Source organism: Psychrobacter aquimaris, from assembly GCF_016107525.1.
In the GTDB taxonomy this organism is placed as follows: domain Bacteria; phylum Pseudomonadota; class Gammaproteobacteria; order Pseudomonadales; family Moraxellaceae; genus Psychrobacter; species Psychrobacter aquimaris.
This window is the reverse complement of the sequence record NZ_JABASR010000004.1, coordinates 1-57,671: the sequence shown is the minus strand read 5'-3', so window position 1 is coordinate 57,671 and position 57,671 is coordinate 1. Positions and strand designations below refer to the sequence as shown.

Below are 57,671 nucleotides of genomic sequence, written 5' to 3'. Positions count from 1 at the left end.
CGCTTTATAAATTAGGGATAAAGTCAATGACGCCCTTGAGCTTCGCTCACATAAGAGAACCTCTATAACAATACGAATATATGGTGGAGACATTCTTACAGGAACGATATTGGCGTGGATATCACTATTTGTTAATCTAGTGGTTTATAATCACTGTAGTAGCATAATAAAACAGGACGGTTTCTTATTAGTCTTTACATCAAGTACTTCAATATCATTAGCCTAGGTTCATCTATGTTACGACGTTCATTATCCCTACAACAACGACTATCGACATCTGGTTTTGCTATATTCCTTTTAGCTAGTACGCTATTTATGGTGCCAAGTGCGCAAGCGGCCAGTTGCAACATTCCAAAAAGTTATTATAAAAACGTGGCTTGTACGGCAAATAGCGGCTATTTTTTGGCGACAAAGGATTTTGGCGCGCCAGTTGCTCTGATTAATAGTAAAGGCAAAAGCGTCGTTGATTTATCACGTTATCAAAAAGTCGATGCCAGTAAGATATCGGCTGGTTTACTTCCTGTACTGCGCAATGGTCATGTCGGTTATCTTAATATGCAGGGTCGTGAAGTGGTGCCTGCGATGTACGATGTACTCAAAGAAGGACAGGGTTGGGCGCGTCCCGTCTCTAACGGGCGTATCGTAGTAAAACAAGATGGTAAATATGGGGTCATTAATACTAGTAATAAAACCATTGTGTCGTTTTCATCCGCGATTAGTGACATTGATGATTACCAGGATGGTGTCGCCCGTGTACGTAAAAACCAAGCGATCAGTTGGATTGATGAAAACGGCAAAACGACCAGTGACCCAAACAGTAGAGACAACGAGCAATCCACGACGCAACGAGCACCTGCTAGCACCAATGGCGACGCATCCTCATTCAACCAAGCACCTCCCAATCGCTTTACGATGCTGCAACCGCGTCAGCAAGATGGCAAATGGGGATTTATCGATGACAATAATGTGACCATGATTACCTATTCTTTTGACGAGGTGCGTCCCTTTGCCGAAGGCTTGGCTGGCGTGCGCATCGATGAAAACTGGGGCTTTGTTAATCTTGGTGGCGAGTTGGTGATTCCTTTTCGCTTTGCCAATAGCGGTGTGTCAGCTGATGATTTTTACCAAGGCAAACCCGCCTTTACCTTTACTGGTGGTAAAGCGTGGATTGGCAATCTAAAAAATGGCAATAAAATGTGTATCGATAAGGAAGGCACAGGGGTGGGTTGTGATTAAGCTGCGTGTTCAAACCTAAAGACCTACATAATCTAAAGACCTACATAATCTAAAGACCTACATAAAATAGCCAGCATAAAAAAGAGCGTAAACCCTATGAATCAATAGTAGGATTTACGCTCTTTTTATTACGGATTTTATTATGAGTAAATAGCTATTTTTCTAATAAATGATTGCTGATTAAATCGACCATATAAGGTTGATAGTACTCAGGAATATCATGCGCCATGCCTTCGATTAAATGAAACTTGGCATTCGGAATGGTCTTGGCAACTACCCGACCTTGTGAGGCGGGGAGTAGTCCATCTGCGCTACCATGCAGTACAATAGTCGGTGCTTTGACTTGCTTGCTAAACCGGCTGATAGAGCCTGACGCCAAGATAGCATTGAGCTGTTGTACCGTCCCGAGCGGATGAAAGTTGCGCTGATAACGCAGTTTGGCAATTTCACGCACCATACGTACGTTGACATGCCCTGGTGTACCGACTGTCTTCATAAACCACACACTATGACGCACGATATCGCGCTCAGAATGACTTTCAGGACGGTTAATCAGGGTATATAGCTGCTTGGGTTTTGGAGGTTTTAAAAATGCACGGTTGGTCGTGGTAAACATCAACGCCATACGCTGCACTAGACTTGGATAACGTGCCGCTACGATTTGTGCAATCATGCCGCCCATAGAAGCCCCAATCAGATGGGTTTTGCCCAACTGCAACGCCTTAATCAAACGAGCGGTATCTTCTGCCATATCTGTTAAATTATAAGCAACTTGCGTACCTTTATTAGACAACCCCGTTTGCAAACGCATCATCATTTTTAACTGGCTAATACGTGGTAGTCCATCAATCTGTACTTTAGAAGACAGACCAATATCACGATTATCAAAACGAATGACAAAAAAACCGGCATCAATAAGGCGCTTGATAAAATTATCTGGCCAAAATATCATCTGTGAGCCAAGCCCCATAATCATGAGCAGTGGTGGATTATTAGGATTACCACCTGCCTCAACACACAGCTCAATGCCATCACCTATATCAATCATCGATTGATACAGATGCTTGCTAAGGTCAGAGTCTCGCCATTGGTGCGCGCCAAACTTTTGCCACTCAGGAGTAGGATAGCCACCTAAGTTTTCTTGTAGGGTTGCCGATGGTTTGATGTCATTCGATGTTGTCATGAAGTGTCCTAATTAGAGGGTCGTCTATTACAGCTCAAGCATCTCAAAATCAAGCTTGCCCACACCGCACTCTGGGCACGTCCAATCATCAGGGATGTCATCCCATTTAGTGCCTGGTGCAATCCCTTCTTCGGGACAGCCGAGCGCTTCATCATATATCCAGCCGCAGACGATACATTCATAACGTTTCATAAATAGTCCTATCGAGCATTATCAGTGTTTATAATCCGTGTTACAGGGTGTTTTTGACGTTCATATTTGCAATCACAGCCGTTAGAGGAGACTGTAAAAGCGCACGTAGTTTAGCATATAACCGTGATTTTCGTCGTTAAGTTTACACTTGTATATTGAGATTGATTGGTTTTTATCAAGGGGTCTATGTCTTCTGTCTTTCACTAAGTAGCTGTACTCTTACGTGCCCAACCGCGACATTCCTATCAATTATGTTATAATAAGCGCCGCTAAATTCACAGTATTAGCCATCATTTATCATTGATATCTTATTATCTAAATTACATCGTTTAAGTCATATACGCTAAGGGTTACCATGAGCATTAGTGCTGCCGCTACATCTGAAAATGCCGAAAATGAGTCGTCTCATAAACTCAATACGGATCATCCTTTTTGGCAAGTGATTCGCACAGTACCAGACTTCCCAAAAGTCGGCATTGATTTTTATGATATTACCCCGTTACTGCGCAGTCATATAAATGAGGTGATTGATGCATTGCTCGCTGCACTGCCCGAAGGCGTGATAGACGAGGTAGATTGCTTGGGCGCAGTCGAGGCGCGCGGTTTTGTCTTTGCAAGTTTACTGGCAGGTCGATTGGGTAAAGGGATGATTTTGCTACGTAAACCCGGTAAATTGCCACCACCAGTTGCCAATAAAGCATATGCTTTAGAGTACGGTAAAGACACGCTTGAGATGCAAAACAATCTGCCACCAGAGCGCGTGCTATTGGTCGATGATATTTTGGCCACTGGTGGCACATTAACCACCGCTTATGAGCTGTGTAAATCGGCAGATCATACCGTGGTGGGGGCGTTAGTCCTACTAGATTTGGTTGATTTGCATGGCGAATTCCCAGTGCCTGTCTATACGGTTTTAAAGGCTTAAAACTGGCAACGCTTAGTGAATAGTGTTAAATGAAGCAATAAAATAAAAAAGCGCGCTGAATGAGTTTAGCGCGCTTTTTTGATTGCATGTATTTTGTACGTTCGCCTTAGTTTATATTACTTGTCTTGCTGGTAACTTTTACATGCCTGTTCTACTAGCATGCGACTAATCGTTTTCGGCTTGGTTACCTTAAAGTCTTTTGTGGTTAATATGGGTTTCTCTGATTGCCAAGATTTTAAGACTTTATTATCAGCACCATAATTAACGTAAGCTCGCCTATAGTAACTGGCGTCTTTACAAGAGATGAGCAGTTGCTGATCGCTATGATGAATCTCGTTTTCTTTGCCTTCCTTATCTGCTTTCGTTTCGTCTTTTTGTGCAGGGTACGTTCTACGAATAGATACGGTGATGTTGTCGACACTTTTTTCGTCTATGATATTGATGTCGGAGCTTTCGATAGAGTCTAAGTCTAAGCTAAAAATTGATCCAGTATGACTCTCTGATATTTTTGACCAGTTCACTGCCTGTGCGCTGACCGCTAGAGCACCGCCCGCTAATAACACTGATAGCCGTTTCATAATCAAGCCTTACTTCTTGTTGTTAAAAGTGAGCCATGATAGCCAACTTACTATTAGCAGGCAAATTTCTTTTATGACCTACTACTGAAGTTTGTAAAGTACCGATCACATTTACCATCATTGATATCGATCGATGCTTATATCAATTACGCATCGCTGCTAACATCTGAGCAAGCTCATCACGAGCACCAATAAAGCCATCGATACCTTTTGGTAATAAGTCTTGTGTAACCGTGTCTTGCTGATAGGCGATACTATATTCCTCTTGCGTTAGACTCACTCGTTTCATATCTGCCACATCTAATGACATGCTAGGTGACAGTTGTCGTGTAACCTCGGTATCCATCGCTGCTAGCGCGTCGATAAGGTCAGGTGCGATGGTCAATAGATCACACCCTGCTAGCGCCAATATCTGTTCAGTCGAGCGGAAACTTGCACCCATCACTTGCGTATCATAGTTATGCTGCTTGTAGTATTGATAAATACGCTTCACAGACTGCACGCCCATATCATCAGAAGCGGGCACATTTTGACGATTTTGTTGGCGTTTTTGCCAGTCTAAAATACGGCCCACGAAAGGTGATATCAATGTCACGCCAGCATCCGCACAGGCAATCGCTTGATGCTGTCCAAATAACAAAGTTAAATTGCAGTGAATATTTTGGGTCTCAAGATAGCGCGCTGCCTCAATACCTTGCCATGTCGCAGCCATTTTAATCAATACCCGCTCTGAGTTAACCCCTGCTTTTTGGTAAGCTTCCATAAATGCTAAGGCTTTATCAATTGTTGCTTGAGTGTCATAAGACAAACGAGCATCCACTTCGGTAGAGACGCGGCCTTGGATAAGCTCTAAAATATCACAGCCAACCTGAATAGTCAGCGCGTCAATCACTGCATCTATATCACCATTATGGCGACTCATGGTTTCTGACAGCATGCCTTGGTTGTCAGGATGGATGAGTGCTTTGGTAATGAGGCTTGGATTGGTGGTCGCATCGATAGGTTTTAGGCGCGCAATGGCGGCAAGGTCGCCAGTATCAGCGACAATGGTGGTCATGGTACGAAGCTGTTGTAATGCGCTCATCAGATATCCCTTTTTATCAAAAATAGGTTGTGTTCAGTTACGTGGTAATTTTATTTTTTATAGTGCTATTTGCTGTCAGTTTTAGACTGTAACATAGTTTTGAGTTGATGTTCCTCCATAGTTTTACCGTACATCGCTGCCATATTGCCTCTCTTTGCTAATATTGACGAATTTACGCATATTTACGCGCATTTACACATGGGCACTGTCGATAGTTTTTGTTATAGTAGAGCGGGTCAGCAGTCTGGCTGCTACATTTGCATGCTGGTGTATGACTAACATGCGACAACAGTAGACGATAGCACTCGCAGTGCAGGGTGTTTTTGATAGACTGTTTGCTATTTAGTGTGATTTCTGTTGAATATCATCGCTAGTATGCTTGATACCCTTGACCTTCATTGAGTGCTGATTCAATAATGAGATGAATGGTTGTCAATAATGAGAAATACTTAAAGCATTCAAAGTTAAAAACAGCAGTATCTAATAGTAACAAAACTCAGTAATAATTTTAGAAAAAGGATGGGCGGTAATGAGTGAGCAGTCATCAGAGCAAAACATGGATAATCTAAATCAAGCCATCGCAGGGGCTAACGATACTGCAACTGAAAAAGCATTTTTGGACGATATTCGCCAAAGTATTGATACAGTAGACTGCGAAATCCAGACACTGATTAATAACCGTGCCAAGTTGGCTCAGCAAGTGGCCGCAGTAAAGAAACAGCATATTGTCAATAACCCGACTGCCGACAATAGCAATCCTATTTTTTATCGTCCTGAGCGTGAAGCGCAAGTACTAAAAGCGGTGATGGAACGTAACACAGGCCCGATCGCTGATGACAAAATGGCGCGATTGTTCCGTGAAATTATGTCGGTCTGCCTCGACTTAGAAGCACCGCAGCGTATTGCTTTCTTGGGTCCAGTAGGCACTTTTACTCATGCTGCTGCGCTCAAGCATTTCGGTAAAGCCGCTGATACCGTGCCAATGACCACCATCACTGATGTATTCCGTGAAGTTGAAGCGGGTACAGCGATGTATGGTGTGGTGCCAGTCGAAAATTCGTCTGAGGGTGTGGTTAACCATACGTTAGATGGCTTTCTGTCTTCTACCTTAAAGATAATCGGAGAAGTTGAACTGCCGATTCATCAGAATTTCTTGGTCGCTGAGCATACCAAACTCGATGGTTTAAGCCGTATTTACTCGCATCAGCAGTCATTGGCGCAGTGTCGTCATTGGCTCGATGTCAATTATCCTAATGTCGAGCGCGTGGCGGTATCGAGCAACGGTGAAGCTGCCCGCCGTTTGAAAAATGAATGGCATTCAGCAGCAATTGCAGGTGATGTGGCTGCTGCAGAATATGGCTTGCATAAGCTATACTCAAATATCGAAGACAACCCGAGCAATACCACGCGATTCCTTATCATCGGTCACGAAGCGATTGCGCCATCAGGTCAGGATAAAACGTCTATCGTCGTATCGGCACATGACAAAGCGGGCGCATTGATCGAAATTTTGAAGCCTTTGTCTTATCATGGCGTGTCAATGACCAGTATCGAAACCCGTCCTGAACGTCCGAATAAGTGGGCTTATGTGTTTTTCATTGACATGAATGGTCATATTGACGAGCCAAACGTCAGCGCTGCTATCGCTGATATCCGTCCGTTGGTAAAAGATGTGCGTGTTCTAGGTTCTTATCCAAAAGCAGTGCTATAGTCCCTCTACTATAAAAGAGTCATGGCGTTCACCTCGCGTGAAGTGTTACGTAACCATCTGAATTGGTCGCCTTGACTCGCTTTGAGATTGAACCAACGATATAACGCCAACTGGGTCAAATTACTTGCCAAAATCATATCTAAGGATAAATCATGCCGTCATCTCATTCGATAGAGTCAAGTTTATTACCGCTTGTACCCGCCTACGATAGTATTTTAGAGCTGGTGCCTTATCAAACGGGCAAGCCGATTGAAGAGTTGACGCGTGAGTATGGCGTCTCAGATGTGGTAAAACTTGCCAGTAATGAAAACCCAAGAGGCTGCTCACCGCATGTCACGCTAGCGATTACTGAGCAATTGGGTCAGTTGGCACGTTATCCTGATGGCAACGGCTACTATCTAAAACAAGCGCTGGCTGACTTTAATGATGTCAATGTCGAACAGATTACTTTGGGTAATGGTTCTGACGATTTGCTTGATATTTTAGCGCGTAGTTTTGCTAGTGCTGACGATGCTATCGTTTACAGTCAGTACGCCTTTATCGTTTATCCGATGCTGGCTAAAATACAAGGGGCGACAGGTATAGAAGTGCCTGCCAATCGCTTTGGTCATGATCTAAAAGCGATGAGTCAAGCGGTTCAAGACAATCCTAATACTAAAATAGTCTTTATCGCCAATCCTAATAATCCAACTGGCACGCAGCTTGAACCTCAAGAGTTACGAGCATTTATGGCTCACATACCAAGCTCGGTATTGGTGGTATTAGATGAAGCGTATATCGAATATAGCCCTGAGAGTAATAATCGGGCGTTGTTAGATGAATTTGATAATGTCGTCATCGTGCGCACTTTTTCCAAAGCTTATGGACTGGCGGGTTTACGTGTCGGTTATGCGCTTAGTTCAGTGGCTGTCGCGGACTTACTGAATCGTATTCGTCAGCCATTTAACGTGAGTAGAGTGGCTTTAGCTGCTGCTGCTGCTGCGCTTAATGATTCAGATTTTATCGAAAAAACTCGTCTGATGAATGATGAGCAAATGCGCTGGTTAGAAAAGCAGTTTGACGCATTAGGCTTGGGGTTTATCAAGTCACATGCCAACTTTATTATGGTAGAAATAGCCGTTGAGATGGAAGACATTACCGCTGCTTCTATTCATCAAGCATTGCTAGAGCAGGGTGTTATCGTCCGTCCATTAGAGGGCTATGGCTTACCTAATTGGCTGCGTATCACAGTAGGGGTAGCAGAAGACAATATGCGCCTGATTGATACGCTGCGCTCAATCTTGACTGATGATTGATAAAAAGTATGTTAGGTCGTTTTAGATAAGTAAATAATTTATTAATCATTTTTATGACACTGGCATCAGCGTGCTTTATTCATTCTGACGCTAGTTTGTTTAACGAGAAAAGCCGTGAGTCGCCAGCAAAACAATATAAGCAATAATATGCAGTCTATCAATAGTCAGCCGCCGTTATTTAAGCAAGTTTGTGTTATCGGTCTAGGGCTGATCGGTGCTAGCCTTGCCCAAGCCATTAAAGACAATGGTTTGAGTGAGCGGTTGGTGGCGGTTGATAGACATACGCCAAGTATCGATGAAGCCATTCAGCACGGCTTATTAGACGCTGGTAGTGCTGTCTTAAGTGAAGTAGTTTTCGGTAGTGATTTGATTGTTATCGCCGTACCAGTACAAGCGGTGCAAGCCGTATTTGTCGATATCAAAGCAGCGATGGATAACGGACAACTTGCCACTGATTGCATCCTGACTGACGTCTGTAGCACCAAGGTCAATATCATTGACGCTGCCAAAGAGGTATTTGGAGCGTTGCCTATAGGACTGGTACCTGCACATCCGATTGCTGGCGCTGAAAATTCGGGGTATCATGCCAGACGCGTGACATTGTTTGTTAATCATAGTGTCATTATCTGCGAGCTACCTACTACAAGTAATGTAGCCATTACAAAGCTGCGACTATTATGGGAAGCGGTGGGCGCAAATGTCATGTCAATGGCTGCTGATCATCACGATCGTATATTGGCGCATACCAGTCATTTGCCACATCTGCTTGCCTTTAATTTGGTTGAGCAGCTTGCAAGCCATGATGACAATTTAGATATGTTTCGTTATGCTGCGGGTGGCTTTCGTGACTTTAGCCGCATCGCTGCCAGCGACCCTAAAATGTGGCATGATATATTTTTTGCCAACCAAAGCGCCATTGTGAGCGCCCTTGATGAGTATGGTGTCTATCTGCAAACCATGCGTCAGCTTATTATTGATAAAGATTCAACCGCCCTGATGGGACTTTTGGGCCGCGCGCAAGCCGCACGGCGACATTTTGGCCATATGTTAGCCAGCACCCCTTATACGGATACTTCTGCCATGTCAGCTTCTTATAATATTACGCCTAGCAATACTGTCTCAGGCACTATTACCATTCCTGGTGACAAGTCTATTTCGCATCGCAGCATTATGCTGGGCAGCCTTGCGACAGGCGTGACCAATGTCACTGGGTTTTTGGAAGGGGAGGATGCGCTTGCGACCTTGCAAGCGTTCCGTGATATGGGCGTCACTATCGAAGGGCCAGACAATGGCAAATTGACCATCCATGGCGTTGGTATGAACGGTCTAAAACCGAGCAAGACACCTTTGTATATGGGTAACTCGGGCACCAGTATGCGTCTGTTGTCAGGTATTTTAGCTGCACAGTCATTTGATAGTGTATTAACTGGTGATACCAGCCTAAATAAACGCCCAATGGAGCGTGTGGCCGCACCTTTACGCGAGATGGGTGCAGTCATTCAAAGTACTGGTCATAGTGGTACTGCGCCACTTAGTATCACTGGTCGAGCGACTGTCGGTAAGCCGCTACAGGGTATCGATTATGAGATGCCTGTGGCTTCTGCGCAGATTAAGTCTTGCTTATTGCTGGCTGGACTTTGGGCAGAAGGCACCACGACCGTTACCCAACCAGAAGTCAGTCGTGACCATACTGAGCGTATGCTCTCAGCTTTTGGTTATCCAGTAACGGTCGATGGCAACCGCATCAGTGTGGAAGGGGGCGGTACGCTCAAAGGCGGTGACATCGCTGTCCCTGCTGATATCTCCTCTGCGGCATTTTTTATGGTGGCAGCGGCCATTAGTCAAGGCAGCGAGTTGACCCTCACACAAGTGGGTATTAATCCGACACGTACTGGCATCATTGATATCTTAAAGCTGATGCAAGTGGATATCAGCTTGACTAATGAGACGCATGTGGGCGGCGAACCAGTCGCAGATATCACTATTCGTAGCTCAAACTTAGTCGGTATTGAAATCCCAGAGCATCTAGTGCCATTAGCGATTGACGAATTTCCAGTATTGTTCATTGCTGCCAGCTGTGCACAAGGTCGCACGGTGTTGACCGGTGCCAAAGAGCTGCGTGTAAAAGAGTCTGATCGTATTGCGGTCATGGCAGAAGGCTTACATACACTTGGCATCGATTGTACTGTCACTGATGATGGTCTGATTATTGAAGGCAAAGGCGCTGCTACTGAGAACGGCGACATAAATAATAGCCAACCTGTCTTTGGTGGCGGTCATATTACCTCGCACCATGATCATCGTATTGCCATGAGTTTTGCAGTTGCCAGCTTACGTGCATCCAAGCAAATTACTATTGAAGGCGTTGAAACCGTCAATACCAGTTTCCCAGGATTTGCTGAGCTTGCCAATCAAATTGGTATGTTAATTCAAGTTGATGATGCCAGCGCTTAATGCTTTATTGTTTCGTTTCTAAATACATGAATCATGAGACTCATATTTAAGGTTAATGTAATTGTTTACTAACCTTTAGATAAATTTATCTCAAAATAGTGGTTATCGTTAGCAATGTGTTGATGTCGATATGGACATTCGCACATTGCTTTTTAACTTGTATCCTATCTGTAGTAACCCTGCGCTTTTGCCATTGAATTGATATAAAAATTAATATGGGCCAAGAGTGCGCTTTGCTCTAAAAAGTTGTACTGTACTATGACCACCCAGAACGTCATCAAAAAACCAGTCACGCCCATTAAAACGACCAGACGAGGCATCATCACCGCACTCATTGCCTTTTTTATCTGGGGTGGGTTTCCGTTATATTTTAAACAATTGGCCGCCTACGATGCGACCGAGATTATCGGTCACCGTATTATCTGGACGTTTGCCTGCTTGCTTATCGTATTGGTAGTCACCAAGCGCTGGCAGTGGATCGATATCTTAAAGAAAAATCCAAGATGGATAGCGTTCTCATTTATATCGGGTTTGATTATTGCCACCAACTGGCTCACTTATGTATGGGCGGTCAATCACGACCGTATCCTTGAAGCCAGTTTGGGGTATTTTATTGGACCATTGGTGGGCGTTGCCCTATCGATGATTTTATTCAAAGAGCGCTTACGTACGCTGCAATGGGTTGCCATCGGTTTTGCCTTATTATCCGTGGTCATTCAAGTAGTCATGATTGGTAGCTTGCCATGGATATCACTGATTTTAGCCTTTAGTTTTAGTACTTATGGCACCATTCAACGGCAGACGCCTTTGACGGCTGTCGATGCCATGTTTGTCGAAACAACGATGTTGGTGCCGATTTGCTTATGGTGGTTCTGGCAAGCGGATGTGGTCAGCAGTCAATTGAGTTTTTGGTTTAGTCCAAACATTTGGCTACTGATGATCGCAGGCCCGATTACCTTGATACCGCTGTTATTGTTTAATAAATCTACTAAGCTCGTTGCTTATAGTATTTTAAGCTTTATGAATTATCTGACGCCGACCTTTATTTTCTTCTTAGCGGTGTTCTATTATAACGAGCCATTTGATTTGCACCGTTTGGCTGTCTTTGGTTTGATTTGGCTTGGTCTGTTATTATTCAGCATTGACTTATGGCGTCATCGCCCTAGTAAAGCGCTAAAAGCGGCGCGTTTGCGTGAAGAGGCGTTGCAGCAAACCAGTTAAAAAACCTGAGTTCAAAACTCTAATTAAAAATTTAGCAAACAAGGATGAGAGCATGTTTCATACCGAATCTGATGTGGTATTTGTAAAAGGCTTAAAAGTAGAAGCAGTCATCGGTGTCTATGAGTGGGAGCGCGCCATTACGCAGCCGCTCCTGATCGATATAGCACTTGAAACAGATATCAGCCGTGCTGCTATCTCAGATGATGTCAATGATGCGCTGAACTATAAAGCAGTTTGCGATGATGTGAGTGAATGGTGCAAAGCCATTAAAGCGCAGTTGCTAGAGCATTTAGCGGGGCAAATCGCTGATAAGTTGCTCGCAAAATATAGCTGTCATAAAGTTACTTTAAGCGTTGCTAAGCCCACTGCTATAAAGCAAGCCGATGCGGTTGGGGTTCAAATCACGCGTTATGCGTCAGCATCAACAGATAAGGAAATTACTAAAGAAGCTGATGATAGCCAAGCCGATGATGCATAAAACGTCAATAGATTTGAATTTAGAAACGCTAAAAAAGTGTATGCCTGAACAGTTGCAAACGCAGTCTGTGACGGCAGCACTATTGGCTTTGGGCAGCAATTACCAAGCTGAGCATTATCTGTCGCGTGTCAGAGAAGATCTAGCGGCGCTAGGGGAAATACAGTTATCTACTGCGTTTGAAAATCCTGACTTTACCTCGACCGAAGCGCAACCAAAGCCCGACTATACTAACCAATGTGTTTATCTTTTACTTACCGTACCCATTAGTTTGCAACAGTTACAGCAGATTTTTAAAGATCTTGAGGGTGAATGCCATCGGCAGCGTCTAACAGAAGCTCAGACGCCAATAAAAAAAGTCACGATGGATATTGATATTCTATTAATCAGAACTGCTCTTAATAAAAATAGCCTAAGCAATAAGATGTCATCTAAACAGATAATTTCTGAATGGCTAATAATGGCGGATCGTTATCCATTTAAGGCGCATGAGGAAGTAGGGGTAGAGGAATTGATTTCAACCAAAATATAATTTTACTATTAACTAGCGCATACTCTTACTCTCTATTATGTTTTTTCACCTGAAACCATCGATATTTATAATTTTCTTCGGTTCAATCTCTCAGTATCCAAAACAAAAATTTAATAAAAACTATGCGATTATATAAACAATTATTAGTATATAGTTTAATCCAAATAAAACCGATGCAATACTTATAACAATCAGATTTAATGAAATAAACAATGACTTATTCAATAGACTATCGCAAACAGGTACTTTCTAGCATCGCTGATGGCATGACCATTCGAGAGGCTTCTTTATTTTATGGACTTAGTGCCAGCATCATTTACAGCTGGCAACAGAGTTTAGTCGCTAAGACAAATAAAGCACCGATTAAAACACCTGATGACGCATTGATTGAAGACGTAAAAAGATATTCTGATGATTATAACTATGGAAGAGCTCGTCGCTTGAACTCCAGTAAAACGGGTATCTTTAAAGCGTCTTGGCATCAGTCAAAAATTTGATAGAAGATAAAGCAGATCAATCTACCATGTATGCAGACATAGCAGACTTTATCTAAACCCGCTTTGACTTTATTGTTTCTTTTTAAAAACTGTCTTAGCTATTTTTCTTATCATCAATCACGTCCATATCAGCACGACCAATCACATCGATATCTTCTAAGCACAGTTTGTCATACTCCTTTTTGCAAAAGTCAGGATCAATCTTGCACATCGCTGTTTGTAGCTGGTCGAGGCGATTCTCTGATTGTTGGATATGCTCTAGCATTTTAGCAAAAGCTTCGGCAACAGGATCTTGCGAGGATGGGTCGATACCATAAGCTTGAAAAGCAGTTTCGCGTGCGGTGGTTGGTTTTTTGGTTTCTGCTTTTTCTTTTGGCTTAGCATCTTGGACTTTGGTGGTAATAGGATTGCCTTTTTCATCGTGATGATCGGAGATCATACGAGCAGCATTGCCGACCATTGTAGCGCCTGCTGGTACGGGTTTTACCACAACGGCATTTGAGCCAATTTTGGCATTTTTACCAACGGTAAATGGTCCCAATACTTTTGCGCCAGCACCAACAGTTACGCCATCTTCTAACGTAGGATGGCGTTTGCCATTATTCCAAGAGACACCGCCAAGCGTCACACCATGATATAGGGTAACATCATTACCAATCTCTGCCGTTTCACCAATAACAATTCCCATGCCATGATCAATAAAAAACCGACGACCGATTTTGGCAGCAGGGTGAATCTCAATGCCTGTGACGATGCGTGAACCATACGAGATAACGCGCGCAGCCAGTTTTTGTTCATGATTCCAAAGGTAGTGGGCACCGCGATGTAAAACAAGCGCATGGATGCCAGGATAAGTCAGGATGACTTCCAGACTATTACGTGCTGCTGGATCACGATTGAATACCGCATCGATATCTTCTTTTAGGTCTTTTTTGATACGTGAAAGTGATTTGAATAAGGCAGTTGGCAATGACATAAATTGTCCTATCGTATTTTTGATTACAATCAATTCAGTTATAGCAGCTTTGTAGCACAAAATATAGCGATGAGCGATAAATAAAACAGACGGCTGATCGATAAAATGCCAGTCATTGGCAATGTATCTACAGGCAATTATTTATGATTTAGCTATCACTGACAATATATTTTAGCAGCTCAACAACTTGCTCTGGCGTTTGCGCCCATGCCATTGCCGCAGCATCGACTTCTTTTAGTGGATGGATAATATCCTCAGCATGCAGGGTGATGTACGGCTTGCCTAATGCAGCGCAGTAGCCGGCATCGAATGCGGCGTTCCACTGCTTATATTTATCACCAAAACGAATGATAGCAATGTCGCATTTTTGAATCATGTTTTTGGTGCGAATCGCATTAACTTTTGATGACTTATGATCGCGCCAGAACCCATTATCCTCTTTACCTAACACATCACCAGCCGCGTCGCTGGCCTCATGTTCAGTCACTGCTGATGTAAAATTAATAGCAAGACCATGTTCTTTTGCGCCTTGCATAATTTTCTGTCGCCAGTCGGTATGTATTTCTCCGGACAAATAAACATTCCAATTCATAGTCAATTCCTTTTCATTATTGAGTCATATCATTTTCAAAATCATAGCATTTGCAAATGCTGCTAATGCAATAGAAACTCAATGCCTGAAACCTTGCATATTAAAAGCTTTAGTCTTTTGCAAGTTTGGCAATCAAAGCACTTAGTAGTTGATATTCTTTTTGATCAAGCTGTAGGCGTGAGCCCAGTCGTGACAGCCGCGATGGTAATGACTTCAAGTTTTCGCTATCGGCTAAACCACGTTGAACCATCAGCTCAGTCGTGCGATGCGTCAGCTGTTGCAATTGCTGTTGGGTAATGGCGGGTTCATCCCATTGCTGACGTAAATATACATCGAGCGTTGGCTGAACAGTAGTGCTCAAAGCAGTATCTAAACTATCCGCTGTCTGAGTATGCGTTTGGGCGTAAGCAAAGATAAAGCTGGCGATTACTTGCACGGCTGAAGCGACATTTAATACAGGATAAGCAGGGTTGGCATCAATTTGGATATGATAATCTGCATAAGCCAATTCCTCATTGGTCAATCCGCGATCTTCACGTCCAAACAAGATAGCGATATTTGGTTTACTAAAAGTAGCCGCCGATCGGGTATCAGCGTTGCTATCGTCTGTGCTCAATGCCGACTGTTTATCGATAAAATCAAACATAATCTGGGCAGCTTGCGTAGGTGTCACGACAGGGCGGGGCAAATGACGACTGCGACTGCTGGCAGCAAATACCAACTGGCAGTCCGCAATGGCAGATTCTAAGGTAGGTGCAATCAAGGCTGACGATAGCAGCTCACTGCCACCTGCTGCATGAGATACACTGGTTTCATCAATTGGTAGCTTAGGATCAACAACCGTCAAACGAGACAAACCCATGGTATGCATCGCACGTGCTGCTGAGCCAATATTGGCAGGCAACGTGGTGTTAACCATGACAATTTGCACACAAGATAAATAGTCGCTCACCGTATTATTGACAGTGGACGCTGCTAATATAGGGGCAGAATCGTTACTCATTACAACCCCAATCTTAGATTGATTTCTTGTTCAGCGCGTTGCAATGCGACGGCGATATCTTCAATCAGTGCCGCTTGCTCACTGATAAGACGCTCGCGGCAGCGCTCTTGTAACTGGCTGCTCAGGCCCATCAATTGGGTCGTGCCTAAGTTGGCGCTGGCACCTTTTAGCGCATGAGCAAGCTCAAAACCATTGGTGTTGTCGTCTTCTTGCTGAGCGACTCGCAGCGCACTCACTCGCTGCTGACTGTCAGTGATATACACTCGTATTAAATCAGCAAAGTCTTCTTCTAACAAATCACGCATGTCTTCAAATTGCTCATGATTAATGATTTCTTCAGCTTGGTGAGCCATATTTTTATTTGGGGTTTCATCCATGGTTTTATGTCCAATTTTAAAAGTTAAAACAGTAAAGGGTTTGTAATAAATACTTCAATATTCATTCAAGTACTAGGGCGTGTCCTCAATTCAATCGATTACTTTCTAAATGGGCTAAAAATGGCTAAATTTTGCCAAACATCGTCAAATAGCTTATTAATATCTCGATATTATTTGCGCTACTTTCCTTGTTTGACGGCAATTTATCTCATTTTTATCACCATTTTTAAAATGAGGACATGCCCTAGCTATAATGGAAATGCAAATTGTCTTCACTAACCATATTTTTTAATTGCTGTAAGTTGTCATCGTTAGGGTAGATGCGCCAATGCTCAGATAGCCCTACGTTAGCGATGCCAAATTCCTCATAAATGCTCAGTCCTAGTGGCAGGCAATTATCATTGATAGAAGCATCGGTATTGCTTAGAGCATTGTTAGCATAGCTTTGACTAGCACTATTTTGCTGAAAGGCATCTTGATTCATGTCATTTTCTAGCGCCAATAAATCATTGCCATTTTCATCATACAGACTTCCGCCCAGCGCAGCATCGTAGCCATTATTGCCATTAAAGTTGCCACTTTGCTCGTCTTGCTCGTTGTCATACGACAGTTTTGGTGCTGGAATAATACTGGCTTGTGCAGACTTGAGTAAAGGTTGCATACGCGTCAGCAGATTGATATCGCTGCCATGAATTTTGATACTGATTTTTTTCATCCATCTTAGGCGCGCATCAATCATGCTCATGGCACTATCGAGACGGGCAAATAAACGCCCATCACGCTCACGGATGCTGCCTTTGATGATGACGACTTCATCAATTTTCAACTGTTCTTTGACACGATTGAAACGCTCAGCATAGCAACTGACTTCTAGTCTTGATGTACCATCATCTAAGATAATGACATTGCGATTACCAAAGTTGGCAATATCAATAATCAATCCGGCAAAATAACAGCTACCATTATAGCCAGTATCGGCTAGCTTGTTGAGACGTGAACCAGAGGTGTAGCGTTTTAACTCATCCAAGTATTCATTGATTGGATGACCCGTCAAGTACAATCCCAACGTGTTCTTTTCCGCTTTCAGGCGGTGTTTGTCGCCCCAAATCAACTCTGGCGTCATGACCAATGGCGGCGCGGCGACGACACCATCCATTTCACCAAACAAGTCCATCATACCGATTTCACGGTTTTGGCGGTCTTGTTCAGCGGCTTGTACGGCGCTTGGTAATTGACTCATGAGTGCACCGCGAATCTCGTACGCGGTGTCCGCTGGCAAGTCAGGTCGCAAAGTAGCAGCAAAATCGTCGAAACATCCAGCGTTTATCAGTCCTTCAAGCGTGCGCTTATTAACCTTTTTAATATCTACACGGCGACAAAAGTCGTATAAATCTTTAAACGGGCCTTCACGGCGGCGCGCATCAACGATAGATTCAACCGCCCCTTCGCCAACCCCTTTAATCGCACCCAAGCCATAAATGATGTTGGTCGGCGTATCAGCGACAAAATGCCACTCACTGCGGTTCACGGATGGATTGACCACAGTTAACTCAAAATTTTCACGGCAATCATTGATAAAGAACACCACGTTATCAGTGTTGTTCATATCAGACGTCAATACCGCTGCCATAAATTCAGCAGGGTAGTACTGTTTGAGATAAGCGGTCTGATAAGCGAGCACGCCATATGCTGCAGAATGCGAGCGGTTAAAACCGTAACCCGCGAATTTTTCCATCAAGTCAAACACGCCGCCTGACGTCGCTTCATCAATACCTTGTGCAGTAGCACCTGTGACGAAAATATCGCGCTGCTTAGCCATCTCTTCAGGCTTCTTTTTACCCATGGCTCGGCGTAGCATATCTGCACCGCCCAAGCTATAGCCTGCCATCACCTGCGAGATTTGCATGACCTGTTCTTGATAGACAATAACGCCATTGGTATTTTCTAAAATCGGCTCAAGGTTAGGATGATCATAAATGACTTCCTCACGACCATGCTTACGGTCGATATACATCTCTACCATGCCAGCGTCCAGTGGGCCTGGGCGATAAAGCGCACACATGGCGATCACATCTTCGATGTTGGTCGGTTGTAGTTTTGCTAGATATTTTTTCATACCCATACTTTCTAGCTGAAAGACGGCAGTGGTCTTGGCATCTTGCAAGAGCTTGTAGGCTTTTTTATCATCTAACGGTAGGTCTTCTAACACCAACGCATCTTTGCCTTCTTTGGCACGGCGCAGGTTGATGTTTTCAACCGCAGCATTGATGACCGTTAAGTTACGTAGACCCAAAAAGTCAAACTTCACCAGACCAACTGCTTCGACATCATCTTTATCAAACTGGCTGACACGGTGACCTTCGTCATCACAATAGATGGCACTAAAATCGGTGATTTTATGCGGGGCAATTAATACACCACCCGCATGTTTACCGACGTTACGGCAGACACCTTCAAGCTTAATCGCCATTTCCCAAATTTCAATGGCATCTTCATAATCCATGTTATCGGGATTGGATATTAAATCCTTAAGCTGCGGCTCTTGCTCGAGTGCTTGACTGAGCGTAATACCAGGGGTTTTTGGAATCAATTTAGACAATTTGCTGGCAAGAAAGTAAGATTTACTCTGTACGCGCGCCACATCTCGTACCACCGCTTTTGCCGCCATAGTACCAAAGGTAATAATTTGCGAGACCGCTTCACGCCCATAAGTTTGCGCGACATAATCAATGACGCGGTCACGACCTTCAATACAAAAGTCAATATCGAAATCGGGCATGGATACCCGCTCTGGGTTTAAGAAGCGCTCAAATAATAGATCGTAATGAATAGGATCAAGGTCGGTAATATTGAGCGCATAGGCGACTAAGGATCCTGCACCAGAACCACGACCCGGTCCGACGGGTACGCCATTGGCTTTTGCCCAGCGGATAAAGTCCATTACGATTAAGAAGTAACCGGGGAAGCCCATGGATAAAATAACTTCCAGCTCGTATTCTAAGCGCTCATCATATTTTTGGCGAAAGTCGCTCCAGTTATCGCTGCGTTCCTCAACCGGAAATAGTTTGTCTAATCGATTGTTAAGACCTCGTATTGACTCTGCGCGGAAAAACGATTCAATCGTCTCACCTTCAGGCACAGGAAAGTCAGGCAATACATTGATACCAAGCGTCAAGGTCACATTACAGCGTGTTGCTAAGCGTAAAGTATTGTCAATCACCTGCGGAATATCAGCAAATAATTGCACCATTTGCGCTTGGGTTTTTAGATATTGCTCATCTGAATAGGTCTGCGGACGATTTGGATCGGCAAGTACATACGAGCCTGCGATACAAACGCGGGCTTCATGAGCATCAAAATCATCCTGCTCTAAGAAGCGCACGTCATTATGCGCAATGATAGGAATATTATGTTTGGCACCTGAGTGAATCGCAGCTTTAATAAAGGCGTCTTCACCTGAGCGATTGGTACGCTTGATAGCAAAATATAAGCGATCATCAAATTGCGCTTGCCATTCTGTCAGCAGCTCATCGGCTTTTTCTGGCATGGAGCCGACCAGTGCCTGACCAACATCTGACTTTTCAGTAAACAAGACAATCACGCCAGCCGCATGCGCTAAAATATGACTACGCTTGACGACCGGTACGCCATGATTGGCATCGTCGGCGCGCCCTTCGGTAAACCCGAGCGATACGATACGAGTAATGTTTTGATAGCCCTCGTTGTTCATCGCAAGTAGGGTGAGCCGTGTGTCTTCATTTTCCATGATGACTTCGCTGCCGATAATGGGCTTGATACCAGCACCTAGGCAGGCACGATAGAACTTCACCGTGGCATACAAGTTGGACAAATCGGTCAATGCCAGCGCGCGCTGCTGATCAGCCGACGCGGCTTTCACTAGCGGCTTGATACGCACGATAGAATCAGTGATTGAATATTCGCTGTGGATACCAAGGTGTACAAATGCCATAGAAGACTCTTACTAGTACGATCAAAAGTAACAAGCTATCGATAAAATAAAGGATGTTTATCAGTCATTTACATTGATATTCAGAGGTAAATAAGACCTCGATAGCTATGTTGATACGTTTTAAATGGGGTCGTCAATAATAGCATTATTTGCCGCAGACAGCCACTGATTCAAAGGCTTTAATCTTAGTGAGAGGATTTTTTTCTTATTCATAAAGGTGAAATTTTGCTGTGTTTTATCTCAATAGTTGGTAGCATAAACTTTTGTCCTTAAATTATTGCGAAACAAAGCCTATTTGACGCCTTCTTTTACGCAATAATGTTCATGTAATCAAACAAAGACGATAATATTATGAGTAACATTACGAAGCTGCCTGCATTTGGCGACATGTTAAATGCGGGTATACAAACCATAAAAAACTTAAGTACGCGTAATACCGTTGGTCGCACGGTATTTTATAGAGAGTTTGAAAAGTTAGCACAAATTGTCAATGATCATAAAGAAATCAATTACATGAGTAATTATGATATACGCCATGAGTGTCATAATGGCTCACCTTGCTATGATGACATCGTCGATTTAATTTTATTGTGCTTATCCGCGATGGGGCTGGTCAAGGAAGACAAGTTCAGCTTAGTACCCAATTTAAATCAGAATTTTGCTAACTTTATTACTTTTGATGAAAAAGTAACACCCAAAAATATCATACGTTTAGACCCGTTTGGCAAAGTCTATTTTTGGTTAGCAGGAAACAATTTTACTCAATATATTAACGATGGCATTCCAAATAGTGATTATATTGCTAATTTGACCCGTTTTGATAATAAAGCATTTGCTGATCTACAAAAAGTCAATCTTGCGGCTTATGGTAAAAATGGTGATGCACTTATTAATCATTTGATAGAGGAAACTCAGCGTCGAACCTCTATATTTATGAATAATTATGCAGATGCTACTGTTGGTAATGATTTTGTCAAAGTAACGCCTGATATGATTATGGCACAGCTTGAAAGCTTGTCACCTTTACAGTTTGAATGGTTTTGTCTAAAACTGATTGAACGCTCTTTAGAGATTGAAAGTCCTGAAAGTAATTTAACCTCGCGTCATACTGGACGCTCGAATGACAATGGCATTGATGGGCTGATTATTCAGGATTTCCCCGATGGCGAGGTGCATAACTATTATATTCAAGCCAAATTATATAGTACTGGTAATAATATATCTAATGGCGACTTGAGAAACTTTATCGGTGCTTATCCACCACAAAAAACCAATCACCATGGCTTGTTTATTACCACGACGAGCTTTACCAAGCCTGCGCAAGAATATGCCAATGCAACGGATTCGCACAGTCTGATACTCATTGATCAAATGAATCTCATAGAGCTTATGATGCAACATAAGGTGGGTCTAAAAGAGGTCAATGCCAGACCAAAATTATTACTAGACAATGACTTCTTTGATAAGATCAAGTTGTATTGATTGGGTGAAATGGTTTTTATTATAAGGATGATATAACAAGCATTCTCTATATCATTATGATGTAGAGAATGCTTGTTATAGTGATTTAGCAAAAATACTCGTCACTCAATACCCAACCACCGCCGCATCAACGATACGCGGATCAGACGAGCCGTAAACGCCATTTGGTGTCAGCATAATTGATTGTGTAGAGCCCATCGCTGATTTTGGACTGACTGTATGACCCATTGACTCAAGCTTTTTAACCGTATCAATATTCAGTGCTTTCTCAACTCGAATCTCATCAGGTAGCCATTGATCGTGAATACGCGGAGCATGTGTTGCCTCAGCGATATTCATATCATGATCGATGACGTTCGAGATGATTTGGGTGACGGTAGTGATGATACGGCTACCACCGGGACTGCCAGTAACGATATAAGGTTTGCTGTCTTTAAAGACCAGCGTCGGACTCATAGAGGATAGCGGGCGTTTATTGGCTTCAACGGCATTTGCTTCACCGCCTAATAATCCGTAACCGTTAGGCACACCAGGCTTAGCAGAAAAATCATCCATTTCGTTATTTAACAAGATCCCTGTGCCGTCAGCCACGAGACCAGTGCCATAAGAGAAGTTCAACGTATAGGTGTTGGCTATGGCATTGCCGTCTTTATCAATGATAGAGAAATGCGTGGTTTGGTCGCTTTCATAAGGGAGCGGGTTGTTGGCTTTGATAGTAGCTGCTGGCGTGGCCTTATTCGGATCAATTAACGTGCGCAGTTTATCTGCATAAGCTTGTGACGTTAAGCCGCTGGCAGGTACGTCAATAAAATCCGAATCACCTAGGTACTCAGCTCGATCTGCATAAGCCAGTTGCATCGCTTCTGCCATTAAATGAATGGTTTGTGCGCTGTTTTGACCGTAGTCTTTGAGTGGATAACCTTCTAAAATATTCAAAATCTGGACGATATGAATACCACCAGAAGACGGCGGCGGCATAGAGACAATCTCATAGCCACGGTAGTCGCCTTTGACTGGCTCGCGCGCGATGGCTTCATAATTGGCTAAATCCTGTAAGCTCATGCTACCGCCCGCTTCATTGACAGCCTTGACCAACTTACTAGCGGTTACCCCTTTATAAAAGCCATCGGTGCCTTGCGCGGCGATTAGTTTGAGCGAGCGCGCAAGCTCTGGTTGTTTTAAACGCTCACCGGGTTGATAGGCGCTGCCGTCAGGTTTGAAGAATATCTTTTTGGTACTTGGCCATTTTTGTAAACGATCGCTTAACGCTTCTAGTGACTCAGACAGACCTGCAGTCACTTCTATACCGTTCTCAGCCAGTGCAATCGCAGGTGCCATCACTTGTCCGCGACTCATGGTCCCATGATCTTCTAATGCTTTAAGTAATCCTGCGACTGTTCCTGGTACGCCGACTGCTAAACCATGATAACGAGACAAGTCGCTGACCGCATTGCCATTCTCATCGAGATACATATCACGCGAGGCGCTACTCGGCGCTTTTTCACGATAATCGAGGGCCACTGTTTTGCCTTGCTTGGCATCATAAATCATCATAAAACCACCACCACCAATATTCCCAGCACGCGGTAAGGTCACTGCTAAGGCAAAACCAACAGCGACGCCAGCATCAACTGCATTACCACCGTCTTTTAAAATCTTGAGCCCAATATCAGAGGCGAGGGCCTCTTGGGTGGCGACCATGCCGTTCTTTGCCCAAACCGGATGATGAATCGCATCTTCAGAGTAGATGGCTTGATCACTATTGGCAGTGGTTGGTGTGGTTTTGAGGGTATTGGTTTTGGCTCGTGTAATGCGTTTGGTTTCAGACAACACAGTAGGATTATCAGCCATAATTGCGAGATTGATGGCGCTGGTGTTAATTGACGTTTGGTTGATGGTAGGTGATTTATCGATTGTCGGTTCAACAGCATGAGCAGATATAGACAGCAGTAATGTGCTGCTAATCATTAGCATGGTTGATTTTAGCGTTGTTGTTAAGATGGTTTTATCATGAGGCCGATGATAATGAGCGATGTCGTTATGCAATTGGGAAGCGGGTTTTAGCATCGTAAAGTCCTTTTTACATGAGTGGAAAGGGTAAATTTATAAGCATTGGAGTTTATAAGCATTGTAAAGTGATAAATACTCCCGAATAGTAACGAAAATAACCAGTGGTAGAAAGTTGTTTATTCCCTTTTATGATATGAGGTTTGATACAGCCTAGCAGTCTCGTTGATGCCTTTATACAGATATTTACCTATAGCAGAGTTGCTACTGCAAACAAGTCTTTATTTATCAGTGAAGATTTCCTTCAAAAAAACATGCGCTAACATTACTAAATTGTAACGTCTTGTGATATAAATAACGCTACTAATGTACACTAATTATAGACTGGCTATTTATACAAAGAGATTACTATGTCATCAAACCATACTAATAACCATCATCGACAGCGCTATTCTGAAATGACGAGTCATAATTCGTCTATCAATAATAACGATCATGTATATCAGACAGGTAAATTGACTGCTATCATCTTGTTGGCTAGTAGTACGTCTCTGGCGCTTTTGGGCTGTCAATCAAGCCCCGCTGTATCATCGCCCGCTGTATCAAAAAGCATGATGGATTTTAGTACCGCCGATAGTGTACAAAGCCAAGCCCAAGGTCGTGCATTTAATGCCAGCCTCACTGCCAAATCTGAACGTTATCAGCAATTATTTGACCAAGAAAAATATCCTAATACGGGCAATCAAGCCAAATCACATTTACTGGCGGCTATTCGTCAGCACCTTGCGACAGAGCATGTGGCGGTCGCACAAGCTAATTATCAAACCGTACCTTTTATTGATCCAGATAGCATCGATGCAGGCTCTAGTAGCTTACTTAGAACGATTATAGAAGCTTATGCTTATGAGCCTGAAGATTTAGACAGCGACTATTCAGATAGTGATTATTTAGATAGTGCTTACAGCGAAAGCGGATCGAATGCTAATGACGACAGTGATGACGATTCCGAGCTAGCTGAAGCTGGTGATGCGATAGCTGTAGACGAGGCGGTTATTGTTGAAGACAGTGCATATGGCTCTGCGGCTGAGAGTGATTATGAACAAGAGGGCTATACTGCTGATAATTACGATGAATATGGTTATGACACAGAGAATTATGATGATAGCAATTACAACGATAGGAATGGCGGCATTCTCTCAGGGGTCTCCAACCTAAAGCCCAAAACTCTGTTAAAAAACTATGAAGCCATGCAAATGGCCAAACCACAATCAGAGGCTGTAGCACAAGAAAGCCAACCAGCATCATCTACGGGCGTCATTGGTCAAATGCTGAGTATGCTGCATCGCACGCCTGAACAGATAGCGGCGTCAAATGCTTATCAATATCAAAATTTAACGTTTAATAGTGTCAGTCAGTACAAACCCAAACAACGACAACTACAGAGCGTCTACAGCTATGATTATGTGACGCCGACGATTAGCTCATCCGTACAGATACCGTTAGCGTTTGATTTTAATAACAGCAGCATCACGGTAGACCCATCGGCAATCATGCCTATCGTGGCGCTTATTAATCCTGAAAACACCCCTTTACCTAACCAAATGACCTCACATACCGTCAGTTTTGGGTTGCCAGAGAGTATTGCCGTGCAGCTACCGCCAGCAGTGCTTTATGATGCCGCTATTTCTGCCATACAGAGCAGCATGGCAGAGCTTGCGCCTGAGCACTTTAGCGCGGTAGATATTCGTCATGATGCCTTTGCCAAAGAAGTCGGGGCGAGTCGTGCGGTAAAAGTATATTTTGGCAGCCAGCAAAGCGGTGAGATGATCGGTAAAACCCTAAAATACATGACAAAGTCGCTACAGGATTATGTCGATGCCAATCCACAGAAATATCCTGATGGCGCGATGCTAAAAACCGCGCTTGCGAAAGTGCAGCTATACAACAAAGGCTACCAAAGTGCAGATGTGGGCGCGCTATTGCAGCTTATCGAGGCCATCGGTCCGATCTCTTTCAATCAGATAAATTACTATTATTTAGACAGCTCAGATCGCCTGCTTGCCAAGCAGCAGCGGGTAAATATTGGCGGCGACTTGATGGGCTCTACCACGACTATGCTAAATCAAGTACGTTATGATAAAAGCAGCTTTAATAACCATGCGCTAACGCCTTTATTGACCGAGTCTTTTGGTACAAATGCTAAAGCTGCTATCGATGGTAACGCGTGGATGGCAGAGCAACGCCAACAAAAAGACAGACTGCAAGCGGCACGTTATGCGCGTTACGACTATCAGGATGGCAGTTTAGAGAATGATTACAGCAGTGACGAATATGAGAGTAGTCATAGCAAAGACGCTGTTGATGAGAGCCGTTTTGGCGATGCTAATGCTAATGATAATGAAAAATAGAGACTAAATAGCATTATCTTGTCCCATTTCAGCTCACATCTATTAAGGATAAAAAATGAAAAAAGTACATAAAATCATTGCAAGTCGTCTTTCGTCAGCGAGCCTTGCGTCAGTTCTTAATGGCAATCGCCTATTTACTGGTGCATTAGTCACAGGGGCACTATTGTTAACGGGTTGCCAATCTACCAGTCTTGACCAATCTAACGCGATGACTGCCAAGCAAACGCCAGCGGCAGCAAAGGCAGCATTGGTGACGGCGTTACAAAAGCAGCGCCGCCAGTCTTTTAGTTACCATAGCAATCTTGAGATTAGTAACGAGCAGAAATTTAGCAATATAAATACTAAAATAGGTGCCAAAGCGCCAGTCGCCTCAGGCTATATCGATGAATACTGCGAAGACACACATGATCAAGCATATGCTGCCTTAATTGCCCAAGCAGAAGCGCAAAGTAAAGACATTTTGGCGATAGATTATGATGCTCAGCGAACAGCGCTGAAAGACCGCTACCTTGAGTGTACAGATGCGTATGAGGCGTGGGTAGAGAGCAACTATGATAGTGATATCATCGTACCAGCGTCTTACCAACAGTTATTTGACAATTACGATGACCGAGCGACAGTGCAAGATGTCAAAAAAGCACAGCTGTTAGATGCTTATATGCTAAAGCCGTTGTCTATCAATGCACAAGGCATTTATCAGCCAATGGCTGGCAAGGCGACCATGCTAGCGAGCGCGCAGTATCAAGCGCGTAATCATCAAAGCAGTATCAATCAGCCTATTTATCTGGATTTTAAAAACGGTAATATTTATCTGTGGGCAGATAATTTTGCGATGTTTAATTCAGAGCTATTAGACGATAAGCTCGGCACAAAGTGGCGCAACAAGTGGTTAAAGTTAGCCATTGATGATGGCACCTTACCCAAAGGCTTTGGTAGTGAATTGATAAAAAGCCACTTTGCGGCACTAGATGCCACATTTGATGCCGCACCTATTAGCCAGTTTGATTATGTCGCCCCTAATGCGCTAGCCTCGCTCTCTCCCAAGTTACCCGCGCATCAGCTACCAGCAATGCTAGCAAGTAACCAAGTCATTCGCCGTGTACAAAGTGCTGAGAGTTATGAGCAGTTTTATCAAGATTATATGCGCATCGTTTACGAGCGGATTAGTCAGAGATATCCAGAACTGGTCAAAGAAAGCGAGCCTTACGAGGTAGGCAACACAAATGCTGATAAATTTACCAGTAAAGCGTTAGTACAGCAAATGTTGGTAATGATAAAGAGTGACATGAATGGTGGCAGTGAGACAACAGAGGAAACGATAGCAGAGATAAAAGAAGATGCAATGCTAGCGAATGCAGAGACGCAAGAGTTATATGGATTTGATAAGCGTGGTCAGCTCAAATGGCAGCATCTGCGTAGTGAGATTCCGAGCAAAACCGCCTCTAATAAGAACATGGTCATAGATGTTCTGCAGCAGTATTCCGCTATAAGCGCTAAAGACATGGCATTTCCTAATTTACCAAGTGATGTGCAAGTGCCTAATGCCAGTAATAGTATTGATATGCGAGAGTATGGTAGCGAGTTGATGCAGTATTATCGCGATGGCAATGGTACGGCGATGGGCAAAATGATGTTTAGTGTCATACCAATGACTAAAGAGAAGTTTGGGGTGATTGAATAAAGGCTGACTTAAGGCTGATTAATCGTAGGTAAGTTTAGTTAGTCTTTATTGAAATTGAAAACTAAAAAGCGCACCGTTTATACGATGCGCTTTTTTATATTGTCATATTAACTCTTATAAGACATTAAATATTAATACAAGTCTCTGTATTGATAAAAGCTTATATGCTTTAACTTACTACATGCCTTGGCGTTGTTTGCCATGCATTTTACCGTGCTCTGAGCCTTTATGACCTTTCGCCATTTTTTCGGCTTGTAATTTGGCAAGTTTTGCACGTTGCTCAGCGGTCAATACTTGAGAAATAGCGTGTTGAGTTTGTACGCGCTCCACGAAGCGCTGCTTGGTTTTAGCTGCTTGCTGATCAGCTAAGCGATTGACTGCAGCTGTGTTTAGAGTACTGGCATTGGTCAATGCTTGCATTTGTTGATGCATTTGCGCCCGTTCTGCTTTGTTTTTTGTACGGTCAGCTTTACGGTCACCGTGTTGTGCTTGCATGATGGCCTTGATTTGCGCTTGTTGCGTCGCCGTTAGATCTAGCTGTGACATTGGACCTCTCATGCCGCCTTTTTTCATGCCATCTTTATGCTGCATTTTGCTGGTCGTTGGTGTGGTATCAGTGGTCGCATTAACACTGGTACAAGCCGTTACGGTGAAAATGCTAGACATTGCTAATACTGAGCCCATTAATAATTTTTTCATCATCATTACCTTAATTTATAGTGCATACGCTATTGGTTGCGAAAAAGTCAGTTTTTATCTGATCAGCCTATGAATGGTGAGTGTCCCGGATAGCCACTATCCATCATTGCTTATCATCAGTATTTGTCGCTGATAGACGCTATATTACGACAGTTAAAGGTTACGAACATTTATGAAGTATTAAGAAAGGTAACGTTTATAGCGAATCGATAAGCAATTGACTGATAATATGGCTAATAAAGCGATCTAACGCTCAAGGAGAAAATATGCCACACATATTACTAGGCGATGATGACGAAGAATTGACCCAGTTGTTACAAGAATATTTGCATAATCATGGCGTGACATGCGACTGCGTTCACGATGGTGAAGCTGTCATACAGAAACTAAAAACCGCAAGTAATAATATGCTTAATGGTGCTTCTGCTTCTGCTTATGATTTGCTGGTGTTAGATATTATGATGCCAAAAACAGATGGATTGAGTGTCTTGCGTCAATTGCCCAATATCAGTGATATCCCTGTCATCATGCTGACGGCAAAAGGGGAGGAGATTGACCGTATCATTGGGCTGGAGCTGGGTGCTGATGATTATATTACCAAACCTTGCAATCCTCGAGAGCTGCTGGCACGTATCAATGCAGTCATCAAGCGTACCAATGCGGCGGCATCAGAGCATACGCCGCTACCAGACAGTCGTTTGCATCTGGATCAAAACCAACGGCTTTGTCAGATAGATGGCATAGAGCTACAAGTCACTGGCACAGAATTTGATTTATTGGTTGCGCTATTAAAACAAAAAGGTGAGGTGGTGAGCAAAGCATGGCTGTCAGAGCATGTATTGCAGCGTGAATTACAGCCGTTCGATCGTAGCCTTGATGTGCATGTCTCACGATTGCGCAAAAAACTCCAACCTTTCCACGATGAGCCTATCAAGGCGGTTCGTGGTAAAGGCTATCAGCTGGTGTTGTAATGACGGACTCATCGATGAATACTGCTAAAAAAGCCCCTAAGAGAGAACCTAATAAAGCGCTTGAGCAAGCACCTAAATTTAAAGTGCGAATCACGATATTTTGGCGGTTGTTTCTAAGTCTATTATTAACGATCCTCATCACCTCTATCTTATCTATCATGGTGGAGCGCTGGCTGGTCGAAAAAGCACTAACCGCTCGTATGGATGTGCAAATTGATAGTTTGTTGGTTAAGCGCCAAGAGATGATTGAGGCGCTACAAGTGGGTGATTTAACCACTGTCAGGGAGATGTATCGTCAAGATCGGCGGCTTATGAGTCAGATCAGAGTCTATGATGAGCAAGGTGCGATTATATTTCCGCGTTATCGTGATAGAGATGAGCGTAGGCAAGACCCTATAGAGGGCGATCGACAGGTAATGGGGCATTTACCAATGCCACCAATGCAGTCAATGCCTAATCCTAATAATGAAAAGCCTGATAATCAAATGTCTGGTAGTCATGAGGATAGAATATCGGATAATGAGCCGTCGCTTTTAAATTATATCCTGTCACCGATGACCCCGAATCGCGGGCAGGTAGCTGATCCTGATAGTCGTCCTGAACTGGCGGACATGACGGTCGTCTTACCAGATGAGCAGGCTGTGATCATACAGTTGCGTCCGCATCTACGGTTTTCAGACGTCGTGGCGCTGCAACGTGGCAATTTTCCCATACGTTTACTGTTGATTATTATTTTTAGCGTCTTGGTTTGTATTTGGCTGAGTCGCACATTGACCCAGCGTATTCGCCGTGTGCAAAACACCGTACATCGTATGATTGGTGGCGATTATCAAGCCCATCCAAATTTATCAAACATGGGAGATGATGAATTGGGTTTGCTTGCTAAAGATGTGGCCAAACTCTCAACACGTCTGGCTGAGAGTGAGCTGGCACGTAAACAGATGTTAAGTGATATCTCGCACGAGCTACGATCACCATTGGCGCGTCTTGATGTTGCGACTGAGCTGACTCGAGACTTTGCGCCGAATGCCAGTCGTTATCTTGACCGTATCGATAAAGAGTCGGCGCGGATGAATGAGTTGATTGAGCAAATAATCCATATTCAATCTCTACAAATGCAGCAATATACGATCGATAATATAGAAAACGAAACAGTTGATATCTCTGACATTATCAGTGAAATTGGACAAGACGTTTGCTTTGAGTTTCAACATAAAAACGTGCGCTGGCAATGGCAACCGAGTCATACACTCGTGACAGATCCTGCCTCAACCACTCCTTGGACTGTACTAGGTAATCAAGAGCAGTTGCATAGTGCGCTTGAAAATGTCATTCGCAATGCCTTTATGCATACTGCCTCTGATTCAACAGTGATTGCTGAGATTAAAGAAGTGGAGATGGAGGATAAGAAAACCGCAATTCAAATCAGCATAATGGATGAGGGCGGCGGCGTCGCAGATAAAGATGTAGAGCGTATTTTTCAGCCCTTTGTACGACTTGATTCAGCCCGCCATCGCGAAACGGGTGGATATGGCTTGGGTTTGGCCATCGTCCATGCGGTGGTAATGGCGCACAAGGGTCAGATCCATGTCTACAATCGCCAAGATGGTATTCAAGGGTTGGTTGTGCAAATCACTTTGCCCATTGGATCTAAGCGCTGATAAGAGATGGCCTAGACAGTGAACATACGCTTAAAATATCTCTAAAATGTATATATAAGCGTATGTTTTATTAATTTTCATAACAGATAATTTAAAAAAAGTAAGGATATTTAATACAAACAAGTAGCGAATGCTGACAATATATTCATTTTTTGTTATATAATTGTATGAGCGGTATTGAATGTCAGATGAACGGCATTGTCTCTCTCTATATATTCGGTAATACTAATATATAGAGAGAGCGATTAAGGCTTTTCAAGATAAAAAATGTTATTTCTTGGTTAACAAGATGAACGATATATAAAAGAACATTTGATTATTGTGAGCCTATAACGAGTTTTATTTTGTGATATCAACTCTCTGCAAGATGGATATTATCTCTGATTTTTAAATCTGACCAGTCTGTAAGGGAGTACACATTATGAATCGCATCTATAAAGTAATATGGAATGAAGCCCTGAATTGTTTTACCGCAGTTGGCGAGTATGCAAAGGGGCGCGGCAAATCTTCCAAATCTAGCGTGAGCGCAAACGCGACCATCAATACTACTCCTAACCTTTCTTCTACCCAATTTTTCCGCTTATCCACGATAGCAATAGGGCTGCTGGCTGCTGGTTTCGGCATACAGGCGAATGCTATAGGCACAGAGAATCACCATGATGGTGACTATAGTCACAACCACGGTAGTCAAGGGGTTCATACCCATACTTCGGGTAACAATAGTCACAACAATAATTCTGATCACGATAATCCTGAAGGTTCAATAACACTCAACTTCGAAGGTGATAATGCGACAACTATCACACGCAGTAATGGCGAGACACTTAATATTTTAGGGGGTGCAACTGGACCGCTAACGACTGGTAATATCGGGGTATTCGGTATAGGTGATACTTTAACCGTCCAATTAGCTGAAAGCATCGATCTTGGTGCTAATGGCAGCCTTAAAACGGGTGATACTTTGATCGATAACTCTGGGGTTAAGATCGTGGCGATCAATGCAGCCAATAACATTACACTTAGTAGTAACGGTCTTAATAATGGTAATAATAAAATAATCAATGTAGATAACGGCGATGTAACGGCAATGAGTAAAGATGCGGTGAATGGTTCGCAGTTATATAGATTGGCAAATGTAGTCAAGGACAATAAAACCAAGTATTACAGCGTGGACTCAACCGCTATCGGTAATGCTAATAACGACGGGGCGACAGGTTATAACGCCATGGCGATGGGCGGAAATGCAAAAGCAACGGGCAGCCAAACCATTGCGATTGGTAGCTCAGAATTTGGGCAACAGACGATGGCAAGTGGTGAGCAATCTATTGCTATCGGCGCTAATGTAGTGTCTAGAGGGGCATCCTCTATCGCAATAGGCGGTGATGACCTAAATTTTGCATCGAAAACTAATATCGATGGTAGTCCGCTGTCGCCATTAAATGGAGGCACAGTTAACGAGGCATTCAAATCCTATGTAGGTAAAGATCTGGTAGAAACCAATCAATATGATGTCAATACCGAAGCTGGAGGTGCTGCCTCGATAGCCATTGGGGCAAAGTCGTTGTCTAAGGGGGATCTATCTACAGCCGTTGGTATTCATTCCAACACATCGGGAACTGCTTCGTCAGCGTTTGGTGTTGGCGCATCAGCGAGTAAAGATGGTTCAGTCTCTCTCGGTGCAGGCTCAACAACAGCAACAAATGCTAGCTCAGAAAAGACGATGACCGTTGGTGGCGTGGTATATGATATCGCCGGTAATGTCATCGATGATAAGGGTATGCTACGAGAGGGTGCGCAAGTATCCGTGGGCGTAGTAGGATCTGAGCGCCAGATCAAAAATGTCGCTGGTGGAGCTGTCACTGCGGCCAGTACAGACGCGGTGAATGGTAGTCAGTTGTACGCGACCAATGAAGCGGTAGGAAGTAATACCACTACCATTAACAAAGGGTTTGGGTTAAAAGCCGCTGATGGTAATACGGTACAAAAACCATTGGGACAAGCCGTTGAGGTAGTTGGCTCCAACAGCAACATCGATACCCGAGTAAATAATGGCAAAATCGAAGTTGAGCTCAATGACAATTTAAACCTAGGTACAACAGGCAGCGTTAGCACCGGTAACTTGCTAAATGGCACGACGGTCAATGGTCTAGGCGTTGTCACTGGCGGAGTGCTTACTGGCGTAACTACGGTTAGTGGTACAGGTGTCACGGTAACGGGTGGAAGCATACTTAATCCTACCAATGCCACGCTAACCAGTAATGGTCTGACCATTTTAAATGGTCCAAGCATCACGAAGAGCGGAGTCAATGCAGGTAATAAGAAGGTTATTAATGTGGATGATGGTGCAGTCAGCCTAAATAGTAAAGACGCTATCAATGGCGGTCAGTTGTTCCAGACCAATCAACAAGTAACCAGCAATACTAGCAATATTTCAACCAATACGACCAATATTGGTACCAACGCTGATAATATCGCTAAAGGCATCAATTTTAATGTAAACGACGCAAGCAGCGGCGGTACCCTCAAAAAAACCTTCGCCTTGGGTGAAGAAATTAAGTTTGATACGGATAGTAATTTAACCACCACAGCGCTTAGTAGTGCTGATGGCATTGCCCTCGGTCTGTCTCCAACTTTAACTGGCCTCACTAGTGCAGATTTTGGTGGTGTTAGTATCTCTACTACTGGTATCAATGCCAACGACACCCAGATCATGGGAGTAAAAAGCGGTGGTAATACAGTAACCAATGCAGCAAACATCGGTGATGTACGGATGGCAGCTGCAGGAGCGAGAACCAAAGTGCTCAAAGGTACAAATGTTACCAGTGTTGATTTTTCAACTGATAGCGATACTGGACAGGATGTCTATACTATCAATGCTAATGGTTCAACTGCTTCGGCAGGGTCGAGCGCTGTCACGGTCAAAGCGGGTGATAAAAACATTGATACCAATATCACCGACTATCAAGTTGATCTAAGCGAAGGTAGCAAGGCAAGCTTGGTCAAAGCAGATAGTGCGATGCAAACGGTAGTGACACAAATCAATGGTGCAGAAGTCAAAACTCTGGATAAAGACAATAATACAGCCAACTTTATTAACGGAGATAATATTGTCTTAACCGCTGACAGTGGCAGTATTAAAGTTGCTACTGCTGCCGACTTAGTCTCAACCAGCTTGACCACAGGAACTACAGTCGTCAACAATGATGGTGTCACATTCACGGGTGGTGCCAATCAAACGGTCAGACTCAGTAATGGTGGCTTGGATAATGGTGGCAATCAAATTACCAATGTCGCTGATGGGTCACTAGACAATGATGCAGTAAACTTTGGTCAACTAAGAGCCACAACCACGACGATAGATAAAGGTCTCGACTTCAATGGTGACATGGGTACTACCGTCAATCGTAAGCTTGGTGATAAGCTAACGGTCAAAGGTGGTGCGACAGTGGTAGGCGACTTGTCAAATGGGAACAACGTTGGCGTCGTTGCTGACGGTACCAGCACATTGACCGTGAAACTTGCGAAAGATTTAACTGGTCTTAACAGTGCAAATTTTGGTAGCGGTGTCAGCATCTCAGCCAATGGTCTAAACAACGGCGGTAATAAAATTACTAACGTTGCAGAAGCTACCACTGGTAAGGATGCAGTAAACTTCGATCAATTGTCAGCAACCAATAGTATAGTGGCCAAAGGCATCAAAATCGGTGATGGCAATAGTGTCAACGACCAGCAGTTTGCCTTAGGTGATACCATCAACGTTACTGGTGATAGCAATATTACGACGATGGCCTCGGCAACAGGTGTTCAGGTGAAACTGAATAACCAGTTGAACTTAGGCAATGAGGGTAGCATGCAGATTGGTAATAGCATTATGAATAGTAATGGCTTTACTTTTATGGACAGTGGTTCTGGTAGAACAGTCATACTTAGCAACCGTGGTCTCAATAATGGTGGTAACGTTATCTCTAATGTTGGCGCAGGTATACTGGATACTGATGCAGTAAACTTAGGGCAATTAACAGCAGCGACTTCTGGTTCGAATGAAGGTTGGGGAATAACAGCTCAAGGTGACACGGCTACTTTAGTGAATCCAGGAAGTGCCGTTGATTTTAACAGCAGCGATGGCAATATTAGAGTGTCTAGATCAGCAGACAATAATGTTAGCCCTGGGCTACGTGCTGCTGCGCCATCAGCCGGTGCTCATGACATTAGCTTTGACTTAAACCCAGATCTGAATGTGGACAGCATAACAGCGGGTGACACCATTATTAATAGTAATGGTCTGACTATTGCAGGCGGACCTAGTGTCACCAAAGCGGGTATCAATGCTGCTGACACTAAGATTACAAACGTTGCGAATGGCGCTGTCTCTGTAGGTAGCAAAGATGCCATCAACGGTGGTCAGCTCTATGCACAAGGCAGTGGCATCAGTAGTATCATTGGCGGTGAGACAGTCTACAATCCTGTAGATGGCACCTTTACCAATAGTAATATTGGTGGTACCGGTCAAAATAGTATCGATGGTGCGATTGCTTCTATTAAGCAAGGAGAAATCGTTATCAATGAAAACATCCAAACCAACACCACCAATATTCAAACCAATACCACAAACATTGCCACGAATAAGACAAACATCGACACCAACACCACCAATATCAAAGTGAACAAGGATAAAATAGATGCAGGTCTCAATTTTGGTGCTGATAGCGGTGCTACCATCAATAAACCAGTAGGCGATGGCAGTGTCCTTAACTTCACAGGTGGCAATAACATCACCACCACAGCAGCAGGCAGTAGTATTAAGTTTGATCTAAACGGTAACATTAGTATAGATAGCGTCAAGACTGGCAATACGACAGTCAATAATAATGGCGTTAGCATCGTCGGTGGTCCTAGTATGACTGCAAGCGGTATCAACGCCGCTGGCAACAAGATCACTGATGTGGCTGACGGTATGGCACCCAGAGATGCTGTCAATTTCGGTCAATTAAGTGCACTTGATAAAAGACTGGATGACAATATGAACCAATTGGGTTATAAAATTGGTGAAGTCGAAGACGATGCAAATGCTGGTATCTCAGCCGCCATGGCAATGTCTTCATTACCGCAAGCTTATATCGCCGGTAAATCCTTAATCGGTGGCGGTATAGGAACGTACAATGGGGAAAGTGCGGTCGCTATTGGCTTCTCGAAGTTATCTAATGATGGTCGTTGGGTCATTAAGGTAAATGGCACCGCTGATACCCAAGGTAATGCAGGTGGCTCGATTGGTGCAGGCTTCCATTTTGACTAAAAAAACCAAGTCTAATATCAAGTAAAGTGATTCGTTAATTACAAAGTTAGTCATAAAAAAGCAAGGCATTAGATGTCTTGCTTTTTTATGACTTGAAAATGAAGACATTTTCAGCGTGATGATTTGGTGGTCACTATATGATTTTTGACAATGATTTTTTTCTCTAGCTCAATAGCCAAGCGATAAAAAGCCCTCATTCTATGAGAGCTTATTTATTATCATAAAAGCAGTTTTATACTCTGAACATGGCTGCATTTGGGGTCAATCCGACATAAGTCATACCGGCTTGCTCCATCCAATGTGGCTGCACGATGCCATGTTGTAAAATAGCATGAATGTCTCGATGCGCTCTTTCTATTCTATGTTTTTTATATAGCGAGACCGTACCAGCGACAGCATAAATCTCCGATACCATGGCTCTGGCTTCTCTCGCTGCCTCACAGGCTGCTGCCCACACATCAGCCAGCTGTATATCCGTGAAGGTGTTCTGTTGCTGGGCTTCGTTCCATAATACCTCGACACTATTATGTAATTGCGAGCGCCTAGACGCTAATAGTGTTTTGCTCTTAGCGATAGTCGCCTGTACCGCTGCACGATCACGCAAATCTGGGCTTTTACTTGGCGTGACTTTCTCAAGGCAAATTTGGATTAACTCATCTGTCGCTGCTTTTAAGACACCCAGTGCCATCGCTGCACAGCCAGCTGCGTTAATACAACCAATTGGTAGGCGACTATACGCATTATCGATGGCAACAGGGCTATAAAAGTCGACCGCATAACGCTCCTGCACAAAAGCGTCTTTAATAACGATGTCGTGACTGCCTGTACCATTTAGTCCACCAACATGCCAAGTATCAATCACTTCCACATCTTCTTTTGGAATAAAAAACAGCTTTAAATTTGCACCTGGCCCAAGGGTGGTGGGTGAGCCTTCTGATATTACTAAGCAACGTAGCACAAACCAGTCTGCCAATTCGCAACCTGATACTAATGTCCATTGACCTGAGACCATATATCCTTCTGCTGTTTGCTCAGCCACCCCTTCAGGGCGTGCTGAGTTGGCATAGACATGAGAGGGGTCACTGTATATCTCTTTCATACCAGGCTCGTCTAAAAATCGTCCAAATGTGCAGGCCAAATGGTTGTTCCAAACGATCCAAGCAACTGAGGCTTCAGCACTGGCTAGCGTCTCATAAACTTTTAATGTTTCCACAGGATTGCCTTGCCATCCTCCCAACGATTTTGGTAATCCCATCCTAAATAGCGACAACTCTGACAGTTTTTTAACCACTGTCGGTGCAATTTTTCTAGAGGTTTCGGTTTCTTCTCTAGCCGATAGGGCTAAATCATAAATATCTTCAGCTGTATCGGATGGTAGAGCGTCTTTGTTATTTGATAAAGGTGTATAACTCATAATTTCCAACCTTATTTTAATGGATAAAACAGTATGTTTATCTAAAATCAATTCTAAATTTGAGATATAACAACGCCTATACCAAGAATAGCCAACAGTTGACTGCTATACAACCAATAATTTGAATATATAAAATATTATATTGAGATGAAAACTAGAGGTGATGATGTAATGAAATATTGAATACTATATTTGGTTTAAGAGTATCAATACTTTGCATATTTTCAGGCAGTCATTAGCTTTGACTGCTCTGTCTGAGCCCAGAAATTATAAGGGCATTTTGTTATTTAATTTGCTAATCATTTAATTTTCTAGTCATTTAATAGCAAAACACCCTTACTGAAAGAACCCTGTTTGATTATTTGTTGAGGCTTGGGCGCATCGGGCTGCATGCTAGGATCAGCGTTGGCAAAGGCCTTGAGCATACGGCAATGCGTGTCAATTTCGACGATATTGGGATAAGCACTTAAATCTACTTTAAACCGTCGCGCCGAAGAAACCTGAGGAATCAGATAGCAATCTGCAAAAGTAGGGCTATCACCGTAGCAAAATTTTCCACGGGTTTTGTCTTTTGCTAGTATTTTCTCTAACGCCGTAAATCCCTCACTCATCCAACGGTTGCACCACGTCATGACTTTTGCTTCGTCTACTGACAGCTCATTGCGTAGATATTGTAAGATACGGCGATTATTAATCGGATGAATATCACAACCAATCATAGCGCTAATGGCACGTACTTGCATGCGCCCAGCCGCGTCTTTGGGCAATAATGCATTCTCAGGATAGACTTCTTCTAACCATTCTAGGATGGCGGGGCTTTGATATAGTAATAAATCATCTGCCTGTAAGACAGGCACCAACCCTTGAGGATTGAGTGATTTAAACGCATCTGCTAATTGCTCATCTTGTGCTAAATTGACCGAAATATAGTCATAGTCTAAGCCTTTTAGATTCATCGCGATACGAGTACGATAAGAAGTGCTGCTGCGAAAGTAGCCATAAAGTGTCATCATTGTTAATTCCTTTTATTATGGTAGGTTGTGAGTGAGATAAGGAGTTATAATTAGGGCGTGTCCTCATTTTAAAAATGGTGATAAAAATGTATAAATTGCCGTCAAACAAGGAAAGTAGCGCAAATAATATCGAGATATTGATAAGCTATATGACGATGTTTGGCAAAACTTAACCATTTTTAGCCCATTTAGAGGATAATCGATTGAATTGAGGACACGCCCTAGTAAGACGAAATGTATCTTATATAATTAACAAACTCTTATGACGTTAAATCTTCATTTCAGTTTTTCATTAATATGTTTAGATTAACATGCCAAGTAAATTATTCATTGAGCAAAACATGCCAGTAGCTGAAAACCCTTTAGACAATACGGCGACAACCAATAAAAGCCAGAATGGCGTACAGTCACTGGAGATTGGATTGTCGGTATTAGACGTTCTTATCGATCATAACGAGCCAATGATGTTAAAAGACATTGCGCAAGTGATGCAAATGCATCCAGCAAAGTGTCACCGCTATTTGGTCAGCCTCATTCGTAAAAACTATGCGCGTAAGCTTGATGATGGTCGCTACGGGCTGGGCGATAGGGTTAACACATTGGCAGCATTTGGGCATTCTGGATTTAGTCAAAACAATATTTTAGAGCGGCTGACGCACATCGCTAATGAAATTAAGGATACCTTGAATTGCGGTGTGCAGATTGCCAAATGGTTTAGCGAAGGCCCTATTATTATTCAGTCAGTTGAACCAGACAGCCCGATTAGTATTATCACTCGCATCGGTTCACGCATGCCTTTGACGACATCAGCTACAGGGCAATTATTTGCCAGCTATCAATCTGATGAGGTCATTCAGCCATTGGTCACAGCTGAATGGCAGAATGACAATGAAGCAATAATTACAGAAAAATGGCAGAATTTCAGTCACTTGCAAGCCAAGATTCGTACCCAAGGCTATGCGACGGTCACTGGTGATATGCTGATGGGGATTAATGCCATCACAATTCCTGTCATATTACCGCAGCTTGCTATTAGTGACAAAACTGCTGGCAAAGGTCTACCACTAGAATACGCCATCACTATCATTGGAACGACAGAGCAATTGCCGATGAGTGAGCAACACAACGTGGTTGAGCAAATACTAGCAATCGCGCAGCGCTATCAAATAGCATAGTCAGTATTTTTACCATATAAGTTTTGATCATATAAACTGACTGTTTTTAATGTAGAGAACCACTACGTAATTATTTTAGGTATTTAAACCATACAGGCGCTACTGGCTACTTTTGCTTTTTCGTATACATTATTAGCATCTAGACCAGTGGCATTGACTTCATCTAGATAGTGCTGCGAGCCCTCCATTAATGGACCTTTCCAGTCTGGGTCATTGAGTGGGTCAGGAATATCGATCATGATATCGCCTTTTTCTTTAGCGGCAGCCATGGCTTTGGCATTACTGATATCAAATACTTTGGAGACACGTGCTGCCATCTCCGCCCCTGAATTATCATCAATTACTTTTTTGAGATCATCGGGCAAATTGTCGTATTTATCTTTGTTCATACTGATGACAAAGGTAGAGTTATAAAAAGGTATGTTGGTATGTGTATTGATGAGCTCATCAAGACGAAAGGCTTGAATGGGTTGCCAAGTAAAGCTCAGCCCATCAATGACACCGCGCTGAAGCGAGGTATAGGTATCACTGGCAGGCATGCCAACGGGTGCGGCACCAGTCGCCTCGATAATGTGGCTAGCAACCGCAGAAGGTTGGCGAATACGTAAGCCTTTCATATCGGCTGGCGTGCGAATAGGCTTATCAACAGTATGAAGGGCGCCTTGTCCTGTTCCGATGAGCGCGAGCAGGTGAGTATCTTCGTACTCATTTTTAATGACACCCTCGTCATAGAGCTTATGAAGTATACAGCTCTGCTGCTGTGCGGTATTGGTAATACCTGGCAGCTCTACAATCTGCGTTAAAGGAAACCGTCCTGCTGTATATCCTTGTGCTTGCATACCGATATCAACGATGCCTTTCGCGGTAGCGTCATAGGTAGCGCCCGGTTTGCTGAGAGTAGCAGACGGGTAGATTTCAATCTTTAAGCGGCCCTTTGAGTCTTCTTCAATTTTTTTTGCCCATGGCTGCAATGCCTCGGTGTTTATGTTGTCATTGGCCGTCATAAAGTGTGAAAATCTCAGAGTCGTCACGTCGCCTGTATTGACATCGGCGCTTGCTGCTTGTTCGTTATTAGAGCAGCCAGTCATCGCAATCGAGGTTGCTAAGAGTATTCCTATAGGGGTTTTTATTTTCATCATTGAATCCTTTCATGATGGTTGGATATTGTTCGCTACCTAGGGCGTGTCATCAATTAGTATATTGATACATTTAGTGGTCTTAAAATGATGGCACGGCCTAATTAATCATGTAAAAAGAGGTAGCAAACAAAATAACAGGGCAATTACTCACCGACAGGTGCGACTTCTCGTGCTTCAGCCAACTCTTCGGCGTGTAAAAACTGAGTATGCGCAGGCGCGCGTTTGGTACGAGACCATTCATCAAGCATGTCTTGCTTAATGACTTCGGTAATCATAGAAACCTTGTCTTCTGAGGTCGGGTCGTCGTATGTCAGCTCTAGACGATGGCCGTTGGGATCAAAGAAGTAAATAGAGTGAAAGATACCGTGATTCGTGACGCCAATGACATCAATGCCGCCTTGTTCCAAATGCTCTTTAGCAAGGATTAGCTCATCACGATCTTTTACTTTCAAAGCTAAGTGTTGCACCCAGTTTGGGGTATTCGGATCAAAACCCATTTCAGGCTGATTGGGTACTTCAAAAAACGCCAATACGTTGCCGTTACCTGCGTCTAAAAAAACATGCATATAAGGGTCAAAGGCTTTGGTCGAAGGCACGTGGTCTTCAGCGAATGCAAGGATGAAATCCATGTTTAGGTGTTTTTGATACCATTCAACAGTTTCTTTGGCGTCTTTGCAGCGATAGGCCACATGATGAATCTTTTCAATTTTAAAGTTCATATCAAACTCCTTTTGATAGGGAATGCAGTGAGTAGATAGGCTGCCAGTACCGATTGACTATAGGTCGATGGTTGCTTGGCAGCTCAAAACAACTGTGCTCACATTTTTTCTAGACTATTTATCGAAATCAAAGTTAAGCGCGGGCAGTACTTTGCCGCGCACTTCACCAAAACCAACACGCACGCCGTCTTTTTCGCTATAGCCTTTCATGATCACTGTATCGCCATCTTCGATAAAGCTGCGTGTTGCGCCGCCCTCAAGCGTTAATGGTTTGGTAGCATTCCAAGCAATCTCTAACATCGAGCCATAAGAGTCAGGCGTTGGCCCTGAAATCGTACCTGAGCCCATCATATCGCCAACTTCTACTTTACAGCCAGTGATGGTGTGGTGCGTGAGTTGCTGCGCCATAGACCAGTACATGTACTTAAAATTGGTCTCGCAAATGACCGTAGCTGTTTCTGCATTTTCAGGCAATAACTCAACTGACAGAGTGATGTCATAGCTATTATTGCTGTCTTTTTCATTTAGATATGCCAATGGTTTTGGCTCTTGAATCGGGCATGCCGTTTTAAAAGGTGCCAATGCATCCATGGTGACGATCCAAGGTGATACTTCAGAAGCGAAGGTCTTGGCATTGAATGGACCTAAAGGCACATATTCCCATTTTTGAATGTCACGGGCTGACCAGTCGTTGAGCAAGACCATGCCAAAAATATGCTCAAAGGCATTGTCTACTGCAATCGGTTGACCAATGCTATTGCCTTTACCAACCACAAAAGCAGTCTCAAGTTCAAAATCTAAACGCTTACAGGCTGAGAAAATAGGGCGGGCGTCAGCATTTGGCTTTAATTGACCAGAGGGGCGTATCACATCAGTGCCACTGACGATGACGGTGCTGGCGCGTCCGTTATAGCCGACTGGCATTTCAGTCCAGTTAGGTAGTAGGGCGTTGTTTGGATCACGGAACATGGTGCCGACGTTGGTCGCATGTTCTTTAGACGAATAGAAGTCGGTAAAACCTGGTACGTGAACAGGCAGATGCATGGTGACGTCTGATTGACTAAATAGCGCTTTTTTCTGCAAATCTTGATTGTCGCGCAAGGTATCGCTGGCATTAGATAGTAGGGTTTGGATGGTTGTGCGTGCTTGAGTCCAATTGTCTCGACCAGAGTCAATAAAGGCGTTTAGCGTTGGTTGATCAAAATATTGACCGCCCTCTAAGCTCAGTAAACCTTCTGCTTCGAGCACAGCCAAATCCAACACGTACTCACCGATAGCCACACCAGCACGTCGTTTGCCATCTTTGGTATCACTAAAAATACCATAAGGCAGGTTATGAATAGAAAAGTCAGAATCAGCGGCGATATTGATAAAGGATGTGAGGGTATTGTCAATCGTTGACATAGGTTGCTCCTTGCTAAAGCATATAATGAATTACGTTATAATTAACTACTTACGCATAATGTAATTTATCAAAGTGGAGATTGCAAGGGTTTTTGTGCAGTGTTTTCTTAAAAGAGATGTGATACTAAGGCAGTTGATATTCTTTATTAAAGTAAATATGAAAAACGCATGACATAAAAAAGGCTGAGCACTCGCTCAACCTTTTTGTGAATCTCTATTACGTACTACCGCATCGTTTTAATGCGTGCTCACTCAGTCTTTTAAGACGTCTGCCATGGCATTGGCAACATAGTCGATGTTACTGGTGTTCAGTCCAGCCACACACATACGTGAGTTGGAAACCATGTAAATGCCAAAATCGCTTTGTAAGCGTTCGACTTGCTCAGGCGTCAGACCAGTAAAGCTAAACATGCCATTTTGACGGGTAATATAGTCAAAGTTGCGGTTCGGGATTTTGGCTTCTAATACTGACTTAAGCTTTAAGCGCATGGCTTTGATACGGTCGCGCATCGCATAAACTTCGCCAACCCATTGATCATGCAGCGCTTCGTCATTCATGACGATATCGACCACACGGCCACCATGTGATGGCGGGCTTGAGTAGATACGGCGTACGGTAGCATTCAGCTGACCGAAGACACGCTCTGTCTCATCAACCGTTGGGCAGACAACCGATAGACCGCCGACACGCTCACCATATAGCGATAAGTTTTTAGAAAATGAATTGCTGACAAACAATGGCAAGCCCATATCGACAGCTTTACGAATCGCATAAGCATCGCTGTCCATATCTTCGCCAAAGCCTTGGTAGGCAATATCCATGAATGGAATCAGTTCGCGTGCTTGAATGACGTTCAGCACAGTATCCCATTGCTCACGGGTCAAATCTAACCCCGTTGGATTGTGGCAACAAGGATGGAGCAAGATCACATCATTTTTGTTCAATGTCTCAAAAAACGCAATCATTTCATCGAACTTGATGCTGCTGTTGGCTTTGTCGTAGTACGGGTATTTACCCACTTCGATATCAGAGCCTTCAAAAATGGCAATGTGGTTGCCCCATGTTGGATCACTCACATAGCATTTAGATTGTGGGAACCATTCATGGATGAATTCAGCGCCGACTTTTAACGCACCAGAACCGCCAATCGTAGCAATAGTAGCGACTAGGCCATCTTTTAAAATCTGTGCATCTTTACCAAATAGTAATTCTTGACAGCCTTTACGGTGTCCTGGCAAGCCTGCCATTGGCAGATATGGACGCGGAGCAATAGGATCGGCAATACGTTCTTCGGCTGTTTTTACGCAGTCAAGTACGGGCAATACACCATTTTCATCATAATAAATACCAATGCCTAAATTGACCTTTTTAGGATTATTATCTGCTGTATATTTTTCCATCAGCCCTAAAATTGGATCACCCGCGTAGTAGTCGATACGTTCAAACATGTTGTTTCCTTATGAAATATAAATCAAGCCGCCAAAAATCATAGAGCAAATTGACGGTTAACTCAATATGAGATTCAATTATCTTGCATAATTAATAAAATAGTGGCTTGAAACCATTATGTTTCAAGGCTTTTTAAGCGCTGATGCTATCTGTGAAAGTAATATTTAAGTACGCTGTAAGTCATTAAAATGACTGGAAAAATAGCTCTGCAAGAAGCCTTTGAAGGCAATAGTAGCAGGTGATAATGCACGCGAAGAACGCTGGTAGATAAAAAACTGCCGCATTTTAACCGGTTGTGCCAGCGGCCTCATTTGTAAGCCATTGGCGCTAACCCAATCGATGACTTCGGGCATATAGGGCAAACATAAGGTAATGCCGAATCCTTGACGGGTCATCTCAAGCGCGGTGGACATAAAATTGACTTTGTAACGTGCCTGTTGGATATGGCTGGCGATCTGGTCGTCCAACTCGGCTGTCACTTGTTCAATGAAAGGGCCTTGCAGCGTGATGAGCGGAATGTCTAATAAATCCTGCCACGTTATTTCATGTTTTTGTGCCAGCGCATGGTTATCGGGCATCACCACACAAAATGGCAGCTGATATAACAGGTCGGCATTGATGTCGTCCTCAGTCTCCATAAAGCCAAGCTCGGTGCCGACACCCAAATCTACTTCAATGTCCTGAATATGTCTGAGTAAGTTTTCTGCCGAACAATCCAATAACGACACGCCAATCTCGGGGTGTTGTTTGGCAAACTGGGCGATGACCGCTGGCATAGAGGAGGCTGCAAACTGCGAAACGGCGAGCCGTACTTGACCTTGTGCCAAGCTTGTTAAGCTGCTCGCCTCATTTTCAAAGAGCTGCATCTCATTCAAGATGCGCCGTGCTTGCGGCAATAAATGCCGTCCTACTGCTGACAAAGACAGCTGGCGGGTAGTACGGTCGAACAGCACAATACCGAGGCTGGACTCTAGTTCTTTAATCAAGCCGCTAACGGCAGATTGGGTCAAATGCATCTGATCGCTGGCACGGGTAAAACTGCCATTATCAGCGACTTGGATGAAAGCGGTTAATTGGCGAATGCTGATATTCATAAGTAAACCTGATAAATAAATCATAAAAAACAATTAGTCTTATAAATAAACCTAATCTAATATAAATACATCGTCAATAAGAATTATTGATGGAAGACATTTTTTATCGCATTTTTACCACCAATTGAAATTAAGGATGATTACAATGGCAGATTTATTTGACAACCCAATGAGACTGAATGGGTTTGATTTTGTTGAATTCGCCTCACCTCAACCGGATGCGGTCGACGCATTGTTCAAACAGCTTGGCTTTGCCCATGTGGCTAACCATCGCTCAAAAGATGTTGCGCTGTACCGTCAAGGTGACATCAATCTTATTCTAAGTCGTGAACCAAAAAGCGAAGCCAGCTATTTCGTTGAAGAGCACGGTGCTGGCGCTTGTAGCATGGGCTTTCGTGTACAGAATTCCAAAAAAGCTTACGAGCGTGCCATCGAAATGGGCGCGCAGCCAGTAGACGTACCAACTGGTGTGATGGAGCTACGCCTGCCTGCTATCAAGGGTATCGGTGGCTCACTGATTTATCTCATTGATCGTTATAAAGATGGTGAGTCTATTTATGACGTTGATTTCGAATTTTTTGCTGATGTAGACCGTCGTCCTGTCGGGCATGGCTTCAAAGTCATCGACCATTTAACCCATAACGTTTACCGTGGTCGTATGGCCTATTGGGCAAACTTTTATGAGCGCATCTTTAACTTCCGCGAAATCCGCTTCTTTGACATCAAAGGCGAATACACTGGTCTGACCAGTAAAGCCATGACCGCGCCTGATGGCAAAATCCGTATCCCATTAAACGAAGAGTCAAAGCAGGGCGGCGGTCAAATCGAAGAGTACTTGATGCATTTCAACGGTGAAGGCATTCAGCATATCGCTTTGGCTAGCGATGATTTGTTTGCCAGTATCGATAAGTTAAAAGCAGCTGGTATCCCGCTAATGACTGCCCCAACCGCGACTTACTATGAAATGCTGAGTGAGCGTTTACCAAATCATGGTGAGAATGTCTCTGAGCTACAGATGCGCGGTATCTTGTTAGATGGCACGACTGAAGGCGGCACACCGCGTCTGCTGCTACAGATTTTCTCTGAAACTATCTTAGGTAGCCCTGTATTCTTCGAATTTATCCAACGTAAAGGTGATTACGAAGATGGTTTTGGCGAAGGTAACTTTAAAGCCCTATTTGAATCCATCGAGCGTGATCAAGTCCGTCGTGGCACGGTTGGTCAGCCAGAGACTGAGACACCGTAAGCGCCTCTACATTTAGGGAAAAATCCATAAAATAAACGGGCAGGATAAAAGGAGTTTGTCTTGTCCCTAATAAGCACTGCACTCTGTAATGCCGTGTGTTCAATGCGATGACTGAGCTATGGTTAAGTCATGATTGAAAACGACTAGCAAAAATTCAGAGTGCTAATGGCAATAAAAGGAATACAGGCATGGAACGCCTACCACATACGAATTCTGTTAATAAAGCTATCGGTGCCAACAGCGTTGCTTGCAAAACGCTAGGCACTGATGCAGCTAGCCACGATGATTCTGCTCATAAAAAGCAGAATTCTATTCCTAAAAAACAACCTTATGTGTCGCACCAGCCAGATAGCCATGGTCATATTCACTATAGTGATGATGAAAATAGTATGTGGCAAGCCTTGCTTGAGCGTCAAGCTGAGCAAATCCCCAACCGCGCCTGCCCAGCCTATATAGAGGGGCTAAAAAAGCTGAATTTGCCCGCTACTCGTATTCCGCAGCTACAGGATATTGATGAAGTATTGCAAGCCACGACTGGCTGGCAAACCGCGGCTGTCCCTGCTTTAATCAGTTTTGGTAAGTTCTTCAAATTGCTTGCCAATAAATCCTTTCCAGTGGCAACCTTTATCCGTCGCTTGGACGATATGGACTATATCGAAGAGCCTGATATTTTTCATGAAATCGTTGGACATTGCCCGTTGCTGACTCATCCTGCCTTTGCAACGTTCAATGAGACTTATGGCAAGCTGGGTCTTAATGCCACTAAAGAAGAAAGATGGTTTTTAGCACGGCTCTATTGGTTTACCATCGAGTTTGGTTTGGTGGGACAAAATCAGGGCAGTCGCCGAATCTATGGCGGCGGCATCTTAAGCTCACCGTCTGAGACGGTCTATGCACTCAGTCATGAGTCTAAAAATAAAACAAAAAAGCAGTCTCAACCAGAACATCGAGCCTTTGATTTGCTTGATGTACTCCGTACTCCTTATCGTATCGATCATATCCAGCCGATTTATTATGTCATTGATGATTTGGATACATTATTTGATATTGTTAATAGCGATATCATGGGAATGGTCAAACAAGCCATGTCCCTAGGATTGTTTGAGCCTAGTTATGCGGTGAAAAACTCCTAACGTATGGTTGAAAAACACGGCATCATTTGAATCATGTAGCCATCAAAAACAGCGTCAACATGGACGTATATTTATTACAAAAACTAGGGCGTGCCCTCATTTTTAGGCCATTTAGAGGACTATTAATTTAATGGAGCACGTGTCCCAATAGTTAACATAAAAGGATATTATAATGACGACATTATCACAAGCCAGCTGTGAAGCCTGCCGTATTGGCGCACCGACAGTCAGCGACAATGAAGCACAAGAACTATTGCAACAAATTCCGGATTGGTCGTTGATAGAAGTCGATGGCATCAAGCAATTACAACGTCAATATAAGTTTAAAAATTTCGTCAAGGCGATGGCATTTGCCAATCAACTGGCAGACATCGCTGAAGCAGAAGGTCATCATCCTGGGATATTGGTAGAGTGGGGTAAAGTTACAGTAACGTGGTGGTCGCACAGTATTAAAGGCTTGCATCGCAACGACTTTGTCATGGCGGCTAAGACCGATAGCTTGCTTGATGAGTAATGGGGTTATGAATTGCTCCATCAGCTTGCTAAACTTGCCAATTTATTGAAATTGTCAAACTCAAATCCAATCTAACGCCAGACGCTACTGGCAACCTAAGGATGTGTGATGCCGCCAAAAATATTAACCCAAATTTCTCCTCAACTGGCATTTATGATTTCTGCCATTGTCATCGCTATCATGGGCGTTACCATGATAGGTTTTGGCTGGGTACCGCATTTATCATTGATACTCGCTATCTGTGTCTTGCTGGGCATTGGTCTGTTTAAAGGCTTGACCTTTGATGATATGCAAGCGCAAATGGCATCGGGTGTCATGCGTGGTATCGGTGCAATCTATCTATTCTTTTTTATTGGTTTGATGGTCGCCGCTTTGATGATGTCTGGTGCTATTCCAACGCTGATGTATTTTGGTTTTCAGTTGATTTCGCCAGAGTATTATTACATTTCAGCCTTTGTGTTGACCTCTATTATTGGTATTGCCTTGGGCAGTAGTTTGACCACCGCGGCGACATTGGGTGTGGCTTTTATTGGTATGAGTAATGCCTTTGATGCCAACGTTGCGATCGCGGCTGGTGCTGTGGTTTCAGGGGCGTTCTTTGGTGATAAAATGTCGCCGTTATCAGACACTTGCACCATTGCGTCATCGGTGGTAGGTATTGATTTGTTTGAGCATATTCGCAATATGATGTACACCACTGTACCGGCGTGGATACTGACGGTCATTATTTTTTGGTTTTTCTCTGGGCAGACCGCAGGATCTGATTTGAGTCAGGTAACCGTATTGCAAGGTCAGTTAATTGAAAGTGGTTTGGTACACGGTTATGCGGTATTGCCGTTTGTGGTGCTGGTTGGGTTGGCTGTTTTCCGTGTCAATGCCATCTATACGATTATCTGTACCATTGTGGCGGCATTGATTATTACTTATTTGCATAGCTCGCCGAGCTTTGGGCAATTAGGCGGCTATCTATTTGCAGGCTATGCGCCCGCTGCATCGTTAGAGCTGGGTGAAGTCGGTGGTATGCTATCGCGTGGCGGTGTGCAGAGTATGTTCTTTACTCAAGCGATTGTGATATTGGCACTCAGTCTTGGTGGCTTGCTCACAGCATTGGGTATTTTGCCAGCTCTGTTATCAGGGATCAAAGACACATTAACCACATCAGGTCGCGCCATATTTGCCGCTGCCATGTCTGCTCTGAGCATTAACGTGCTTATTGGCGAGCAGTATTTGAGTATCTTATTATCCGGTACAGCCTTTCGTCCGACGTTTGAGCGTTTGAATTTACATCCTAAGAATTTGTCTCGTACCATTGAAGATGCGGGTACGGTCATCAATCCTTTGGTCCCTTGGAGTGTGTGCGGCGTGTTTATCAGCCAAGCATTAGGCGTGCCCGTACTTGATTATCTGCCTTATGCGTTCTTCTGTTATTTATCACTATTGCTGACGATATTATTTGGCTTTACGGGAATTACCATCAGTCGACTTAAGAGTCAGTAACCCGAAAAATTTTTGTATCTAAAATTTGCATCAAAATGCTAGGGCTTGTGTCTTTTAAGACAACACAACAAGCCCTAGCTTTTATTTATCACTCTGCAATCATGACCTAGTTGTCATTCAAAACGACTTGATAGGCATCTAGCACAATGTAATGTGATGAAAAACGTTTGTTCAAGAGATTGAGCAGACGTTTTTTTGTGTCGGTCAATGGTACTTGTAAAGCGATGGCTTCGGCATAGATAGCCGTTAGTCTGACGTTGGTATGGGCAATGGTTTGTGCGAGTTCTGAAATGATTAACTGAGTATAGAAGTCCGCTTGAATTTGAGGGTTACGTGTAACAGGTGAAAGAGAATGGGGCATATATGTCCTCACGCGTAACAGTAAATGGAAATAAAAAGAATGGTGTTTTAAGTTAATGATAATTGTTTTTATTATCGTTTGCGAGTAAAATCAGTTTTTATTAGCTGTCCAATATACATACAACGATTTAAATTAATAATGAGTACCAATATGTTACGTGCAAACCAATTGACTATCAGTCGACAAGGCAATACTTTATTAGACAATGTAAGCTGTGAGATTGGTAGCAACCAATTGGTCGCTTTAGTTGGACATAATGGTTCAGGAAAATCTACTTTGATTAAAGCGTTGGCAGGCGAGATGATGACTAATGGCGGTAGCATCAGCTTGGATGAGCGCTATATCAGTGATTACAGTAGCAAAGAGCTGGCACGACGAATGGCCTATTTGCCACAGCAACTACCAGAAGCCGCTGGGTTTTCAGTACGTGAGCTGGTGATGCTAGGGCGCTATCCACATCAAAAGTGGCTGCAAAAACCAAGCCAAATTGATAAAGATAAAGTAGCAGAAGCCATGCGTATCACCCAAACAGAGGCGTTCGCTGACCGCACTACGGCCACGCTTTCAGGTGGTGAGCGTGCTCGCGTTTGGCTTGCTATGTGTCTGGCACAAGACACCAGATATTTATTACTTGATGAGCCATTAGCCGCTCTTGATATGCACTATCAGCTGGAAGTTATCCAACTTATCCGTCGTTTGGTGGATGAGCAGGGGTTGAGTGTGGTCATTATTATCCACGATATTAATTTGGCAGCGCAGTATGCCGATCGAGTCATCGCCCTAAAAAACGGCCGTATTTGCCATGATGGTGATATTAGTAGCACCATGCAACCGACAATATTACACAAGATTTTTAACGTCGATATGCAGTTGCTTAGTCACCCTATAACGGGGCAACCAGTTGCTGTTGCTTAGGGCGTGTCCTCAATATCTTTTTTTATTTTCCATTTTCTCTTATTCGCTTAAAAGATAGGCCGCTATGTTTCCTGCTCTTTATAAATATCAATTCTCTCAAACAGCCATAAAATCTTTTATAAAACCTTTCATAACTCCCACTATCAGTAAATATAAGTGGTTGCCGCTTATAGCAAGCTTAACACTGACCACCGTGCTGACCGCCTGTCACCAACCAGTAGCGGTGCAAAAAGATGCTCAAGTGGGCAATGCAGATAACGCTAACATCAATATTGTCTCACCTGATTGGGGCAATGCGGCAACGTTGACAGCGATGGGCTACCCACCGATTGCGACAGGCGATATCAGGGTTTGGGACAGATGGGTAGGCACGCCTAAACTGCCAACATCAACGATTGATTTGGGCATTCGCTATCAGCCTAATGCGGAACTGGTTGCACAACTGCCTGTCGATTTGGTCGTCGATAACTTTTTTTATGAGCATGCACGCAATCTCTATGGAGATGTACCCTCTGAGTCAGTCATGTTCGCCGCCAAAGGTGATACCGCAACTTGGTCAGATTATACTGAGCCAACTCGCAAACTGGGCAAACTGATTGATGAACCAGCCTTGGCTGAAAATTATATTGCAAAAAGTCAGAAGGATATCAAACTGGCAAGTGAGCGCCTCCAACAGCGCTACCCAAAAGTGAAGAAATTTGCCGTTGTGCAGTTTGCTGATGCCAATAACATGCGTATGTATGTCAAAAATAGTTTGTTTCAACCCGTGCTAAGTCAGATGGGCAAAGAGCTTGATGTATTAGGTAAAGGCAATCAATGGGGGTTTGTCCCCATTCGAATGGGCGATTTGGCTCAATTGGATAATGAGACCTGCCTATTAATCATCGACCCTTTAAGCCCGATAACCCGAGCTGAGATTAAAGACAGTTTGGTTTGGCAGCGTCTAGGCTATGGCGATGAGCGCTGTGTGGGCGAGCTGCCACCCATATGGATTTATGGCGGTATGTCTTCACTGGTCGGCTTGGCAAATAATTTATCAACAGTGACATTAAAAGGTGGGGCCGCATCATGACTACCAACACTGCCGCACAGACTCGTCACCCTCATGCCAATAATACTACTGATTATGTTAAACCTATGACTTCACTCGCAGCTTCTCAGTCGCCCACATTAAAAACATCATCAGAGCCACACTCAAAGCTCGCGCAAAAACCTCCCAATCCAGCACCAAACCCACCTCGGCAACAACCTGCGGTATTTGCGGATACATGGCGCATCTGGGCAGTAATGATTATCCTTGTGGTGTTGTCAGTATGGAGCACGTGGGCATTAATCGCTCAGGAGTGGACACGCCCAATCAGTGACTTGTTTATTCCAAGCTCGCAATTGGATATTAGCAGTCTTGCAAAGCAGCTGCATATAGTGGCGACCAGTATAGTGGCGCTATTGGCAGGGGGGCTGCTTGGGGTTGTCAGTATTTTGCTACAGCAGCTGGTCAAAAACCCATTAGCGTCAGACACCACATTGGGCGTCGGCGTTGGTGCGCAATTAGCTATGCTCATTGTGACCTTGTTTTTGCCAAGTTTGGCGATTTATGGCGGTATTTATGTGGCCTTTATTGGCGCGATTATCAGTATGGGGCTGGTATTTGCTCTGTCAGCGCCCAGCCGATTTAACCCTTTGATTTTGATATTGGCAGGCTTAGTGGTCAATATTTTGCTCGCTGCCGTTGCCAATGTCTTGGTATTATTTTTCGCTGAGCGTAGCAATGGCATGCTGTCGTGGGCAGCGGGCTTTTTGGCACAAAACAGCTGGCACACCAGTATGATGCTGTCAATAACTGCGGTCGTGATGGCGGTTGTCTGTCTACCATTGTTAAAACCATTAACCTTGATGAGTCTGGATGACTCACAAGCCAAGCGCTTGGGCGTGCCGATTAATGGTATACGTGCCTTGGTGGTGCTTATTGTGGCGGTTGTTACTGCTTTGGTGGTTAGCGAAGTCGGTCTGATTGGTTTTATCGGTCTTGGCGCTGCCAGTCTGGTCAATGCACTGGGTGTCGCTTCTATTAGCAAGCGTCTGCTTGCAGCCTTTGTCTTAGGGGCACTGCTTTTATGGTTGACTAGCAATGTCGCTCTATTACTTGAACCCATACTAAATATGCAAATCCCAGCAGGGGCGATGACGGGTATTCTCGGCGCACCACTGATTATTTGGCTGATTTTGCGTCAGCGCCGTGAGCGCATAGAAACCGTGACCCCCATGCTGACGGGTAAACATGAACCTGTGGCATGGTGGCGCTGGGGTCTTGGCGTGGTATTGATAATCATACTGGCCTGTCTTTTCGTCCAAGACGTCAATGGTTGGGGACTAAGTACTGATTGGGCAATTACTCAGCAGTATCGGCTCCCTCGCAGCCTAAGCGCTGCTGCAACGGGTCTGATGTTGGCTATCGCTGGTGTGCTATTGCAAACGCTCACCCGCAATCCGATGGCAAGTCCAGAGGTACTGGGTGTGAGCTCGGGCGCGGCGCTTGGGGTTATCTTAGGGTTTTTACTGCTACCAAGCTTGGGACTATCTGCTGGCTCAGGCACGTTGTTGATCTCAGGATTATCAGGAGCGATGGCTGTATTATTGCTGGTTATTTGGCTAGCACGCAGAGTAAGTTCTGGCTATCTGTTGCTGGTCGGTATCGGTATTGCCGCGATGATGGATGGGGTGATGCATATGGTCAAGCTGTCTGGCGACCCTCGTTTAGAGGCGATGCTTAGCTGGTTATCTGGAACCACTTATAGCGCTCAGCCTAGCACGGTTTGGTATCTTATCGGCATTGCCCTCATTTTATTTGCTCTCAGCTTGCTGCTTATCAAACCCTTAAAAGTGCTTGGTTTGGGTACAGGGGTCGCTCGTAATCTGGGGGTGGCTGTGACGCCAGTCACGATTGCGCTATTGGCACTGGTGGCGGCACTAAGTACTGCCAGTACGCTTGCCGTAGGGCCATTGAGTTTTATTGGCTTGATGGTGCCGCATTTGGCGACCTCACTTGGTGCGGTAAGGCTTGAGCGCCAACTGCCATTAGCTGCTTTGTTAGGCGCAGGGGTGATGGTCATAGCAGATTGGATTGGACGTTATGTTATTTTCCCTTATGAGCTGCCTGCAGGCACAATTGCGGCTATCATTGGCGGCGCGTATTTTTTATGGCTGATTCGTAAAGTGCCAGTTGCTGTGAGTGGATAGTTTTTATGGGAAAATTAATGACTGATAAATAACCATAATCAGTCATTAATACATACCGTCAAGCGCGTAAACAGATCTATACCTTAAAATCACCGACGTTCGTCATATTTGGTGAGTTGTTTGGCTGTATTTTGAAGGAGTTTCAATCTTTTTTATTCAAGCTTTTTTTTAGTACATGATCGAATATAAACGGACCAAGGGGCAAAAAGGATCCGAGTACCCCTGCTGGCATTGCCCAAAGCGGCATTTTGATTTTGGTGGTGGCTGCCAACAGCATTAAAATATATGCGATGAACAAGCCGCCGTGTGCCATCCCTATATAGGCGACCGCTTCTGGAATACCCATCATGTATTTTAGCGGCATGGCGATGCAAAGTAATAATAAGAAGGAAGTACCTTCTAAGTAACCCATGACCGTAAGAGTTTTCAATACAGTGTTTTGTTCTTTTGTGAGGTTAGGTGTTTCTGTGATAGTAGTTTGAGCCTGCGGCACTGTATCTTCCTTTTGTTTAGCAAAAAGCAACGTAGAGAGTTTTTAGTGTCGATATGATACTGGATATACTCAGAGCTTTGAAGTAATGCTTTATGTCAGACTCTATTTTGCACTCTTTATTTTTTATCTTGGGTTTTTTACGAGTATAGGGTCGGACCTACCAATCATAGCATCAGCTCCAATACCTGATGCTCAGCTCATAGTGGCACCCACCTTGCCGCCAATATTTACATTATAGGTCAATCGATATTCGTCTATATGGGATAAAGATAGCTAAATTCTTCCAAACTGTTGGTTAATATTTCGATGTCATTAGCGCTATTTCTCCTTTATAACAATATAGAAACTGACTGTCTGATAGAACAGGTATTAATATAAATAATCCAGATTCAGGAGTTCAGTCATGTCATTTTTTACTCAAAAGTTACTCATACCAACAATTAAAACAGCGCTGCTTGCTACTTTATCGATCGTTACTATGCAACTGATGACAGGATGTGGCTCACAGTCTCTATCTTCAAACAATAATGCCACTGCCCAAACGGCTGATACCGATAAAGGTATGGACAGGAATGATGAGACGTCTATAAATCCAGTGCCTACAGACTCTATCACTACGGATAAAATTCAGGCTATCACAGTAGAAAATATAGCCGATGAAAAAATGGTCAGCCCATTAGGCTATCAGAAGTTAAGCTTTGGACAAGTTGTTACGCCTGAGCTGCTAAATGACTTAGGAATGACTAGAGCAGAGAGTGATAACAAACAATGCTACTACGTCAATAACCCAGCACTGAGCTATATGGATCAAGAATATGGTAAACGTGCCTCTGTGCTGTATCAAATTATAGATAACAAGGTTGCCCTGATCACTATTCGGGATCCAAACATACCTTTCTATAAAGACATTAAGGTTGGCGATGCAGTCGCAGATGTTATGAAAGCACATCATGACGAGCTTACTTATGAGGTCGATAAATATGCGGTCGCTGGTGACTACTACAGCCTGATTGCTAACGTTAATTTCAAAATTATCAAAGAAAATGCACAAGGAGAGTGGTTAAAAGACGAAAATATTGAGCTTAATGATAAACAAGACAAATTACCCATACAAATTGAATACCATATCAAGGGTGGTCAAAAGCTGAATGACTATAGGATTCAAGCAACTGAGTGGACAACAGACAATAAAATCCTTTTAACAGGTGTGGTGAAAAGCATTGATATTGGTATACCAGAAGCGATCTATCTGGTTGAAGGGTGCTCTTAAAGGTTAAACACAAAGAACCCAGCATCTAGTGGGTTCATTATCATTCATAAAAGCTACTGTGCATAACGTTGCGCGTGATTCATATTTCATTAATGGGTCATCGCACTTTCTAAAATCTCATACGCTGCCTTGACTCTATCTGCATTTGGATAGTTTTTATTTGCCAGAATAACGACACCTGATTTTTGGGCAGGAATATAAGCGATATAACCGCCAAACCCATTGGTAGCACCTGTCTTATTGACCCATACGTTGTTTAAAACTGCTGTTGGATGCTTGTCTGTTGTAATGGTTTGAGGCTTTAGAACCACCTCCATAGAATTGCCTTCGAGCAAAGCGGTAAGCGTGGTGGGGTAAGGGTACATCTCCCATCCTAATCCTTGTGTAAAAGTGCTCGCCTGATAGTAGCCCTTTCTATTGTTGTCTAACGCTTGCTGGATATCTGTATCCAATGGCACAAGACCCATATTTGAAGCCATGAAATGCGTCACATCTGAAATGGTGGATTTAATACCATAGGCTTCGGCGTCTAATATACCTGGATTGACTCTGATGGCCTCACCCGCAGCATTGTAGCCAAACGCATAATCGGCCATTTTGTCATTAGGTACATTGATAAAGGTATTTGGCATGTCGAGTAACGGCAGTACTTTACGTTCCATCAGCTGTGTGTAATCAGCATCCATGCTCAATGCCGATATATAACCAAACAATCCTATACTGGCATTAGAATATAGACGCTTTGAGTTGACAGGGAAGAGGGGCTGCCAAGATTTATAATAGCGCAGCAGCTCCTTATTGTTTGTGACGTCATCAGGTACTTGGAGCGGTAGACCACCCGCCGAATAGGTCGCAAGATTGATAAGTTTGGTATTGCCAATGGTACTGTTTTTTAGGTAGGGAATATATTTATCAGCTGTATCTTCTAATGCGAGCGAGCCATTCAATACAGAGTAGCTGGCTAAGGTAGCTGCAAACGTCTTACTGATAGATCCCAGCTCAAAGAGTGTGTTTTTTGAGACAGGTATTTTGGCTTTTTTGAACCGCCCCGGGATTGTCGGAGACTCAACATTCTGAGAGAATACGACAATGAA

General features: G+C 43.6%; 45 protein-coding genes. 24 read left to right on the top strand and 21 right to left on the bottom strand.

Going from position 1 to position 57,671, the window contains the following annotated elements:
* Positions 1-234 precede the first annotated feature (234 nt).
* Positions 235-1,236 (top strand): WG repeat-containing protein, encoded by a 1,002-nt coding sequence (locus JFC10_RS04785; RefSeq protein WP_198331907.1) that lies wholly within the window; start codon positions 235-237, stop codon positions 1,234-1,236.
* A 154-nt stretch (positions 1,237-1,390) separates the two neighbouring features.
* Here the strand turns inward: JFC10_RS04785 and JFC10_RS04780 are convergent, their stop codons facing one another.
* Together JFC10_RS04780 and JFC10_RS04775 are read right to left on the bottom strand one after the other, a co-directional pair.
* A complete protein-coding gene (locus JFC10_RS04780) occupies positions 1,391-2,419 on the bottom strand; it encodes an alpha/beta fold hydrolase (protein ID WP_193012798.1) in 1,029 nt (342 codons plus the stop codon).
* A 27-nt stretch (positions 2,420-2,446) separates the two neighbouring features.
* On the bottom strand, positions 2,447-2,611 hold the full coding sequence (locus tag JFC10_RS04775; protein ID WP_011280463.1) for a rubredoxin: 165 nt from the start codon (positions 2,609-2,611) through the stop codon (positions 2,447-2,449).
* 355 nt (positions 2,612-2,966) lie between these two features.
* Here JFC10_RS04775 and JFC10_RS04770 point away from each other — a divergent pair, with 355 nt between their 5' ends.
* The gene (locus JFC10_RS04770; protein ID WP_193012797.1) at positions 2,967-3,536 is read left to right on the top strand and encodes an adenine phosphoribosyltransferase; all 570 of its coding nucleotides are present in this window, start codon (positions 2,967-2,969) and stop codon (positions 3,534-3,536) included.
* 116 nt (positions 3,537-3,652) lie between these two features.
* Here JFC10_RS04770 and JFC10_RS04765 read toward each other — a convergent pair whose 3' ends face one another.
* Both JFC10_RS04765 and JFC10_RS04760 read right to left on the bottom strand, forming a co-directional pair.
* Positions 3,653-4,114 (bottom strand): hypothetical protein, encoded by a 462-nt coding sequence (locus tag JFC10_RS04765; RefSeq protein ID WP_198331906.1) that lies wholly within the window; start codon positions 4,112-4,114, stop codon positions 3,653-3,655.
* Between the two features lie 142 nt (positions 4,115-4,256).
* Complete coding sequence (locus tag JFC10_RS04760; RefSeq protein ID WP_193012795.1) at positions 4,257-5,198, bottom strand: transaldolase; 942 nt, start codon at positions 5,196-5,198, stop codon at positions 4,257-4,259.
* 529 nt (positions 5,199-5,727) lie between these two features.
* Between JFC10_RS04760 and pheA the strand changes: the two genes are divergently transcribed.
* The 7 genes from pheA (at position 5,728) to JFC10_RS04725 (ending at position 13,383) form a co-directional block, all read left to right on the top strand.
* Positions 5,728-6,909, top strand: coding sequence for a prephenate dehydratase (gene pheA / locus JFC10_RS04755; RefSeq protein ID WP_198331905.1), 1,182 nt, complete (start codon positions 5,728-5,730; stop codon positions 6,907-6,909).
* A gap of 152 nt (positions 6,910-7,061) precedes the next feature.
* Complete coding sequence (hisC, locus tag JFC10_RS04750; protein ID WP_198331904.1) at positions 7,062-8,204, top strand: histidinol-phosphate transaminase; 1,143 nt, start codon at positions 7,062-7,064, stop codon at positions 8,202-8,204.
* 147 nt (positions 8,205-8,351) lie between these two features.
* Entirely contained in the window at positions 8,352-10,658 is a 2,307-nt protein-coding gene (locus tag JFC10_RS04745) for a bifunctional prephenate dehydrogenase/3-phosphoshikimate 1-carboxyvinyltransferase (protein WP_198332044.1), read from the top strand.
* 258 nt (positions 10,659-10,916) lie between these two features.
* Positions 10,917-11,879, top strand: a complete 963-nt coding sequence (rarD, locus tag JFC10_RS04740) for an EamA family transporter RarD (protein ID WP_198331903.1) — start codon at positions 10,917-10,919, stop codon at positions 11,877-11,879.
* A gap of 52 nt (positions 11,880-11,931) precedes the next feature.
* Entirely contained in the window at positions 11,932-12,357 is a 426-nt protein-coding gene (gene folB / locus JFC10_RS04735; RefSeq protein ID WP_198331902.1) for a dihydroneopterin aldolase, read from the top strand.
* Positions 12,332-12,886: a 2-amino-4-hydroxy-6-hydroxymethyldihydropteridine diphosphokinase gene (locus JFC10_RS04730; protein ID WP_227686017.1), complete on the top strand. Its 555-nt coding sequence runs from the start codon at positions 12,332-12,334 to the stop codon at positions 12,884-12,886. The genes folB and JFC10_RS04730 overlap by 26 nt, the downstream gene beginning before the upstream one ends.
* Before the next feature lie 212 nt (positions 12,887-13,098).
* Positions 13,099-13,383: an IS630 transposase-related protein gene (locus JFC10_RS04725; protein WP_227686018.1), complete on the top strand. Its 285-nt coding sequence runs from the start codon at positions 13,099-13,101 to the stop codon at positions 13,381-13,383.
* 94 nt (positions 13,384-13,477) lie between these two features.
* Here JFC10_RS04725 and cysE read toward each other — a convergent pair whose 3' ends face one another.
* The 5 genes from cysE to dnaE form a co-directional block, all read right to left on the bottom strand.
* Positions 13,478-14,359, bottom strand: a complete 882-nt coding sequence (cysE, locus tag JFC10_RS04720) for a serine O-acetyltransferase (RefSeq protein ID WP_198331901.1) — start codon at positions 14,357-14,359, stop codon at positions 13,478-13,480.
* 148 nt (positions 14,360-14,507) lie between these two features.
* Positions 14,508-14,951, bottom strand: coding sequence for a YtoQ family protein (locus JFC10_RS04715; protein WP_198331900.1), 444 nt, complete (start codon positions 14,949-14,951; stop codon positions 14,508-14,510).
* 109 nt (positions 14,952-15,060) lie between these two features.
* The gene (locus JFC10_RS04710; RefSeq protein WP_198331899.1) at positions 15,061-15,954 is read right to left on the bottom strand and encodes an RNA methyltransferase; all 894 of its coding nucleotides are present in this window, start codon (positions 15,952-15,954) and stop codon (positions 15,061-15,063) included.
* Positions 15,954-16,331: an Hpt domain-containing protein gene (locus JFC10_RS04705; protein WP_198331898.1), complete on the bottom strand. Its 378-nt coding sequence runs from the start codon at positions 16,329-16,331 to the stop codon at positions 15,954-15,956. The genes JFC10_RS04710 and JFC10_RS04705 overlap by 1 nt, the downstream gene beginning before the upstream one ends.
* A 244-nt stretch (positions 16,332-16,575) precedes the next feature.
* Positions 16,576-20,301 carry a DNA polymerase III subunit alpha gene (gene dnaE, locus JFC10_RS04700; protein WP_198331897.1) on the bottom strand — a complete coding sequence of 1,242 codons (3,726 nt, stop codon included), beginning with the start codon at positions 20,299-20,301 and terminating at the stop codon, positions 16,576-16,578.
* Positions 20,302-20,652: 351 nt separating this feature from the next.
* Between dnaE and JFC10_RS04695 the strand changes: the two genes are divergently transcribed.
* Positions 20,653-21,783, top strand: coding sequence for a restriction endonuclease (locus tag JFC10_RS04695; protein WP_193012786.1), 1,131 nt, complete (start codon positions 20,653-20,655; stop codon positions 21,781-21,783).
* A 105-nt stretch (positions 21,784-21,888) separates the two neighbouring features.
* On the opposite strand, the gene ggt is transcribed toward JFC10_RS04695, so the two are convergent.
* On the bottom strand, positions 21,889-23,757 hold the full coding sequence (gene ggt / locus JFC10_RS04690) for a gamma-glutamyltransferase (protein ID WP_227686021.1): 1,869 nt from the start codon (positions 23,755-23,757) through the stop codon (positions 21,889-21,891).
* A 443-nt stretch (positions 23,758-24,200) separates the two neighbouring features.
* Here ggt and JFC10_RS04685 point away from each other — a divergent pair, with 443 nt between their 5' ends.
* Both JFC10_RS04685 and JFC10_RS04680 read left to right on the top strand, forming a co-directional pair.
* Positions 24,201-26,198 carry a hypothetical protein gene (locus JFC10_RS04685; protein ID WP_198331896.1) on the top strand — a complete coding sequence of 666 codons (1,998 nt, stop codon included), beginning with the start codon at positions 24,201-24,203 and terminating at the stop codon, positions 26,196-26,198.
* Positions 26,199-26,253: 55 nt separating this feature from the next.
* Positions 26,254-27,879 carry a hypothetical protein gene (locus JFC10_RS04680; RefSeq protein WP_198331895.1) on the top strand — a complete coding sequence of 542 codons (1,626 nt, stop codon included), beginning with the start codon at positions 26,254-26,256 and terminating at the stop codon, positions 27,877-27,879.
* Positions 27,880-28,056: 177 nt separating this feature from the next.
* On the opposite strand, the gene JFC10_RS04675 is transcribed toward JFC10_RS04680, so the two are convergent.
* Positions 28,057-28,578 (bottom strand): Spy/CpxP family protein refolding chaperone, encoded by a 522-nt coding sequence (locus tag JFC10_RS04675; protein WP_198331894.1) that lies wholly within the window; start codon positions 28,576-28,578, stop codon positions 28,057-28,059.
* 266 nt (positions 28,579-28,844) lie between these two features.
* On the opposite strand from JFC10_RS04675, the gene JFC10_RS04670 reads away from it, so the two are divergent.
* The 3 genes from JFC10_RS04670 to JFC10_RS04660 all read left to right on the top strand — a co-directional run bounded on the left by JFC10_RS04670 (position 28,845) and on the right by JFC10_RS04660 (position 36,503).
* Entirely contained in the window at positions 28,845-29,549 is a 705-nt protein-coding gene (locus JFC10_RS04670; RefSeq protein WP_198331893.1) for a response regulator transcription factor, read from the top strand.
* Positions 29,550-29,563: 14 nt separating this feature from the next.
* Positions 29,564-31,210: a sensor histidine kinase gene (locus JFC10_RS04665; RefSeq protein ID WP_198331892.1), complete on the top strand. Its 1,647-nt coding sequence runs from the start codon at positions 29,564-29,566 to the stop codon at positions 31,208-31,210.
* A gap of 421 nt (positions 31,211-31,631) precedes the next feature.
* Positions 31,632-36,503 carry an ESPR-type extended signal peptide-containing protein gene (locus tag JFC10_RS04660; protein WP_198331891.1) on the top strand — a complete coding sequence of 1,624 codons (4,872 nt, stop codon included), beginning with the start codon at positions 31,632-31,634 and terminating at the stop codon, positions 36,501-36,503.
* A gap of 232 nt (positions 36,504-36,735) precedes the next feature.
* Here JFC10_RS04660 and JFC10_RS04655 read toward each other — a convergent pair whose 3' ends face one another.
* Together JFC10_RS04655 and maiA are read right to left on the bottom strand one after the other, a co-directional pair.
* Positions 36,736-37,917 (bottom strand): acyl-CoA dehydrogenase family protein, encoded by a 1,182-nt coding sequence (locus JFC10_RS04655; protein WP_198331890.1) that lies wholly within the window; start codon positions 37,915-37,917, stop codon positions 36,736-36,738.
* A 311-nt stretch (positions 37,918-38,228) separates the two neighbouring features.
* A complete protein-coding gene (maiA, locus tag JFC10_RS04650; RefSeq protein ID WP_198332041.1) occupies positions 38,229-38,927 on the bottom strand; it encodes a maleylacetoacetate isomerase in 699 nt (232 codons plus the stop codon).
* A gap of 314 nt (positions 38,928-39,241) precedes the next feature.
* On the opposite strand from maiA, the gene JFC10_RS04645 reads away from it, so the two are divergent.
* Positions 39,242-40,105 carry an IclR family transcriptional regulator gene (locus JFC10_RS04645; protein ID WP_227685991.1) on the top strand — a complete coding sequence of 288 codons (864 nt, stop codon included), beginning with the start codon at positions 39,242-39,244 and terminating at the stop codon, positions 40,103-40,105.
* A gap of 83 nt (positions 40,106-40,188) precedes the next feature.
* On the opposite strand, the gene JFC10_RS04640 is transcribed toward JFC10_RS04645, so the two are convergent.
* From JFC10_RS04640 to JFC10_RS04620, 5 genes are all read right to left on the bottom strand, one after another.
* Complete coding sequence (locus JFC10_RS04640) at positions 40,189-41,241, bottom strand: TRAP transporter substrate-binding protein (RefSeq protein WP_198331889.1); 1,053 nt, start codon at positions 41,239-41,241, stop codon at positions 40,189-40,191.
* 146 nt (positions 41,242-41,387) lie between these two features.
* Entirely contained in the window at positions 41,388-41,963 is a 576-nt protein-coding gene (locus JFC10_RS04635; protein WP_198331888.1) for a VOC family protein, read from the bottom strand.
* A 114-nt stretch (positions 41,964-42,077) separates the two neighbouring features.
* Positions 42,078-43,367: a fumarylacetoacetase gene (gene fahA, locus JFC10_RS04630; RefSeq protein WP_198331887.1), complete on the bottom strand. Its 1,290-nt coding sequence runs from the start codon at positions 43,365-43,367 to the stop codon at positions 42,078-42,080.
* A gap of 252 nt (positions 43,368-43,619) precedes the next feature.
* A complete protein-coding gene (locus JFC10_RS04625; protein ID WP_198331886.1) occupies positions 43,620-44,816 on the bottom strand; it encodes an amino acid aminotransferase in 1,197 nt (398 codons plus the stop codon).
* A gap of 165 nt (positions 44,817-44,981) precedes the next feature.
* Positions 44,982-45,911: a LysR family transcriptional regulator gene (locus JFC10_RS04620; protein WP_198331885.1), complete on the bottom strand. Its 930-nt coding sequence runs from the start codon at positions 45,909-45,911 to the stop codon at positions 44,982-44,984.
* A gap of 145 nt (positions 45,912-46,056) precedes the next feature.
* On the opposite strand from JFC10_RS04620, the gene hppD reads away from it, so the two are divergent.
* From hppD to JFC10_RS04600, 4 genes are all read left to right on the top strand, one after another.
* Positions 46,057-47,157 carry a 4-hydroxyphenylpyruvate dioxygenase gene (hppD, locus tag JFC10_RS04615; RefSeq protein ID WP_198331884.1) on the top strand — a complete coding sequence of 367 codons (1,101 nt, stop codon included), beginning with the start codon at positions 46,057-46,059 and terminating at the stop codon, positions 47,155-47,157.
* Positions 47,158-47,345: 188 nt separating this feature from the next.
* Positions 47,346-48,290, top strand: a complete 945-nt coding sequence (gene phhA, locus JFC10_RS04610) for a phenylalanine 4-monooxygenase (RefSeq protein ID WP_198331883.1) — start codon at positions 47,346-47,348, stop codon at positions 48,288-48,290.
* Between the two features lie 172 nt (positions 48,291-48,462).
* Positions 48,463-48,804 (top strand): 4a-hydroxytetrahydrobiopterin dehydratase, encoded by a 342-nt coding sequence (locus JFC10_RS04605; protein ID WP_193012765.1) that lies wholly within the window; start codon positions 48,463-48,465, stop codon positions 48,802-48,804.
* Between the two features lie 108 nt (positions 48,805-48,912).
* Complete coding sequence (locus JFC10_RS04600) at positions 48,913-50,301, top strand: Na+/H+ antiporter NhaC family protein (RefSeq protein ID WP_193012764.1); 1,389 nt, start codon at positions 48,913-48,915, stop codon at positions 50,299-50,301.
* 106 nt (positions 50,302-50,407) lie between these two features.
* Here the strand turns inward: JFC10_RS04600 and JFC10_RS04595 are convergent, their stop codons facing one another.
* Positions 50,408-50,662 carry a hypothetical protein gene (locus JFC10_RS04595; RefSeq protein WP_198331882.1) on the bottom strand — a complete coding sequence of 85 codons (255 nt, stop codon included), beginning with the start codon at positions 50,660-50,662 and terminating at the stop codon, positions 50,408-50,410.
* Positions 50,663-50,812: 150 nt separating this feature from the next.
* Between JFC10_RS04595 and JFC10_RS04590 the strand changes: the two genes are divergently transcribed.
* The 3 genes from JFC10_RS04590 to fhuB all read left to right on the top strand — a co-directional run bounded on the left by JFC10_RS04590 (position 50,813) and on the right by fhuB (position 54,814).
* Entirely contained in the window at positions 50,813-51,577 is a 765-nt protein-coding gene (locus JFC10_RS04590) for an ABC transporter ATP-binding protein (protein ID WP_198331881.1), read from the top strand.
* A gap of 160 nt (positions 51,578-51,737) precedes the next feature.
* A complete protein-coding gene (locus JFC10_RS04585) occupies positions 51,738-52,649 on the top strand; it encodes an ABC transporter substrate-binding protein (protein WP_226914574.1) in 912 nt (303 codons plus the stop codon).
* Positions 52,646-54,814 carry a Fe(3+)-hydroxamate ABC transporter permease FhuB gene (gene fhuB / locus JFC10_RS04580; protein WP_198331880.1) on the top strand — a complete coding sequence of 723 codons (2,169 nt, stop codon included), beginning with the start codon at positions 52,646-52,648 and terminating at the stop codon, positions 54,812-54,814. Before JFC10_RS04585 ends, fhuB begins: the two co-directional genes overlap by 4 nt.
* A 142-nt stretch (positions 54,815-54,956) precedes the next feature.
* Here the strand turns inward: fhuB and JFC10_RS04575 are convergent, their stop codons facing one another.
* A complete protein-coding gene (locus JFC10_RS04575) occupies positions 54,957-55,307 on the bottom strand; it encodes a DUF3817 domain-containing protein (RefSeq protein WP_198331879.1) in 351 nt (116 codons plus the stop codon).
* Positions 55,308-55,710: 403 nt separating this feature from the next.
* Between JFC10_RS04575 and JFC10_RS04570 the strand changes: the two genes are divergently transcribed.
* Entirely contained in the window at positions 55,711-56,577 is an 867-nt protein-coding gene (locus JFC10_RS04570) for a hypothetical protein (protein WP_198331878.1), read from the top strand.
* Positions 56,578-56,666: 89 nt separating this feature from the next.
* On the opposite strand, the gene ampC is transcribed toward JFC10_RS04570, so the two are convergent.
* The coding region (gene ampC / locus JFC10_RS04565) for a class C beta-lactamase (protein ID WP_198331877.1) at positions 56,667-57,671 on the bottom strand (1,005 nt) is incomplete at its 5' end.

Coding starts and splice junctions, on each gene's coding strand:
- JFC10_RS04785 (WP_198331907.1), top strand. CDS start 235: ATGTTACGACGTTCATTATCCCTACAACAACGACTATCGACATCTGGT.
- JFC10_RS04780 (WP_193012798.1), bottom strand. CDS start 2,419: ATGACAACATCGAATGACATCAAACCATCGGCAACCCTACAAGAAAAC.
- JFC10_RS04775 (WP_011280463.1), bottom strand. CDS start 2,611: ATGAAACGTTATGAATGTATCGTCTGCGGCTGGATATATGATGAAGCG.
- JFC10_RS04770 (WP_193012797.1), top strand. CDS start 2,967: ATGAGCATTAGTGCTGCCGCTACATCTGAAAATGCCGAAAATGAGTCG.
- JFC10_RS04765 (WP_198331906.1), bottom strand. CDS start 4,114: ATGAAACGGCTATCAGTGTTATTAGCGGGCGGTGCTCTAGCGGTCAGC.
- JFC10_RS04760 (WP_193012795.1), bottom strand. CDS start 5,198: ATGAGCGCATTACAACAGCTTCGTACCATGACCACCATTGTCGCTGAT.
- pheA (WP_198331905.1), top strand. CDS start 5,728: ATGAGTGAGCAGTCATCAGAGCAAAACATGGATAATCTAAATCAAGCC.
- hisC (WP_198331904.1), top strand. CDS start 7,062: ATGCCGTCATCTCATTCGATAGAGTCAAGTTTATTACCGCTTGTACCC.
- JFC10_RS04745 (WP_198332044.1), top strand. CDS start 8,352: ATGCAGTCTATCAATAGTCAGCCGCCGTTATTTAAGCAAGTTTGTGTT.
- rarD (WP_198331903.1), top strand. CDS start 10,917: ATGACCACCCAGAACGTCATCAAAAAACCAGTCACGCCCATTAAAACG.
- folB (WP_198331902.1), top strand. CDS start 11,932: ATGTTTCATACCGAATCTGATGTGGTATTTGTAAAAGGCTTAAAAGTA.
- JFC10_RS04730 (WP_227686017.1), top strand. CDS start 12,332: ATGATAGCCAAGCCGATGATGCATAAAACGTCAATAGATTTGAATTTA.
- JFC10_RS04725 (WP_227686018.1), top strand. CDS start 13,099: ATGACTTATTCAATAGACTATCGCAAACAGGTACTTTCTAGCATCGCT.
- cysE (WP_198331901.1), bottom strand. CDS start 14,359: ATGTCATTGCCAACTGCCTTATTCAAATCACTTTCACGTATCAAAAAA.
- JFC10_RS04715 (WP_198331900.1), bottom strand. CDS start 14,951: ATGAATTGGAATGTTTATTTGTCCGGAGAAATACATACCGACTGGCGA.
- JFC10_RS04710 (WP_198331899.1), bottom strand. CDS start 15,954: ATGAGTAACGATTCTGCCCCTATATTAGCAGCGTCCACTGTCAATAAT.
- JFC10_RS04705 (WP_198331898.1), bottom strand. CDS start 16,331: ATGGATGAAACCCCAAATAAAAATATGGCTCACCAAGCTGAAGAAATC.
- dnaE (WP_198331897.1), bottom strand. CDS start 20,301: ATGGCATTTGTACACCTTGGTATCCACAGCGAATATTCAATCACTGAT.
- JFC10_RS04695 (WP_193012786.1), top strand. CDS start 20,653: ATGAGTAACATTACGAAGCTGCCTGCATTTGGCGACATGTTAAATGCG.
- ggt (WP_227686021.1), bottom strand. CDS start 23,757: ATGCTAATGATTAGCAGCACATTACTGCTGTCTATATCTGCTCATGCT.
- JFC10_RS04685 (WP_198331896.1), top strand. CDS start 24,201: ATGTCATCAAACCATACTAATAACCATCATCGACAGCGCTATTCTGAA.
- JFC10_RS04680 (WP_198331895.1), top strand. CDS start 26,254: ATGAAAAAAGTACATAAAATCATTGCAAGTCGTCTTTCGTCAGCGAGC.
- JFC10_RS04675 (WP_198331894.1), bottom strand. CDS start 28,578: ATGAAAAAATTATTAATGGGCTCAGTATTAGCAATGTCTAGCATTTTC.
- JFC10_RS04670 (WP_198331893.1), top strand. CDS start 28,845: ATGCCACACATATTACTAGGCGATGATGACGAAGAATTGACCCAGTTG.
- JFC10_RS04665 (WP_198331892.1), top strand. CDS start 29,564: ATGAATACTGCTAAAAAAGCCCCTAAGAGAGAACCTAATAAAGCGCTT.
- JFC10_RS04660 (WP_198331891.1), top strand. CDS start 31,632: ATGAATCGCATCTATAAAGTAATATGGAATGAAGCCCTGAATTGTTTT.
- JFC10_RS04655 (WP_198331890.1), bottom strand. CDS start 37,917: ATGAGTTATACACCTTTATCAAATAACAAAGACGCTCTACCATCCGAT.
- maiA (WP_198332041.1), bottom strand. CDS start 38,927: ATGACACTTTATGGCTACTTTCGCAGCAGCACTTCTTATCGTACTCGT.
- JFC10_RS04645 (WP_227685991.1), top strand. CDS start 39,242: ATGCCAAGTAAATTATTCATTGAGCAAAACATGCCAGTAGCTGAAAAC.
- JFC10_RS04640 (WP_198331889.1), bottom strand. CDS start 41,241: ATGAAAATAAAAACCCCTATAGGAATACTCTTAGCAACCTCGATTGCG.
- JFC10_RS04635 (WP_198331888.1), bottom strand. CDS start 41,963: ATGAACTTTAAAATTGAAAAGATTCATCATGTGGCCTATCGCTGCAAA.
- fahA (WP_198331887.1), bottom strand. CDS start 43,367: ATGTCAACGATTGACAATACCCTCACATCCTTTATCAATATCGCCGCT.
- JFC10_RS04625 (WP_198331886.1), bottom strand. CDS start 44,816: ATGTTTGAACGTATCGACTACTACGCGGGTGATCCAATTTTAGGGCTG.
- JFC10_RS04620 (WP_198331885.1), bottom strand. CDS start 45,911: ATGAATATCAGCATTCGCCAATTAACCGCTTTCATCCAAGTCGCTGAT.
- hppD (WP_198331884.1), top strand. CDS start 46,057: ATGGCAGATTTATTTGACAACCCAATGAGACTGAATGGGTTTGATTTT.
- phhA (WP_198331883.1), top strand. CDS start 47,346: ATGGAACGCCTACCACATACGAATTCTGTTAATAAAGCTATCGGTGCC.
- JFC10_RS04605 (WP_193012765.1), top strand. CDS start 48,463: ATGACGACATTATCACAAGCCAGCTGTGAAGCCTGCCGTATTGGCGCA.
- JFC10_RS04600 (WP_193012764.1), top strand. CDS start 48,913: ATGCCGCCAAAAATATTAACCCAAATTTCTCCTCAACTGGCATTTATG.
- JFC10_RS04595 (WP_198331882.1), bottom strand. CDS start 50,662: ATGCCCCATTCTCTTTCACCTGTTACACGTAACCCTCAAATTCAAGCG.
- JFC10_RS04590 (WP_198331881.1), top strand. CDS start 50,813: ATGTTACGTGCAAACCAATTGACTATCAGTCGACAAGGCAATACTTTA.
- fhuB (WP_198331880.1), top strand. CDS start 52,646: ATGACTACCAACACTGCCGCACAGACTCGTCACCCTCATGCCAATAAT.
- JFC10_RS04570 (WP_198331878.1), top strand. CDS start 55,711: ATGTCATTTTTTACTCAAAAGTTACTCATACCAACAATTAAAACAGCG.